Genomic DNA, 57,671 nt, shown 5'->3' on the forward strand with positions numbered 1-57,671 from the left:
ATTGATCTGCAGATGGAAAACTGAAATTCAAGACCTTAAAGGTTTTGCTTTCCAAATAATATTTAATAGCAAAAATGTAGCTGAAATCAAGTCTGGACCAATAAAGTGTTGGGTTTCCGTCTTCGCTAAAACTATATCCAATTAAATGCTTATCATCTAGATTTTTTATCGGAGCCTTGTATTGATCTGTTAGAAATAAAGAAGCATTGTATTTTAAAATCGAAATGTTTTCATTATCAGAAGCAAATACAAAAACCTCATGGGTTTTGACATTCTCTACATTTAGAAGTTCGTTATTAATCCCTGATATTTTTAGATCTAATGGATAAGAGTTCAATATCGTTTGACTAAACAATATAGATTTATAGAATAGAAGAAGGCAGAGTAATATTTTTTTCATACGTTTTTATGGACAAAAATCATTCCAAAATTATGATAGTTAATGATTTAGTAAATTATGAATTATCCAGATTAAACATTGTTTTTTAAATATTAAAAAGATAAGTTTTAATGATAATATAAAAACATATATAAAAAAAGCCCTAAAGGAATTTCCTTTAGGGCTTTTTTTTGTTTAGTTCAGAATTATTTTACTCTGAAAGTAACTCTTCTAGCTAATCTTCTAGCTTCTTCTGAATCTTTTTGGATAGATGTATCAGCACCTTTTGCTGCTACATTTAATCTTGAAGATGAAATACCCGCTTTTTCGAAAATAGTTTTTACGTTATTTGCTCTCGCAGTTGATAATTTTTCATTGTACTCAGAACTTCCAACTTGATCAGCGTAACCAATAATATCTAAAGAAGCTGATGGATGTTTTCTTAAATAACTTAAAACTACATCAATTGCAGCTGTAGAATTTTCGATTGGAGTTGCTTTGTTAAAGTCAAAATAAACACTGTAGTATTGTTCGTTGATCATTTCTTTGATAAGATCTTTGTCATTTACTACCGTATTGTTAACTGGTTTTTCTACGATTACTTGTTTTTCTGGCATATTTTTAACCATTGCTTCCAAATCAGCAATTTTGTTTTCTAGTCCAGAAACATCAGTATCTTGAGAAACTACAGTCCAGTCAGCATGTTTTGTGTTTTTTCCTAAGTAAACATTTAGTCCAACTGTTCCGTTAAAAACTAAGCCTGAAAACCCTCTGTTTTCTGGAACAATTACACCGTCAAAAGTTGCATCTTGTGAAGCATTCATAATCGTAGAAAAATCACCTGTTAAAGCAATTCTGTTTGATAATCTGATTTGACCTGTAATACCAGCAATAAAATTACCAACTCTGTCTTTTACATGTAAATCTTTATTTTCGATTTGGCCAACTCCAAAACCAGCATGTCCTAATAAACCAAATGTATTAGTCCAAGTTTCAAAATTCATGATTCTCCCTAAGTTTGCTACACCTTGTAAATCTACTCTGTAGTACTTAGTGTCGAAATCTTGAGAATTGTTTTTTCCTGTAAAGCTGTTATATCCAAAATCAGCTTTTAAACCAAATTTGTTGTTTAACATATAACGTACTCCAAAATCACCAACAAATGGACTTGGCGTCGAAGTAAAATAGTTAGAACTGAAAGGGCGTTGAGGTTTGTTTACCCCTCCATCTAATTCTATAGACCATTTGTTATAGTCATTCCCCGTCTTTTTTTCTTTTTCTGTTTGTGCATGAAGGTTTGTTAAACCTAGTGAAACCGCAAGAATAAATGCAATTTTTTTCATTGTAATTTGAGATTTTAAATTTTTCCCAAACCAACAATTATTTGTAAGAATTATTATCCAATAAAAGCCAAAAACGTAGCAAAATAAGGTTAATTGTAAAACTTAAAAAAATCAGCTATTCATTAAATTTTGAAAAATATCTACAAACTGGCCAACGTGTAAGCCGTCCATCAAACCATGATGAACATGAACAGACATCGCAATAGTTCTTTTTCCGGTTTCTGAAGTGATCATTTTTCCGAAAGAGATTTTAGGACAGCTATCTGGAAAAGTATAACTTCTTGCGTGAGAAAGTGAAGTAAAATTCAGCCACGGAATTGCCGAAAAATGAATCAGGTTATCGTTATCAAAAGATCTTGTAAAAAGTCCGCTTGTGTTTTGAATACGTTCAATTTCTGCTAAAGCTGTTTTCTCAAAGATTTTAAAATCGGGATTGTATTCAATTAAAGAAAATCCAAAAGTGCCGTCTTCACGGCCTATTGTTGCAGAAGCATCGACGCGTTCGTTAATGTAAATTTGGTCTTCTGAAATTCTATATTTAAAATTCTCAACTGAATTTACCGCGACTAATGTTTTATGAAGATAATAGATAAAGAAGGAAGCTTTCAAATTTTTAGCCGTTTGATAAGCTTGGGTACAATCAATTTCGACAGTTGCACCAAAAAATGGTTCTTCCATTTGTCTGAAATGCTGAAAATGTTCTTTTCTATTCCAGTTTTCTAAGTCTAAAAGTGTTTTCATTATAATAAATTGTGAACGACTTCGGTAATTTTTTCGAAGGAACTAAAATGTTCATGTTCGACTTTGTGATTAATTTTTTCGTGCTCCCAAGTGGTATGAAACGGAATGTGAACGGCATAACCGCCAATTCCCAAAACTGGAAGAACATCTGATTTTAAAGAATTTCCGATCATCAAAAATTCAGAAGCTTGAATATCTAGACGTCCTAATAATTTCTCATAATCGACTTCTTGTTTGTCTGACATTACTTCAATATGATGAAAATAATGCCCCAATCCAGAACGATGTAATTTGCTGTGCTGATCTTTCAAATCACCTTTTGTAGCAACGACTAATTTGTATTTTCCGTGCAGTGACTGTAAAGTTTCTTCGATTCCATCCAGCAATTCGATTGGTTTTTCAAGAAGTTCTTTTCCGTATTGAATAATTTTTTGAATAACTTCAATCGGAATTGTATTTTCTGAAATGTTCATCGCCGCTTCAATCATCGAAAGAATATAACCTTTAATTCCGTAGCCGTATAATGGCAAGTTGGCAATTTCGATCTTAAATAACTCCTGCGAAATTCCCTGATGCGAAAGATAATCTTCCATCAAGGCACAAAATTTATGTTCGGTTTCTTGAAAATATGGTTCGTTTACAAACAAAGTGTCATCAGCGTCAAATGCGATTACTTTTAAATTTGGTATTTTGCTTTTATGTAACATATGTTTTTTGTTTCAAGTTTTTGTTTGTTTCAGTTTTTTTTGACACAGATTATTGAAATTAAAATGATTTTCAAATCTGCATGAAACCATTTTAAATCAATTTCTTAGAAAAAAGCTTTTTTAAAGAAATAGTTTTATCGTAAAAAGTAATTCGGATTCCGAAAAGTAAAACGATTCCGCCGAAAACCATTTGTAAAGTTATTTGTTCTTCTAAAAACAACCAAGCTAAAATAGATGTAATTACAGCCTGGCTCAATAAACTTAATGAAACGCGGGTTGCGCGCATATGTTGTGTCGCATAACTAATAGAAAGCCAAGCGCATAATTGACAAATTACCGCTTGAAGCAAAAGTACAAACCAGCCCGTATTTGAAAATCCGGTAAAAGGTTGGTTTAAAGTATAACAAAGAATTCCTAAATAAATACTTGAAGCTAATAAACTAATAGTCATAAAAGACAAAACATCCACCTTTGAAAGTACATTTTTGCTGACCAAAAGATAGATCGAGTACAGAATTCCGGATAAAACTGCAAACAAAAAAGCCTGATTGAAATTCAATTCCATAAAAAAGCTAAAACCAACTAAAGTCACCATTCCGAATAAAGAAACAATCGTTCCGATCCAGAAATTAGTTGCCGGTTTTGATTTTAAAAACAAGAAAGAACCAATCCCAACCCAAAGCGGAGATAAATTTGTAAGCAACGAAGCCTGCGTCGCGCTTGAATCCTGAATAGCGATATTCCAGACCGCAACATCTGAGGCGAATAATATGCCACAAAGCGCTGCCAAAAGAATAAATTTTAGTGTTGGAATTTTAAAATTTTTGCTTAATAAAACATAGGGCAAAAGTAAAATCACCGCAAAGAACATTCGATAAAAAGCCGAAATTAATCCTGGCGCTAGTTTAAGCTTAACCAATATTGGAAAAATCGATATGCAGAGTATACCGCAGATTAGAGCTAATCTTGGTTTTGTGAGTTTCATTTAAATTTAAATTACGCTTTTCAAATCATTATTCAGAAAAGTTGAAAATTTGATATTTTTTATAGTCTTTGCTATAGTTTCCTAGGTATAAACTATTTTTGAATTTAAAAAGTATTAGATCTTTATACAAACTTGTTGAAAACATCGAAACAGTGCCTTTAATTTCTTCGTTCTCTTCGAGGAAACTCCTAGCTTTATCAAAAGCTGAGGTTTTCATCTCGCCATCAAGATGCCCAAAATTAGCATCAAATAGACAATTTGTATACACTACAACTTTATCTTTATAGGAAATTAAATTTTCTACTGTATAACTTCTTCCATAACTAAAAGGGGCTATTGCGGCTCCTCCCATACCCATGCCACCTGCACCCATTGCCATAGCGCCACCTCCATGAATAATGTCATCAGAACTACCCAAAACAGTGTAGTAAATTCCATTTAAATTATAACATGAAATGCTTGGCGAGTCTTTAATTTTTCTTAGAAATTGTTCTGAATTTTTAATAGGTTTTTTACTAAAGAGAAAGCCGTTATTTTGCTGAAAAAAATCAGAATTTTTAAATCCTATTTCCTCATTATGCAAAACTTTATATTCATTAATTTTATTACCATTTAAATCAGTAATGGTAAAAAACAAAACAAATGAATTTGTTTTTAACTGAAGGATTTTATTGTCAATCAAAAATGAATTCGATTTAAATTGTATTGCTCCATACTCTCCTTTAATAGTTTCTCGTTGTTTAATTGATATTAGATTTGATGTGAAGTCTAAAAGATTAATTCTTAAAATTTGTGTTGCTTTTGTAGTATTGTCTATCGTAAAAATAATCTCGCCAGGATTAGAAGTATAAATTTTATATCTTTTAGAACTCATAGCTAATGATGGAGGACTGTCACTGGCTATAGTTTGAAAACAAGGCTCTGAAGACTCATCAGTTAAGACAGTATATAAATCTTCAGGGTGATTAAATATATTTTTAAATTCGAAATGAGATAAATCTACAGTTTTTTCAATTAGGTTTCCATCATTGTTTGAAATATAAAATTTCAAAAAACTTGTATTTTTAACAATCGTAATTAGATAAAAAGTATTGTTAATAGTAACTTCCTTAACTATTTTTTCTTTTTTTAATTCTAGTGAAATTGGAGTTGTACGAGTTTCTTTTTTTGCAAAATTAAAATATTGGGCACTGATTTCTTTTCTATCTTCCGATGCCCAAAAAACAAAATAATTATTATCCTTTTGACTATAACCAATTATATTGTCATATTTTTTTTCTGGACGGGTAGCGGTCAAAGAATCTATAATATTGAACTTCTCATCAAATCTTATTGAAGTGACTTTTTCCTTATCATTTAAAAATAGAATTACTTCTTTTTCAGATTCATTAACTACTTGAAAAAAATCTCTTTTCTTGTCTAATTTTAAATCAAATTCTTTTACAATTTCTTGCGAGAAAGAATTTAAACAGCTGAAAAATAAATAGGTGATAAATAGTTTTTTTATCATTACAAATGGTTAAAAGGTTTAGTTTAGGCGAATATCTTATTTTTTTTCCAAACTTTATTAGGCGTAAGAAATTTTTTAAAAACAAAAAGCGTGAATAGATTATCATCAATCGATTCACGCAATTTTATAGTATTTATAAAACGTTAGTTTATCGTCTCACCATTCGGTGCATCAGCATCTGGATTTACAAAAACTAGTTTTCCTTCAGCATTTGTTGTCATTAAGATCATTCCCTGGCTTTCAACACCACGTAACGCTCTTGGTGCTAAATTTGCCAGAACTGTAACGCGTTTACCAATAATTTCTTCGGGAGAAAAGCTTTCGGCAATTCCTGAAACGATTGTGCGAACGTCAATTCCGGTATCGATTTTTAGTACCAAAAGTTTGTTTGCTTTTGGCATTTTTTCAGCTTCAATAATGGTTCCTACACGTAAATCCATTTTAGCGAAATCCTCATATTGAATCAAATCTTTTTGAGGCTCAGCTTTTTTGTTTTCAGCGATGTTTGCGGTTTTGGTAGCTTCCAATTTGTCTATTTGTTTTTGTATTTCTTCGTCTTCGATTTTTGCGAAAAGCAATTCTGCTTCGCCAATTTGGTGACCTTCAGGAATTAATTCTGAATTTTCAGCAACGTCATTCCAGTTCAATTTGCCTTCATTTTTCAATATTCTTGACAATTTAGCCGCAGTAAAAGGCAGGAACGGTTCAGCTAAAATGCTTAAAGCGGCAGCAATTTGCAATGCCACATACATTTGTGTTTTTACACGCTCCGGATTTTCTTTCATTACTTTCCAAGGCTCTTCGTCGGCAAGATATTTATTTCCTAATCGTGCAACATTCATCAATTCTCCTAAAGCTTCACGGAATCTGTAACGCTCAACCGAACTTGAAATCACGGCCGGATAGGCTTTTAATTCTGCTAAAGTATTTTCGTCAACTTCTGATAATTCATTCGGAGTTGGAATATAACCGTCATAATATTTGTTGGTTAAAACCACAACACGATTAATAAAGTTTCCAAAAATCGCAACCAATTCGTTGTTATTTCTCGCTTGAAAATCTTTCCACGTAAAATCGTTATCTTTAGTTTCAGGAGCGTTAGAAGTTAATGCATAACGCAATACGTCTTGTTTCTCCGGAAATTCTTCTAAATATTCGTGCAGCCAAACCGCCCAGTTTTTAGAAGTTGAAAGTTTGTTTCCTTCCAAATTCAAAAACTCATTTGCAGGAACATTGTCCGGCAAAATATAGCTTCCTTCGGCTTTAAGCATCGCCGGGAAAATGATACAGTGAAAAACAATATTGTCTTTCCCAATAAAGTGAACCAGTTTGGTATCTTCATCTTTCCAGTATGGTTCCCAGTCTTTTCCTTCGCGCAACGCCCATTCTTTTGTTGATGAAATGTATCCAATTGGCGCATCAAACCAAACATATAATTTTTTTCCTTCGGCACCTTCAACCGGAACATCAATTCCCCAGTCAAGGTCACGCGTTACCGCACGAGGTTCCAATCCGCCATCAACCCAAGACTTTACTTGTCCGTAAACATTCGGTTTCCAGTCGTTTTTATGTCCGACTAAAATCCATTCTGTTAAGAAATCAGTATATCTGTCTAATGGTAAAAACCAGTGTTTTGTAGATTTCAAGATCGGAGTTTCTCCGGTAATTGTCGATTTTGGATTAATTAAATCCGTCGCATTCAAAGTCGATCCGCAATTTTCACACTGATCGCCGTAGGCTCCTTCATTACCGCATCTCGGACAAGTTCCAACAACAAAACGGTCAGCTAAAAACTGATCTGCTTTTGCATCGTACAATTGCTCTGTTATTTCTTCAATAAAATCACCATTCTCATACAGTTTTCTAAAAAATTCCTGAGCCGTATCATGATGAATTTTAGCCGAAGTTCTGGAATAATTATCAAAAGAAATCCCGAAATCAGCAAATGATTTTCTGATAATTCCGTCATATTTATCAATAACTTCTTGTGGTGTAATTCCTTCTTTTTTTGCTTTCATAGAAATTGCAACCCCATGTTCATCGCTTCCGCAAATAAATGCAACATCTTTTCCCTGCAAACGCAAGTATCTCGAATATATATCTGCCGGCACGTAAACCCCCGCCAAATGCCCAATATGAATAGGTCCGTTGGTGTAAGGAAGAGCCGCTGTAATAGTATATCTCTTTGGATTCTGTATCATAAGTCAATTTTATTGAGTGCAAAAATAAGCAATAGAATTGAGATTTTGTTATTTCGCCGAGATTCGCCAAGATTTTCGCCGAGATTCGCGGAGAATAAACACAGAGATTCACCAAGTTTTTAGTAAAGAATGCGAATTAATCTCGGAAAGTCAAAGATTCGCAAAGAAAATTTAATCTGACAACTGCGAACCTCTCTGCATCTCTGTTGAAAACCGCCATAAAATAGAACCAGTTTAAACTACGATTAGTATTTATAAATCAAGATATATTTCGCAATCTTTGCCCTGAAAAAAACAAAAACAAGTTATGAGCAAGACAAAATTAATCATCAATAAAAACGGATCTATAAAAATAGAAGGCGATTTCGAAATTATGGACGCTGAAGGAACGATTTACGGACTTCAAGGAAGATCTGCACTTGGACTTTGCCGTTGCGGATTATCTGCAAACAAACCTTTTTGCGATGGCGGACACCGTAACAATTTCGAGCACGATTCTATCGCGTTTGATTTGCCTCCTATGAAAACGAATTAAGATTCTTTCAGATAAAATATCTTAAAACCGCATTCTATTTGAGTGCGGTTTTTTTTTGTGCATTATTTTTCATAAAAGTAAGTTATTACTTAAAGAAACAAATATTACATTTACTGCAACTTTAATTTCCAAAAATGAAAAAACTAATAATACCACTGTTATTTTTGTTTTTCAGCACCAGTTATGCTCAAACACAAAAAACGATTTCAAGTGATTGGACATCTTTCAATCAGACAATTGATATTCAGACTGCTGTTACGAAAAAATTCAAGGTAATTGCATCTGTTAAAGCCGAAACTACAGAACCAACAGCTTGGGCTGGAGTATGGGCAAGAGTTGATACTAAAAATGATGAAGAAGGTTTTTTTGATAATATGCAGGACAGACCTGTAAAATCTAAAGAATGGAATTCGTATACTGTTGAAGGAACTTTAGATAAAAATAGCAAATCATTGAGTTTTGGAGGTCTTTGTATCAATAACGGAAAATTCTATTTTGATAAGTTCGAATTATGGATTGAAAATGATAAAGGTATTTTTGAACCTTTAACTGTTTTAAATTCAAGTTTTGAAACTGCTGTAAAGAATGGAGACATTCCGAAATGGAGTTTAGGAACTTCAAAAGAAGCCATTGTAAAAGTAAAGGAATATAAAATTACATCTGATAAATCAAGCGTTGATGGGAAAAGCAGTTTATTATTAGAAGGAAGCGGTATTAAACCAAGACCACAAGCTAGAATAGGAAATGTTGATGGAGCTTCTCCAAAGATCGCCGACATGATTTCGATGCTGGAAGATCTTAAATCTCGTGTTGAAAGAACGGTGAAAAACATGAGTCAGTATGAAATCGATTATCTCCATGATGAAGAGGCGAATCGAATTGGAGCTTTGGTGATGCATTTGGCTGCAGCCGAAAAATATTATCAGGTTTTTACTTTTGAAAACAGGGATTTTAATGAAGAAGAAAAGAAAATTTGGAACAACGCTTTAAATTTAGATCAAGGCGGACGCGACGAATTTAAAGGTCACGATATTCAATATTATTTGGACATTTATAATCAAGTTCGTGCAAAAACTATTGAAGAATTAAAGAAAAGGGACGATGCTTGGTTTGCCGAAGTTCAGTTAAAATACGACATGACCAATCAATATTGCTGGTTTCACGTAATGGAGCATCAATCGAGTCATTTAGGTCAGATTTTGTTTTTAAAGAAACGAATTCCGCCTCAACAAGAGCCACCAAAACCAATTAAACAAGGGATTAAAAACTAAAATATTATATATAAAAAAAGCTGCACTTAATGCAGCTTTTTTTATATATAAAGTTCACCTCGCATTGTAATAATAGAAGAACCGCCAACTAAAACATCATTTTGCCTGCACATTACTTCTATAAGCGATGCCTGGTTGAGTTTTACGCCTTGCAGAATTTTATATTCTTTATTTAATTGCGTGTATCTGTTTTTGGTTAAAAAGCCAATTAAAGGCCCAGCAGCAGTTCCTGTTGCAGGATCTTCTTCAATTCCGATTATTGGATTAAAAAATCGGGCTTCAACTATATGATTTTGATTTTCATTAGAAATAGAGAAACAATAAAACCCTTCAAATTGATATTCTTTCGAAATTTCAATCAAAAGTTTGCTGTCCGGAACACAATCATTTAATAATTGACTGCTTCGAACTGGAACCATAGTATGCGCTACTTCCGTCTGAACAACTGTTGGCACAAGCATATCGATTTCGAGATCTTCAATTTTAAAACCCAGCGCAATTGCTATTTTGTAAGTTGGTATTTGCTGTTTGATAACCGCTTGTTTTTGATGCATTTGCACAATCGGATATTGCGTAACAGTATCAAAACTTACCGTCAACGGAATTGGTGAATGTTTCATAATCACAAAACGATTGTTTTCGTCCTGCTCATCAAAAATGGGCATTTTTTTTAACAAAGCGCCACAGACTGCACCTAATAAATTATGTCCAGCACCGTCTATTTCAAATCCAATTGGCGTGAACGAGCGAACATTTAGTGCTTTTTGTTCTTTTGAATAGTAAACAAATGAAGTTTCAGAATAACCAAATTCCTTCGCAATATTTTGATAGGTTTCTAATTCTAAATTGCCATCAGTAAAAACGACAGACAACGGATTTCCTTTGTAACTTTCGTTTGAAAATACATCTAAAACGTAATATTGTAAGGCTGTTCTTTCTGTCATTGTTCTTCTTTTAGCTTTTTAACGGAATAAAGTTACTGTTTATTCTCAATTTAAATCAAAACTTACAACATTCGTTTTTGCTCAGCACTTATACTTATTGTTTTTTCGAGACGTGAAATTCTGGTTTTTTCTTGTTTCGCCGTCATAATCCAGTGAATCATAACTTTTTTGTAGGATGGCGCTTGGTTCTTAAAGTATTCCCAAGCTTTTTTATTTTCTTTAAATTGTTTCTCGAATTCTGCATCAAGAATGGAAGGTTCTTTTTCGTGCGAATAAATTCTGGATTTCGTTTCCGATCTTAATTCGAAAGCTTTTATGCCGGCTTCGTTCATCAATCCCCCTTTTGTGAGTTCCTCTATTTTTTTAATGTTGATAGCACTCCAAATGCTGGACTTTTTTCTCGGTGTAAATCGGATCGAATAACTTTCTTCGTCGATAGATCTTCGAACACCGTCGATCCAGCCAAAACAAAGCGCCTGATCTACAGATTCTGACCAGGACATTGATGGCTTTTTGCTGTTCACTTTATAAAAACCTACTAAAAGTTCGGTTTCTTTTTGGTGATGCTTTTCTAGCCATATTCTGAATTTTTCTTGGGTAGGGAAGAAGGTTGGGTTCATTTTTAAGTATTTATAACACTAGTCTTAGAAATAGAATCGTGCCAGCCAATATCAGATACCGCAAATGATATTGCATCGAAAGGAATAAATCGTGAAAGATTTCTAATTAACAGCTTTTTGAAATTTGGCTTCTTGTCATTTTCATCTATTACTTTTGTTGCAGTAAAAATTTTTCCTGGTGTTCGTCCAAAAAGAGATTCAAAAAACATATAATAAATAAAGCGCAATAATAAAAAGCAAGAGATATTTATTAAAGCCGATCCTTTGCCAATATTTGACTGTATCCAATCTTCAAAAAATAAAATAGTGATAATAAATAAAATCCAAGAAATAAAGTTATCAATAACAAGATTTAAAAATCTGGTTTTCTTGCTTGCGTAGTCTGTTAAAAGTTCATTATCCATAATGTTTTTTAAAATAAATTAAAAATTAACAATCATTCTAATTATCAATAAAAGTATAATAAATCCAACAAAACAGAATTGAACTATATTAATTTTTTAATTGCCAAACTTTCTGACAAAAAAGCGATTAGCGATTATTCGATTGTTTTGAAATTTTCATAATGAGTAACATTGCTATTGGTGCAACAATGATATTAGCATAAAATAATATTTCAAAAAATGCTCCCGAGTCAATTATTTGTACAGCCATTGTAATTAAAAGTAGGATAAAAAAGAACAAATTGATCCAGAAAATCAATGTGAGCAAGAATATTTTAAATTTAGGTTTTAATCTTTTTATAAATGAAATTAATAGTACGATTAATCCAAAGCTTGCTGAAAACCAACAAGAATATAAGAAAAATCCAAGAGTTTTCAAACCACTAAATATTCCAGGACGTTCAAAGAAATAAATAAAAAATACAGCAACACTCCAAATGTTAGTTAGTAGCAATGAAAAAATTAAACTTTTTTGGATAGTTTCTTTCATGTTTTGATAAATTTTTGGTTATTAGAATTTAATGATTATGCCAAGCTTTAATTCTCTTCACTTACTTTATCAATCATTATTCCATTTCTTAATTAGTTAACTTCTATCAGGAACTATCTTATAAATTTATCAAAGTGAACTTAATATTTTTTATTTACTAGAACAATCCTTCTTATTTCATAATATACTCGCAAAAATCAAATCTTCTTTTGAAAACGAGTGCGTTAGGGATAGCAGTGGAAAGCCCACAGCCTGACGAAGGAAGTGCGAGGACTTGAAGCGAATAGCCCGGCCCAGAGGGAAACGCCCAAAAAATATTTTTAATGTATCATTATTTCGCCGAAATTTGCAAAACAAACTAAGAGGAAATCATGGCAAAAGGACCCGAAAAAAATACCAAAAATAAGGCTTTGCATACCAAATTGCTAAATCGGAAAAAGGCTAAGCTTCGTGAGGAAAAAAAAGAGCAGGCATTGCGTTTGAAAGCCTTGGTCGCAAAGATGAATGAAAAAAAGGATAGTGACGGAATTTGATTCTGTTTTTATTTAACTGAAATTTGCAAAACAATCTCAAAAAACAAACAAAATGGAGGAATTTGGTAGAATAATAGTTTCTGAAACGGCGATGAATAGTGAAAATCTGCATGATATTATTCACTCAAATATTTCGGTAATCAATTTAATGCGCGAAGAAGGCGTCGATGACGAATTTATTCACGAAGATGCTTTATTGAGTTATTATCTCGATTATTATTGGTCGCAATATACTGAAGGAAATTTTGCGCAGTTTGTCTATAAATCAGGTTGGAACAAAGAACTAAACGAACTGCTGGAAGAAGGTTTAGCTTTGATTGGCGCCGAGAAACACTTGGAGTTGTTTCAGCAGCAAAGCAAAAAAGTAAAACTGATGAGCAGCGTAAAGCTGAATAAATTTGTAAGCGGTAAATTTGAAGGTGTAAATCCGGTTCGCGACTCTTTGAATAACGATACTTTTTATGAATTAGAAGAAAACTTGGTGACCCTAAATGCCAATTTCCTTAAAAATCACCCCGATTTCGAAGTGCTTTCTGTAGATGATATGTTTGCTGCGTTGGAAGAATTTGTTGGGCATGAGATTAAAAGAGCTTAATGTGAGTCACAAAGGGTCAGAGAGGGAAAGGTTCAAAGGTTTTGCGGGCTTCTCATGATCGGGCGGCAGCAAAAGAATAAAAATCTTTGCGAGTCTTTGCGTGACCTTAGCGCTATTTGCGGTCAAATAGTTCGACATAAAGACTTGTTTTTTAATTAATTGGCTTAATTTTAGTTCTATAAAATAAATTTTTATTTATGGAAGAACTAACGCACGTCAAATCGATTATCGGTATAATTCTGGGTTTAAGTTTAACGCATCTTATTAAAGGTTCGGTACTATTTATTCAGCATCCGGGTCGGAAGAAAATTTATTTTGTGCACTCGCTTTGGGTGTTTTATGTTTTTTTGCTGATTATTCATTTTTGGTGGTGGGAGTTTAACTTGAAGTTAATTCAGGAATGGTATTTTGCCGATTATTTCTTTATTATCTGTTATATTCTGATTTTCTATTTAATGTGTGCCATTCTGTATCCAGATGATTTAGTTGATTATACCGGTTACGAAGATTATTTCTATTCACGGAAAAATTGGTTTTTTGGTATTCTTGCGATAAGTTTTGGCGCGGACTTAATTGATACCGCAATAAAAGGAGGTGATTATTTTTTATACAATCAAACCGAATATTACATTCGAATTATAAGTCACATTATACTTTGCCTTTTGGCGATAAAAGTGCACAATAAAGTTTTTCATCGCTATTTGGCGATTGCTTTTATCGTTTATGAGCTTTCGTATATTTTGAGATTGTTTAATGTGGAATAAATGCTTGTTTTTGAGTGTGTTAATTTTAAAAATCGTTATTTTTGCTAGACACATTCATAGTACTAACTAATAAATCGGGATCATGAAAATTAAAGCTATCAACTTATTTGTCATCACAGTTTTAGTACTGAGTTTTTCTTGCAGCAAGTCTGATATTGAAAGAGGAATCGATTGTGTAGCAGAATCTACATTTATTAAATTAAAGCATACAGCAGACGCAACAAATACAAAAATCATCAATTACGAAATAGAATATACGGGTACTTATGCGCTGACATCAGTAAAATGGACGTTTGGCGATGGTACAACTCAAACCGTTTCTGGAAAAACCGTTTCACATACTTACGCCACCGGAGGAACATTTGCAGTAAAGGCAGATGTGACAATAAAAAAAGATAAACAAACCTGTACTTCGTCGCCAACAAAAAGTGTCACAGTTAATTAAAAGTTGTAATTGCAATTAATTTTTAAAACCCATTTTAGTTTCTTGTAACTTCGCGTAAGCTTAAATATATTTTGAATTAAGAAATTTTAATGATTCTGAAATGAAATGCAACTGTTTTAAAGTGATTCTTTTTTTGTTTTGCCAAGTTCTAGTTTCGCAAAACAAAATCAATCTTTTTTCAGAGATCAACTATAGTTCAATTCCTGCCGTATCATTAAACGATTATAAATCGGTTCAGGAGCGAAATATCAGGTTTCAGAATCCAAATATTGCTTTAGGAATCGGTATTTCAGGAGGCGGGTCGCGTGCACAGTTTTTTAGTATGGGCGTTCTTTTAGGCTTAGAAGAAATTCAGGAAAACAATTTACAGCGCAACTTTTTAAACGAAATCGATTATTTTTCTACCGTTTCTGGAGGCTGTTATTCAGCAGCATATTATTTAACGATTCTGAAAAACAAACTCAATTACGACAATTGTACCTTCAATGAGTTTTATTTCTCCAAGGCCGATGCGTATAAAGATTATGTAGATAAATCGGCTACAATCTTATCTCTTCTAAACAATAGCCGAAACGAAAAAGGCGATAAAATATCCATGACGCAGCGATTAGACTCGGAGATTTTGCAATATGACAGCTCAAATCCTGAAAACCCAAATAAATTTGGAACCCAAATGCTGATGTCTGATTTTTTTATTCCGAAAGAAAGCAAAAAGAATCCTGACCTTCCAATGTTAGTCGCAAACGGAACGGCTTATAATAACGGAGAACGAGTTCCGTTTATGCCGCATATTATTCACGGTTTAAGTTTAAATACGTCTTTGGCTCCCAATAAAGCTTCGATTCCGCTTGATCATAATCTTATAAATGATGGTTATGATTTTCCGGTTACGTATGCAATCACAGCAAGTTCTGCTTTTCCGGGTGTGCTGCCAAAAGTAAAATTTGGAGTAAAAAACCAAAACAAAATATTATGCATTATTGATGGAGGAGCTTCAGATAATACGGGCTATAAAACGCTGTTAGAACTTCTTTATAATGATACTAAAGTAGATAGCAAAAACAAAAGAGCGCTTTTTATTGATTGCTTGGGACAAGGAAAAAAAGAACCTTATATAAGTGATGAGAAAATTAAACTGATTTCGTTGTTTGAAACGGCTTCTTTATATACCGTTCAAACCCGATACATGACTTTTGATCGTGATGTTGAGAATTTAATGGAACGTTATAAGATCCCGACTTCTAATTATCAGGTAATTGGTTTTACAACACTTCGCGATCATCTATTAAAACTTAAAAAAGATGAAAAATACGAAGCTCTGGTAGCCGAATTAAAAAACACTGATGATGATTATTCGAATTGGCTAAAGTTCTACAGTAATTTTAGAAAAGAATTAATCGAAAGATTTGGTGAACTCAGCTTTACTAAAGACAAAGACGGCGAAGTGATTTTGGCTACTTTAAATAAAGAAAAATTCACATCATTAACTGCTAGTGAGATTCTTATATTATATGAATTTTCATCTCACGTTCAGACAAAATTGAGAATAGCTCCTGAAGAAAGAGAAATGTTGCTTCTGTCTGGTCGTTTGGCTTCATTTTTAAAAACAAATGAATTGAAGGAATTGCTTATTGAACGTAAGTAAACATTAACCAGTTTTTAAACAGCTTTTGCGGATCTTTACGTAAAGCTTACACTTCTTGGTGTAATTTTATGAATTTACTTACGATTTTCTAATAATTATGTAAATGATGAAGAAATTTGTGTAACATTTCCCACAGCTTTAGAATTAATTTAGCACTATTAATTTTAAACAAATCAGACATGAAAATCAGAAGCTTATTACTCGCCCTTATCTTAAGCGTTGGCTTATTTACAACCTCTTGCAGCAGCGATGACAATGAAGGAGAAACATTAGTACCATTAGAAGGAAAATGGGATCTTAGCAAAACAGGAACTGTTATAAACGGAACTGAAACTTTGGTTGATCCAATCGAAAATGCAAACAATTGCAGCAAAGATTATATCGAACTTAAATTGGATAACACAATAAATGTTGGAAATTATGATTCAGCTGTAACTGCTTGTGCATTAACAGTTCAATCAGGAATTTATTCTAGATCACACAATAACATAACTACAGTTGTAAATGGTGTAACTAAAACTCAAGATATCGTGAATCTTACGCTTAAAGAATTAAAAGTGAAAGATGCAGCGGGTGTTATCACGGTTTATACTAGATAACTATTGATCTTATTGCTAAATCTTAATTTTTTTGAGATGCAGCATAAAAACGGAAACGGCTTTTTAAAAGTTGTTTCCGTTTTTTTTTATGGAATAATTTCGCAGAGACACAAAGACCGCTAAGTTTCACTAAGATTTTAAAAAAGAGCTTTGTGAATCGCTGTGTAATTTTAGTGCATCTCTGAGAATAACTTTAGAACAAAATTACGAATTCTCCCATTCTTTGATTGTCGTTACGTTGGCATATCGAAGAAAAACTTTAGTAGTCAAAACATGATGTACTTCTTCATCAGTATCGGCACAGCCATCAGATAAAATAGTGATTTTATAATCTTTATCAGCAGCTTCTGTTGTAGTTGATAAAACAATACCGCTTGTTGCATAGCCAGTCATTACAAGATGTTTAATATCTTTCGATCTTAAAACAACTTCTAATGCGCTTCCTGCAAATGCACTTATGCGACGTTTTATTACTTGTATATCGTTTTCCTGTGGCGCTAATGCCGGATGAACTTTTGTAAAATCGTCAAAATTAATGTTGATGATGTGTTCTCTGGTTTTTGCAAAAGTTTTATTGTTAGGACTAATTTCAGATGCTCCATTTTTGAAACCAAGGGTGGCGTAAATAATTGGAATGTTTTTGCTTCTTGCAACTTTTATTGCTTGGGCTATATTTTCGACTATAACTGTTGAATCCTGAAGGCTGGTTAATATTGTCCATTACTAGTAAAGCGCTATTTTCATTCATGATGTTTTACTTTGTTTAAAATTCTTTGGAAAAGAAAATTACGCAAATTCACTAAGATTCACTAAGAATTATAATGTTTAATTTTGAAAAAATTTTGCTAATAGATGTTTTATCGCAGTCCAACGCTGTGAAATAACTTTTTCCGCACAAACTTTGTCTTATTCTTAGCAAACATTTCCTTAAATTTGCTTCCTTTATATAAAAATACTAGTTATAAAAACCAAGCTATGTTACAAATCGCATTTATTAGAGAGAATCAAGAGAAAGTAATCAAGGCTTTAGCAAAACGAAATATCGATGCTAAAAGTGTTGTAGAAGAGGTAGTGCAATTAGACGAAAATCGTCGTGCTGCACAAGTTGAGTTAGATAATACTTTATCAGAATCTAATAAATTGTCCAAAGATATAGGCGAATTAATGAAAGCGGGAGAGAAATCTAAAGCCGCAATTTTAAAAGAAAAAACCGTTTCATTAAAAGAAAAAAGCAAAGAATTAAGCGAAAAAGCAGAAGCTCTAGCAACTGAATTGACCAATAAATTATACACTTTGCCAAATCTTCCGGCTGATATTGTTCCTGAAGGAAAAACACCAGATGACAATTTGAATGTTTTTCAAGAAGGAGATATTCCTGTTTTGCACGAAGGTGCTCAGCCTCACTGGGAATTGGTAAAAAAATACGATATCATCGATTTCGAATTAGGTGTAAAAATTACAGGTGCAGGTTTTCCAGTTTATAAAGGAAAAGGTGCTCGTCTACAGCGTGCCCTAATCAATTATTTTTTAGATAAAAATACTGCAGCAGGATACAACGAAGTGCAAGTGCCTCATTTGGTAAATGAAGCTTCAGGATACGGAACAGGACAATTGCCAGATAAAGAAGGACAAATGTATCATTCAACAATTGATGATTTATATTTGATTCCGACTGCTGAAGTTCCGGTTACCAATTTATTCCGCGATGTACTTTTAAGTGAAAGCGAATTGCCAGTTTTACACACGGCTTACACACCGTGTTTCCGTCGTGAAGCAGGTTCTTATGGAGCGCACGTACGCGGATTAAATCGTTTGCACCAATTTGATAAAGTAGAAATCGTACGTATCGAACATCCTGATAAGTCTTATGAAGCACTTGACGGAATGGTAGAACACGTAAAAGATATTTTAAAGGAATTAAAATTGCCATACCGTGTTTTACGTTTATGTGGTGGCGATATGGGTTTCACATCTGCTTTGACTTATGATTTTGAAGTGTTTTCTACAGCGCAGGATCGCTGGTTAGAAATTAGTTCAGTTTCTAACTTCGAAACTTTTCAGGCTAACCGCTTGAAGTTACGTTTTAAAGACAAAGACGGAAAAAATCAATTAGCGCATACTTTGAACGGAAGTTCATTGGCTTTGCCACGAGTTTTGGCCGGAATTTTAGAAAATTACCAAACACCGGAAGGAATCGTAATTCCAGAAGTTTTACGCCCTTACTGCGGATTTGACATTATAAATTAAAAAAGTTTACAGTCGCAGTTACAGTTTTCAGTTTCAACTGTAACTATAAACTGCGACTGAATACTGAACACTGTGACTTCAACTGCGACTTAAAAAACTGAAATATGAAAAACATCTTTATCTATATCGTTTTGTTGTGGTCAACTTTTGCAATGTCTCAAAATGAGCAACTTGCTCAATATTACTACGATAAAGGTGATTTCGAAAAAGCTAAAATAAGTTACGAAGAACTTTTGCGTAATGTGCCGTCGAATACTCAATATTTTTTAAAAACGATCGATTGTTATCAGCAGCTGCTGCAGTTTGCTTTGGCCGAAAAATCGATTCAAGATCGTTATAACAAATACAAGCAAGGTGTTTTTTTAGTTGAATTGGGTTATAATTTTCAATTGCAGAAAAACGAAGCTAAAGCTAAAAACTACTACGATCAGGCAATAGAAAAAATAAAAACGAATCCAAATGATGTTTACGGAATTGGAAATTCTTTTGAGAAAAAAGTGTTATTGGAATATGCTTTAAAAGCTTATCAGACCGCAATGCAAGTACAGCCGAATTACAATTTCAATTTCCAAATCGGAATGTTGTACGGACAGTTAGGGAAAACAGATCAAATGATTGATCTTTTGCTGACAGAATCGTTTCAGAACCCGCAAAATGCCAATTTGATCCAGACACAGTTATCGCGTTTTATGAACGGTGAAACCGATAATACTGCTTTTAAAGATGCAATGCGAAAAGCATTAATCCTGAAAACGCAGAAAGATCAAGATGTATTCTGGAATCATTATTTGAGTTGGTTTTATGTACAGCAAAAAGAATTTGGAAAAGCATTTATTCAAGAAAAAGCAATTTACAAGCGAGATCCAGAGTCACTTTCGAGTATTGTTAATCTGAGTCAATTTGCATTGAATGAAGATGACACAGAAACAGCATCTGAAATTCTGAATTTTATCCTTCTTAATACCAAAGACTTAGATTTATTGATTCAGACGAATTATTATCTAATGGAAATTAAAATTGATAAGGCACAGGATAAAGATTATCCAATTATCAATACTGAGCTACAACAATTGCTGGCAACCTACGATATAACTCCTTTTACCTTATCTTTGCAATTACTTCAGGCGCATTTTGTCGCTTTTAATTTAAAAAAGCCTGAAGAAGGAATAACGATTGTCAAACGAGCTTTAGAACTCAATTTGAATGATTATCAAGAGGCAGATGCTAAAATGGAGTTGGGAGATATCTTGCTTTTGCAGGAGAAATTCAATCAGGCATTAATTTATTATTCTCAAATTCAATTGGATTTAAAGAATGATGTCATGTCGCACGAAGCGAGTTTAAAAGCGGCGAAAACAAGTTATTTTAAAACTGATTTTGAATGGGCTTTAAAACAATTTAAAGAATTGAAGTCGGCCAATACGCAATTGATTGCAAATGATGCGCTGGAATATTTTTTATTGATAAACGACAATACCGTAGCTGATTCGACGCAAACAGCATTAAAGCAATTTGCAAAGGGCGATTTTTTAATTTATCAGAATAAAAAACCAGAAGCTATTGCCCAGTTTCAGAATATTTTAAAAACCTTTAAAGGCCAAGAAATTGAAGCTGTAACCATGTTGCGTTTAGGTAAAATCTATGAAAGTCTAAAAGATTATAATTCGGCTCTAAGCCAATACCAGCAAATCATTGACAATCATAGTGACGGAATTTATATGGATGAAGCGCTGTTTTTTTCGGCAGAAATTTACAATGACGAATTGCACGATACAGAAAAGGCAAAGCCTTTATATGAAAAGGTAATTTTTAATCATCAAGACAGTATTTACTTTGTTGATGCCAGAAAAAAATACCGCGAGTTAAGAGGAGACAAGAATTTATAAAATAGATTCTTAAATCTTTAGACTTTCTGAAATCTAAGTAGTCTAAAGATCTAAGAAATCTAACAATCTAAAAGAAAATGATTATTTACAACGTTACCACAAATATACATGAAAGCGTTCATGACCAATGGTTAAAATGGATGCAGGAAAAACATATACCCGAAATTCTAGCTACGCAAAAATTTTCTTCTGCCCGAATTGTCAGAGTTTTAATTGAAGAGGAAATGGGTGGAATTACCTATTCAGTTCAATACAATACCGACAGCAAAGAAACTTTAGAGAAGTTTTATATCGAAGATGAACCAGCATTTCATAGAGAAGCTTTAGGGTTATTTGCTGATAAAATGCTTTCTTTCAGAACGGAGTTAGAAGTTATTTCGGAACATTAAAAGAGATTTAGATCATTAGACTTCAGATTTTAAACTTACTAAAATCTAACAATCTAAGAAGTCTAAAAATCTGCAATCTAAAAAAGAAAATGGAAAAAGTAAAAGCCAAAAAACATTTAGGACAACACTTCCTGAAAGACGAAAGTATTGCAAAAGCAATTGCAGATACTTTGAGCTTAAAAGGATACGATGAGGTTTTAGAAATAGGACCAGGAATGGGTGTGTTGACTAAGTATTTGCTTGATAAGCCAATTAATACACACGTGATTGAGATAGACGGAGAATCTGTAGTGTATTTGGGTGAAAATTATCCAAAATTAAAAGATAAAATTATCTCTCAGGATTTCCTGAAATACAATATTAACGAGGTTTACGAAAACAAACAATTCGCAATAATCGGTAATTTTCCTTATAATATTTCAACACAGATTGTTTTTAGGACTTTAGAATTCAAACATCAGATTCCAGAATTTTCCGGGATGTTCCAGAAAGAAGTTGCTGAACGAATCTGCGAGAAAAAAGGCTCAAAGGCTTACGGAATTTTATCTGTTTTAGCTCAGGCTTTCTATGACACAGAGTATTTATTTACTGTCGACGAAAATGTTTTTATTCCTCCGCCCAAGGTGAAATCGGGTGTGATGAAAATGACCCGAAAGGAAGATTATAGTCTTCCATGTGGCGAAAAGTTGTTCTTTACGGTAGTGAAAACTGCTTTTCAGCAAAGACGAAAAACATTACGTAACAGTTTGAAAACATTAAATTTAACTGATAATTTGCGATTAGACACTATCTTTGATAAACGTCCCGAGCAACTTAGTGTAGAAGAATTTATTGAACTGACTCAAAAAATAGAAGCCGATGGAGTTCAAAGTTAGTAAAGAATTAATCCACCAATTAGAAGAGCATATTGTTAACAAAAACGACAAAGAACTTGAAGTTTTGCTTAATGATCTGCACCATGCTGATATCGCCGAAATCCTGGATGAACTGGATTTCGACGAAGCGACCTATATTTTTAAGGTTTTAGATAGTGATAAAACTGCAGAGATTCTTCTTGAATTAGAAGATGATTTGCGTGAAAACATCTTAAGCCGACTTTCGCCTAAAGAAATTGCAGAAGAGCTTGATGAGCTTGAAACGAATGATGCGGCGGATATTATCGCTGAACTTTCGCAGGAAATAAAAGCAGAGGTAATCTCTGAAATGATTGACGTTGAACACGCAAAAGATATTGTAGACTTATTGCGTTACGACGAAAATTCTGCAGGTGGTTTAATGGGTAAAGAGTTAGTAAAAGTCAATGAAAATTGGAATGTACTAACTTGTGTGAAAGAAATGCGTATTCAGGCAGAAAATGTTTCGCGCGTTCATTCGATATATGTTGTTGATGATGAAAACCGCCTTAAAGGAAGATTATCATTAAAAGATTTGTTGACGACATCAACCAAAACACAAATTGGAGATATTTATATTCGAAAGTTAAATTTTGTGAACGTAGATACCGAAGATGTTGAGGTAGCACGTATCATGCAGAAATACGATTTAGAGGCTATTCCAGTTGTAGATGAATTAGGTCGTCTGGTTGGAAGAATTACTATTGATGATATCGTAGACGTAATCAAGGATGAAGCCGATAAGGATTACCAGTTGGCGGCGGGTATTACACAAGACGTAGAATCAAATGACAGCGTTCTTGAACTCACAAAAGCGCGTTTGCCTTGGCTTTTAATCGGAATGGTGATTGAAATTGTAGCATCTTTTGTTTTAAAAGGTAACGAAGCTACATTTCAAAAATATTCAACCTTAATTATTTTTGTGCCTTTGCTTTCGGCAACTGCAGGAAATATAGGTGTCCAAGCATCCGCTATTGTAGTGCAAGGTTTGGCTAACGGAACTTTGAAAGAATTTAGCCGTAGCTATTTTAGTAAAGAAATCAGCGTTTCTATGATTTCAGGAACGATTATTTCCTTATTGCTGTTGGGCTACCATTCTGTTATGTACCAGCAATATTTAGTGGGTATGGCAATTTCAATTTCGATGATTGTAGTAATTTTATTCGCTGCAACCTTAGGAACTCTTGTGCCTCTTTTTCTTCATAAAAATAAAATTGACCCTGCAATTGCTACAGGTCCGTTTATCACAACAACCAATGACGTTTTCGGGATTATGCTCTATTTTGGAGTTGCCAAAATGATTCTTGGATTTTAAATTTTTGCCACAAATTAATAAATTTCAGTGATTTAAGATCTCTAAAATCTATGTAATTTGTAGGCGGAAAATAGACTGTTAACTAGCGTCAAACAAATTAAAACCAAGAAGAATGAAAGTACACATAATAGGAGGAGGAAATCTTGGGGTTTCTATTGCCTTGGGAATTGCTAAATTCTCTAAAAACAACCAAGTTACAGTTACAAGAAGAAATATTGCGAGTATTCAATATTTATCAGAATACGGAATCACGGTTTCTTCAGATAATAAACATAACATTAAAGAAGCTGATGTGGTAATTTTAACTATAAAACCGTATCAAGTCGATACTGTTTTTGCTGAAATTTTGCCAGTAATTAAAGGCAAAACAATAGCTTCAGCAGTTAGCGGATTGTCTCTTGATGCACTTCAGTCTAAAACAAATAACGAATATCCCGTAATCAGGATTATGCCGAATATTGCGGCGCAGTTTGGCGAATCAGCGACTTGTATTTCCTTCCCTGAAAAAGATAGAGAAAAAGCGCTGCCAATTGTTGATTTATTTCAGGATTTAGGAACCGCTCCTGTTATTGACGAAAAATTAATGGATGCAGCAACGGTTTTAGGAGCATGCGGAACGGCGTATGCTTTAAGATACATTCGCGCGTCTATGCAGGCCGGAATCGAAATTGGTTTTGATTCTCAAACGGCATTGGCAATTGCTGCTCAAACTGTAAAAGGTGCAGCAAAAATGCTTTTAGAAGAAAAAGTACATCCAGAACAATTAATTGACCGTGTAACAACACCACAGGGCTGTACAATCGTTGGTTTGAACGAGATGGAACATAATGGATTTAGTTCCTCTTTAATTAAAGGAATTAAGACTTCTTTGAAGCAAATAAAAGGGTAGATTATTTAAATTCCAATATTTTAAAAATTCCAAATTCCAATTTTGTTGAGGTTTGGAAATTTTTGTTTTTGAAGAGAGCTGGCTTTTGTGTCATTTCGATCCCGAAGCCTCGGGATCGAAATGACAAATATTGGGAGGTTGCTTCATAAATGTTTCAAGCAAAAACCTCAAAATGCGCTACTTTTTCTTCAAACTCCAAAAGAAAATCATTGTCTTCAGGATAATATTTTGCTTTTTCAAAATCTTCTCCAGCAAAGTTTTTAATAACTTCCAGGTTTTCCCAATATGTGATCAGTGTAAAATGGGCTTCTCCGTTTTTGATGTTTCGTAAAAAAGATAATTTTATAAAACCGTCTGTTTTTGAGTAATCCGGAATTGCAGTCTTTCTTGTAAAAGCGGTATAAGCTTCAGAATCTTCAATTCTTGTTTTTCCATGCCATATTCTTGCGATCATAATAGTAAGTTTTAAAGTTAATTATTAAGGCAATGCGATGAGTAATTGGATTTTTGAACTCTAGCGTTAACGAAAAGTCGAAGTAATTTTATTTATTTGATTTTCCTTTCTTTATAAGTTGAATGTACTTACTTCCACATTCAGAAAGCTTTGTATACGAATTCATAGCATTGCCATAATTCTGAATCGTAAGTGTATCTTTAACATAACTTGCGTCAATGCCAACAGGAATCTCTAATTCTTTTGGTTCAGATTCTGATAAAGAATCTTCTTCATGGCTGATATCTCCTTCGTATTCATCCCATTTTATTCCTTCTAAAACTAAATATTTTTCACCAGATTCACTTTTAGTAAAATTTGCTTTTCCTTTTAACTGTCTGGTTTTTGTTTTTAAAAAATAGCTGTAACCGTCTTTTGTTTTATTTATTTCAAGAGAAATTCCGCATTCTTCTGAATTGTTAGAATCAGAATATGTTTTATAAATGCCTTCTATTGATTCTTGCGTTTTAGTGGTCGGAGCAATTACAGTATCTTTAGGAATAATTTCTTCAGAGGCAGACTCAGTTTTTTTATTACAAGAGCACAATAATAAAACAGCAAAAAGGATATAAGTTAATTTCATGTCTTAATTTATTTATATGTTTTAAACTTTAATTTCTAGTTGCTTTTCTTTTTTTCAAGATGTATTTCAAATAAACAAATCCAAAAATTCCAGAAAGTATCGAGGCAATTAAAATAGCGATTTTAGAAAAAACGATGGTTTCAGGATCTTTAAAAGCCAAAATGGTAATGAAAATGGACATGGTAAAGCCAATGCCACCCAACATTCCGGCACCTAAAATATGAGACCATTTTAAACTTTTTGGCAAAGCACACAAACCTGCGCTAACGCCAATAGATGAAAAAAGCAAAATACCTACTGGTTTTCCAAGAACCAGACCTAGAATAATTCCGAAAGTATTTGGATGACTCAAACCTTCATGCCAGTCTGATTCAATCGCGATGCATGTATTTGCAATCGCGAATAAAGGCAAAATTACAAAGGCAACAGGTTTATGTAAAAAGTGCTGGAGTTTATAAGAGGACGATTTTTCGCCTCCATCGCCAAACGGAATAACAAAGGCTAAAATAACACCAGTAATGGTAGCATGAACGCCAGAATTAAGCATGAAATACCACATCACAACGCCTCCAATTAAATACGGAATTAAGTTATGAATTTTCATTCTGTTTAAAATGAATAAGAAAACCCAAATCCCCAAAGCAATTGCAAGATTTATAAAAGCTATAGAAGTAGTATAAAAAACTGCAATAACAATGATGGCGCCTAAGTCGTCTATAACTGCTAAAGCTGTTAAAAATACTTTTAATGAAGCCGGAACTTTATTGCCTAATAGCGATAATATTCCAATGGCAAAGGCAATATCTGTCGCCATCGGAATTCCAGCTCCGTTTTGAGTGTCAGTTCCGAAATTTAAAGCGAGAAATATAGCAGCAGGAACCAGCATGCCGCCAAAAGCAGCCATAATAGGCAAAGAAGCATTTTTTATGCTGGATAATTCGCCATGGTAAATTTCGCGCTCTAATTCTAACCCGATCAATAAAAAGAAAATCGTCATCAAACCATCGTTAATCCAATGTGTGATCGAATGTCCGCCTAAATCTTTTTCCCAAAAACCAATAAATTCGTTTTGAAAAGAAGAGTTTGCCAGAGAAAGTGAAATTATCGTAACAAACAGCAAGAGCAAACCTCCTGATTTTTCATTTTCAAAAAAGGATTTAAAAGTTTTTGTTAATTTCATTTTAATGAAGTTCTGAGAATTTAAAGGAAGCGAATTTTTGAGGTGTATTTCCAAAGTTAAAAAAAATCTGACCAATAAAAAATTTTATCCGTAGGGACAAGCAATCATCAAATATTGCCTAAGAATAAAAATGTGTTTAAAATATGCAAAATCTGACTTATACAAAGAGACTTTCGAGATTAATATTTGGGTCATATCTTAAAGAATTAAACGTATTTTTGCTATATAAAATTCAAAAATAATGAGCATAAAAATTCTGCATATAGACAGCAATAACCCAATTCTGTGGTCACAGTTAGAAGAAGCAGGTTTTGTAAACCACGCCGATTTTAAATCTTCTAAAGAAGAAATTGAAGCCAAAATTCAAGATTACAACGGAATTGTTATTCGAAGCCGTTTTAAAATTGATAAAACTTTTTTAGATAAAGCGACCAATTTACAGTTTATTGCCAGAGTTGGCGCCGGTTTAGAAAGTATCGACTGTGATTATGCGGAGACAAAAGGCATACGCTTAATTGCGGCTCCAGAAGGTAATCGCAACGCTGTTGCAGAACACTCTCTGGGTGTTATTTTGTCTTTGTTTAATAATTTGAATCAGGCCGACGCCGAAATAAAAGCTGGACATTGGAATCGAGAAAGCAATCGGGGTCACGAATTAGATGGAAAAACGGTTGGAATTATCGGATACGGAAATATGGGGAAAGCCTTTGCAAAAAAACTTCGCGGTTTTGAAACAGAAGTTTTGTGTTATGATATTTTGGAAAATGTGGGTGATGAAAATGCCAAGCAAGTTTCATTGCAACATTTGCAGCAAAAAGCCGATGTTTTGAGTTTGCATCTTCCATGGACTCCAGAAACAGATAAAATGGTTAATACTGATTTTATAAACGCATTTTCGAAGCCATTTTGGATTATAAATACTTCGCGCGGCAAAAACATAGTCACAGCTGATTTAGTTGATGCAATGAAGGCTAAAAAGATTCTGGGTGCTGGTCTGGATGTTTTAGAGTATGAAAAATTATCTTTTGAGACTCTTTTTCAAGATAAAAACACTCCAGAAGCATTTCAATATTTATTGGAAGCTAAAAATGCTTTGCTCACACCTCATATAGCAGGATGGACTTTTGAAAGTCACGAACGTTTAGCTCAGGTTATTGTAGATAAAATCAAAACGCTTTATGACGATAAAGCCAATGATTTTAAGGTTTAAAGAGTTATCCTTTTTTATGTAATGCAATTTAGTTTTTAATAACAAGTCTTTTCTTTAAAAGTAACATTGAGAATTAGTTTTTAAGATTATTTTTTTTTAATATTGTTGTGATTTTTTTAACAAAATTTTATAAAAGGAGCAACCGAAAATCCTAAAAAGAGTAGGGATTAACTAAATAATTTTCTTAATTATGATTGAATGGTACAAAACGGCACTTTTTGAGAACTATGCAAATTTTACAGGAAGAGCTAGAAGAAGCGAATACTGGTATTTTCGTTTAGCAACTGCAGTTATTTTCTTCTTGTTTATCATATTATCAGTGATTATATATGCTGTTACTGATAATGGTCCTTTGGCTGTAGGTTTAGGATTTGGACTTTTAGCTCTTTATTCTCTTTTGACATTCATTCCATCATTGTCTGTTACAGTTCGAAGAATGCACGATATTGGTAAAAGCGGCTGGACATTTCTTGTAGCTTTAATTCCATTAGCTGGCCCAATTTGGCTGTTGATTTTGCTTTTAACTGAAGGAGATTCTGGTGAAAACTATTATGGGGCAGATCCAAAAAGTGAAATAGAAGAAATTAATGAAATCGGAAACGTTGAATTACAATAATTAAATTAATAAATAACTAAAAATGGAAACTACCAAACAAGAAGCTTGGAACACCCCAGCAGGACCAAAACAAGAGAATAAAAAAGTATTAGCAGGAGTTCTTGCTTTAATTTTTGGATACTTAGGAATTCATAAATTTATATTAGGATATACTCAAGAAGGGATAATTCAATTAGTAATAAGTATTGTTACTTGTGGCCTTGGAGGTATAATCGGATTTGTTGAAGGAATTATCTATCTGACAAAATCAGATGAAGAATTCTACCAAACATACCAAGTAGGTAAAAAAGGCTGGTTCTAAAACATATAAATCCCGTTCATCATGTGAACGGGATTTTTTTTAATATTGATTTACTTCCCATTATAAATTTAATTTAAAAATAAGAATATGGAAAATACACAATCAGAGTTTGGAAATACCAAGCAAGAAAATAAAAAAGTGGTTAGCGGAATCTTTGCAATTTTATTAGGCGTATTTGGAATTCATAAATTTTATTTAGGTTATACGAAAGAGGGCGTTATTCAACTCATCTTGGGTTTTATTTGCGGAATAGGGGCTGTTATTGGCCTTATTGAAGGAATTATTTACCTTACAAAATCAGATGAAGAGTTTTACGAGACTTACCAAGTTGGCAGAAAACCTTGGTTTTAAAATATTATAAATCCCATTCGATAGAGTGGGATTTTTTTTTGAATGTATCTGTTTTAAAATTGCCTTTTTTTAATATAACACTGGCTTATTGTGGGATATTAAGGTTTTTTAGATTTATAATTTCGCACGAAATTTCAAGGATGTATTTCTTGAATAAAGCATACTAAGCTTTAAAACACAATTATAAATTTATAAATCAATAAAATGGAAAACGGAAAAGCAGAGAACAAAAAAGTAGTTGCAGGAGTTCTAGGAATTTTATTAGGATCATTTGGAGCTCATAAGTTTTATTTAGGGTATAAAAAAGAAGGGATTATTCAGCTTATTGTAAGTATGGTAACTTTCGGGCTTGGAGGTCTTGTTGGAGTAGCTGAAGGAATAATCTATTTGACTAAATCTGATGATGAATTTTATCAAACGTATCAAGCGGGTAAAAAGCCTTGGTTCTAAAACAAAAAATCTCATTTTCAAATGAGATTTTTTTTATAAAATATTGTCAAATTAATAGCAAATAATAATTATGATTAAATGGTACAAAAAAGTAGTTTTTGAAAACTATGCAAATTTTAAAGGACGAGCAAGAAGAAGTGAATATTGGTATTTTGGCCTGGCTGGTCTTTGCATTTTGATTTCTTTTTTGGTAATTGGAGGCCTAATTGGAGCAATTTTAAACGGCAAGGTTGGAGCTGGCAACGGAATTGCCTTAGGTTATATTTGTTTTACGGTTTATTCGTTAGCAGTTATGATACCAAATTTAGCAGTTCTTGTTAGAAGATTACATGATATTGGTAAAAGTGGCTGGTTTTTTCTAATTGCTTTTATTCCTTTTGGTGCAATTGTTCTCTTGGTTTTTTTTGGCAACAGAAGGAACAAGAGGCTCTAATCAATATGGTACAGATCCTAAAAACCAATTTGAAGAAATTAATGAAATTGGAATCGAATAACTCCAATTAGTTTTAAATAAAAATTGTAATAAAAAATCCCATTCTCGTACGTGAATGGGATTTTTTAATTTTATATAAGGCATTTACTTAATCTTCCTTCTCGGATAATTTACGCTCTAATTCTATTTGAAATTCTTCGATAACAGGTTTCATTGTGCTTTCGGGAATATCGGCGATTCTAATGTACATCAAACCGTCAATCGCGTTATTAAACAAAGGATCAACGTTAAAAGCTACAACACGCGCATTTTGCTTGATGTACTTTTTGATTAAAACCGGTAAACGTAAATTTCCTGGTTCTAATTCGTCAATAATTTTGTCAAATTTATTTAAGTCTGATTCTGCTTCATCGAAGATAAAGTCTTTATCTGCATCTTTCAATTTTACTTTATAGGCTTTTTTCGGATGAATGTATTGCGCAATATACGGATCGTAATAATTTGATTTCATGAATTCAATCATCAATGATTTAGAGAAATCAGAAAATTGGTTGCTGATACTAACACCGCCTAATAAATACTTATGTTCCGGATAACGTAAAGTAGTATGAATAATACCTTTCCATAACAAGAATAAAGGCATTGGTTTTTGTTGATAGTCCTTGATGATAAAAGCTCGGCCCATTTCGATCGATTTATGCATCATATCATGCAGTTCAGGCTCGAATCTAAAAAGATCGTTCAAATAGAAACCTTCGATTCCGTATTTTGGATAAATTTCAGAACCTAATCCCATGCGGTAAGCACCGGCAATTTTTTTGGTTTCATCATCCCATAAAAACATATGGTGGTAATATTGGTCAAATTTATCTAAATCAATAGATTCATTTGTCCCTTCACCAACTTCACGAAAAGTGATTTCGCGTAGACGGCCAATTTCATGCAACACATTTGGAATCGATTTTGCTCCCGCAAAAAATACTTCATAGTTTTTGCTTTGCAATAAACGGCAATCACTGCCTCTTAATGCATCAACTTCAGCAATCATTTGTGTTTCGTTGGCTGGGGTTGCAATTTTTTTAGGTGCTTTCGGAATTTTTAAGCTTGCTGTATCAATTAGCTTGGTATCCTTTTCAAAAGGATTTGCCAGCATGTAGGTTTTCTTTCTTAAAAACTCTGAATATTCTTCAAATGATTCGATTTCGTTTTGCTCGTTCACAGAAATTGGTTTTCCAATACGAACTTTAATTACACGGTCTCTTTGTGTAAGTAATTCTGATGGTAATTTTGCCGTACGCAAAGTATCATCAATTTTAGAAAGCCAATAAAATAATCTGCTGTTTTTAGCATGAAAATAAATAGGAACAACTGGAACTTTTGCTTTGCGAATTAGCTTCAAAGCACCTTCTTCCCAAGGTTTATCTACAACAAGTTTTCCGTCTTTATAAGTCGAAACTTCTCCAGCAGGGAAAATTCCCAATGGTTTTCCGTCACTTAAATGGCGTAAAGTTTCTTTAATTCCAACAACGCTAGATTTTGCATCCTTATGATTTTCAAAAGGATTAACAGGCATGATGTATTTTTTAAGCGGAACAATTCGGTGTAATAAAAAGTTAGCAATAATCTTGAAATTGGGTTCTCTTTCAAGCATTAATTTCAAAAGTAATATACCATCAATTCCTCCAAGTGGATGATTTGAAATGGTAATATATGCGCCATCTTTAGGTAAACGTTTTAAATCTTCTTCAGGAATTTCAAATTTGATTTCCATCTCATCTAAAATCCCGTTTAAAAAAGCGACGTCTTCTAAATGTTTATTATGATCGTAAATTTTATTAAGGGTAGAGATCTTAAGAACCTTCATAAGAATCCAGCCTGAAAAAGTACCAAAAACTCCGTACTTATCAACATTTATTGCCTTTGCAACTTCTTTCGCGGTAACTAAACCCATGTACTATTTTTAATTTATTAGAGCAGCGAACAAAGATAACAAAAAACTCTACTTTTCGTTGATTCAAACACAAACTTTCCACTTTTTTATTACATTTGGAATCCTAAAAAAAAACTGTAATGAAAATTATTTCTTATAATGTGAACGGAATTCGCGCCGCGATTTCTAAAGGTTTTATAGAATGGCTGCAACATGCAAATCCAGATGTAATTTGCCTTCAGGAAATAAAAGCGACTCAAGAGCAAATTCCTGTCGACGATATTACTGCTGCCGGATATCCGTACCAATATTATTATCCTGCGACAAAAAAGGGCTACAGTGGCGTGGCTATCTTATCTAAAATAAAACCGAACAACATTGTTTACGGAACAGGAATTCATCATATGGATTTTGAAGGCCGTAATCTTCGTGCTGATTTTGATGATTGTTCTGTAATGAGTTTATACCTTCCGTCAGGAACAAACATTGAAAGATTAGATCATAAATTTATGTTTATGGATGATTTTCAGACATATGTTAACGAACTGAAACTAACAATTCCGAATTTGATTATCTGTGGTGATTATAACATCTGCCATGAAGCGATAGATATTCATGATCCGGTCCGAAATAAAACCGTTTCTGGGTTTTTGCCGCAAGAGCGCGCTTGGTTAGACAGTTTTATGAAATCTGGCTTTGTCGACAGTTTTCGTCATTTTAATAAAGAACCGCATCAGTATTCTTGGTGGAGTTACCGTGCTGGAGCCAGAGGAAATAATAAAGGGTGGCGTATCGATTATAATTTAGTAAGCGATTCGATGCAGCACAGATTAAAACGTGCCGTTATCCTTCCAGACGCTGTACATTCAGATCATTGTCCGGTTTTGGTTGAGATTGAGTAAAGTTTGGTACTGTTCTTGCTGAAAGAATATCAATTTAAATTCGAAATTATACCCCAAATAAAAACCAAAAAGTAAAATGATTAAAAAAGCCTCTATCGGAATGCTAGTTTTAGCTTTGTCTATGACTTCTTGCGTATCCAAAAAAATTTACAACGATCTTGAAACAAAATATTCAGATCTAAAAAAAGAAAATCGTTCGCTTGCTGATCAAAACGCAGATTTAGATAAAGCAAAAAATCAATTAGAATTAGATCGCGATAAATTAACCAAAGATTTAGTCAGTACAAAAGATGACCTTGCTAAGCAAAAAGCTGATTTAGCTGCTGAGCAAAAGAAATACAAAGTATTGCAGGATTCTTATAATGCGTTAGAGAAAAACAGTAACGATGCATTAGAAAGCAATATGGCTAAAAACCGAGATTTGTTAGCACAGTTAGAAGCAAAATCTAAAAAATTAGCAGAAGAGCAAGCACGTTTAGATAAAACAGCAAGCCGCTTAAACGAACTTGAAGCTATGATTGCTGCAAAAGAAGAAGCAATGCGCAAACTAAAAGAAACTTTATCTAAAGCTTTAAATGGTTTTGAAGGAAAAGGTCTTACCGTGGAACAAAAAAACGGAAAAGTATATGTTTCTATGGAAAATAAATTGCTTTTCAATTCAGGTAGTTGGGCAGTTGGTGTTGAAGGTAGAAAAGCTGTTGTAGAATTAGGAAAAGTTTTGGGTGATAATCCAGATCTTTCAGTTCTTATTGAAGGACATACAGATGATGATCCTTACGCAGGTTCTGGACCAATTGCTGATAACTGGGATTTGTCAACTAAAAGAGCTACAGCGATTGTAAATATTTTAGGAGAAAACAAAAAAATCAACAAGCAAAAATTAACTGCAGCAGGACGAAGCGAATATTCTCCACTTGCCAGCAATGCAACTCCAGAAGGAAAAGCCAAAAACCGCAGAATCGAAATCATCTTAACACCAAGATTAGATGAAATCGCTGAGATGCTTAATAGTATTAATTAAGAGGCTAAGTTTCTGAGATACCAAGTTTCTAAGATTTAAAAAGGCGCAAAGTTTTATTTTGCGCCTTTTCTTATTAATAAAAATCAAACTTAGAGTCTTAGCAATTTAGAAACTTCGTACCTCAAAAAAAACTTGTGGTTTTTTTAACTTTTGTCAAATTTTCATTTGAGTATAGCATCGTATCTTTGAAGCTTATAAAACAAAGAAAAAAAACTTAGAATCTTAGTCACTTAGAAACTTAGCTGCTTAGAAAATGAAATACACAACTTTACCCAATACAGATATAAAAGTTAGTAAAATATGTCTTGGAACTATGACTTTCGGACAACAAAATACAGAAGCTGAAGGTCATGCTCAAATGGATTATGCACTTAAAAAAGGTGTAAACTTTTTTGATACAGCCGAAATGTACTCTGTTCCGGCAAATGAAGCAACTTATGGAAGTACAGAAAAGATCATAGGAACTTGGTTTAAGAAATCAGGAAATCGTGAAAAAATAGTTTTGGCTTCTAAAATTGCAGGTCCAAATGCTAATTTTGGCTATATGCGCGAAAAACTGGATTTCTCTCCAACAAGTATTAAATATGCCGTTGAAAACAGCTTAAAACGCCTTCAAACAGATTATATCGACTTATATCAGATGCATTGGCCAGAGCGTAAAACCAATTGTTTTGGACAAAGAGCTTTTACTGGTTTTGAGGATTCTTGGCAAGATAATTTCAGAGAAGTTCTTGAAACTTTCGACGGCTTGATTAAAGAAGGAAAAATTAAACATATTGGTGTTTCAAATGAAAATTCTTGGGGAATGATGCGCTTTTTAGAAGAAAGCAAATACCAAAATCTTCCAAGAATTAAAACCGTTCAAAATCCATATAATTTATTGAATCGTCTTTTTGAAGTAAATTCTGCAGAAGTTTCAAAATATGAAAATGTTGGTTTGTTGGCTTATTCTCCTTTGGCTTTTGGAACTTTGACGGGTAAATTTTTAACTGGCGATGAACATCCAAATGCGAGAATTAATCTTTTTCCGCAATATACACGTTACGCAAGCGAACAATGTACGGAAGCAACAAAATTGTATCAGGAAATCGCTCATAAACACGGATTAACGTTAACACAGTTGGCAATGGGTTTTGTTTTACAGCAACCGTTTTTGACAAGTGCGATTATTGGAGCAACAACTTTGGAACAATTAAAAGAAAATATTGACACAATTGACGTTGTGCTTTCTAAAGAAATTATAGCTGAAATCAATAAAGTACAAGCTGTAATTCCTGATCCAGCGCCGTAGTTAAAGATTTAGAATAAATATTAATTCCACAAATTTTCACGGACTAATCTGTGTTAATTTGTGGAATTTTTTTATTTAAAGATTTGCTTTCTGAATTATAGAAGAGTTAGTGAAATCTGTTTTATTAAAATTTACAAATCAAATTCTTCTCCTATAGACAAAGAATCGTTTTTAACCGCAGTTGAATCTGGAGCTTTTATTCTGATTAATGAACGTGCATTTCCAGAAATGTAAACTGGCAATAACCCAATCGTGTCTTCAGGAATTAAAAGTCCTCGGCGAAACATTAAGTTTCTTAAGAATTTTTGATTCTTGATGGCATAATCTTTCAAATTACCTTGATCATTAAACTGATACATGAATTTTCTCGGTTTCGGAATAATCGTTGCCAAAAATAAACATTCATCTACGTTTAAAGCCGAAGGACTTTTTTGAAAATAAAAATGACTCGCTTCACCAATTCCGTACACATTTGGTCCCCATTCGATAATATTGAAATAAACCTCAAGCATTCTTTCTTTGCTTACAATTCGGTTGTTTTCTAAAATGTAGACTAAAAGAATTTCTTCAAGCTTTCGCGAAAGCGTTTTTTCACGCGTTAAAAATACGTTTTTAATCAGCTGCATGCTGATTGTGCTGGCACCGCGTGAGAATTTTTTGGTTCTGATATTCTTAAGAATAGATTGTTTAAAAGCTTCATTGATAAAACCTCGATGCGAAAAGAACGAAGGGTCTTCTGTAGTTAAAACACATTTTCTCAAATAAGGTGAGATCTGGTCTAAAGGCGTGTAATTCGGATTTGCATTTCCAACCAAAATTGGGCGCTGCAAAACGTTTTGAATTATGGCGCGATAAACAAATTCACCATTTAATTTATTTAAATCGGCTTCGCCATATTTGGTGATTCTTAAATCTTCCTTATTCAATTTGCTATCGAAAACCAAATTATTGGGTTTGTTTTTGTTGAATTTGAAATCTAATTTATAATCAAAATTTCCGGTAGCCTGCATACCTTGAAAATGAGTAAATAAACCGTCTGGCAATGAAACAATAAATTCCTGCGCCAACATTTTTGGGATATTGACTTTTAAAGTGTAAACGGTGTCTTTTTCTGTGTTGTAAGAAACATATGGATGCAGTTTAATCTTGTTCAACTGTACAGTTGATGTGCTGTCGATGGAAATAAAATCATCTCCCAATAAAAATCGATAATCAAAACGTGCATTTTTGATGACTACATCTTTACTTGCAATTTTTGGGTGATTGATTTTAAGATTCGCGATAGAAGTGTAGCCGTCTATATGAAGTTCGCTTCCGTCTTTTTCGATGTTTTCGACATTTAAGCGAATGGAATCAAAACTTGCTTTTAGGTTATAACGTTCATCTAAATACGGAACACGAATTGCGCCAGTATCTAAATTAAAGAAACGAATATCAGCTTTTTTATTTCTTGGGTCAGCAAATCCTTTTATGTTCCAGCGCTGATCAAAATTTTTGCTCTGAACATGAAGATTGGTTTCGAGCTGTTTGTTGTCTAAAACAAGTTTATTTACTGCGATAGAGGTTTTTTTGCCGTTATCATCAATTCTGAAATTTAGGTTTTCCAATTTCATATCGGTCGGAACCAAATTCAATAATTTTGAAATGATTCTGTACGCAAAAGTGGCGTATTTTCGTTTTTCATTACTATCAGTATCAGCTTTGTCTCTTTTTAAAAAAGCATCGAAATTTCGAACTTTTCCTTTTTTAACCAGTTGAATGTAGCCGTTGTTAACTTTTAAAGTTCCAACTTGTACATCGCCAATCAGTAAATTTGCTAAGCTGATACTGGTTTCAATTTTTTGAATATGAAAAAGGGTATCAGCGTTTTTTGGAACCAGTATGACATCGGTCAATTTAATTCCGGATAAACCACTAAATGAAGCCGATTTTACAGAAAAATCACTGTTATAATCTACAGCCATTTTGTGGGTTACTTTAGCAATTGCCTGTTTTAAAAGCGAATCACGAAAAAAGTAAAGTCCAACACAAAGCAAGATAAATATCAGGGCAAATATTTTTAGTGCTTTGAATATTTTTTGTTTAGGAAAAGTCATAAAGTAGGTTTGTAAAAAATTAACCAAATAAAATACTGGCAACATCTTCAATTTTAGCTACAAGCTCAATTTTGATTCCGGTATTTTTTAAGGCAATTTTATTGTACTTAGATACAAATATAGTGGTGAATCCTAGTTTTTCTGCTTCTTGAATGCGCTGGTCAACTCGGTTTACAGGACGAATTTCACCTGAAAGTCCGACTTCGCCCGCAAAGCAAAATCCTTTAGTAACTGGAATATCTTCGTTTGAAGATAAAATTGCAGCAACAACAGCCAAATCAATCGCTGGATCATCAACAGAAATCCCGCCTGTTACGTTTAGGAAAACATCTTTTGCACCTAAACGAAAACCAGCTCTTTTTTCTAAAACAGCCAAAATCATGTTTAATCTTTTAGCATTATAGCCAGTTGTGCTCCTTTGTGGCGTTCCGTAAACCGCTGTACTTACTAAGGACTGTATTTCGATCATTAACGGACGCATACCTTCCATGGTTGTAGCAATTGCAGTTCCCGACATTTCTTCGTCTTTATGCGAAATCAATATTTCTGACGGATTGCTTACTTCACGTAAACCGCTTCCTAACATTTCATAAATTCCCAATTCAGCTGTAGAGCCAAAGCGGTTTTTTAACGATCGCAAAATGCGGTAAACGTGATTTCGATCGCCTTCAAATTGTAAAACGGTATCGACCATATGTTCCAGAATTTTTGGTCCGGCGATGTTTCCGTCTTTCGTAATATGTCCAATTAAAATAACCGGAATATTGGTTTCTTTAGCAAATTTTATTAATTCAGCAGTTGTTTCTCTAATTTGAGAAATACTTCCGGCGGTCGATTCGATATAATCAGTATGCAAAGTCTGAATCGAATCTATGATCACAATTTCAGGCTGAATTGCTTCAATCTGTTTAAAAATATTTTGCGTTTTAGTCTCCGTAAGAATATAGCAGTTGTCGCTGTTTGGTGTGATTCTTTCGGCACGCATTTTTATTTGCTTCTGACTTTCCTCACCAGAAACATATAAAGTTTTATAAGGTAATTTTAATGAAATTTGAAGCAAAAGTGTACTTTTTCCAATTCCTGGTTCACCGCCTAAAAGTGTTAGAGATCCTGGAACGATACCGCCTCCTAAAACACGATTCAATTCGCCGTCGGTCGTGTCCATTCTGACTTCTTGAGCCGAATCAATTTCGTTAATTTTTAAAGGTCTTGGTGCTTTGTTTGCTGGAGTTGGTTCACTTTTCCAGGCTACTTTTTCTTGTTTCTGAATAATTTCTTCAGCAATAGTATTCCATTCTTTGCAGGCATTGCACTGTCCTTGCCATTTGGCATATTGAGTTCCGCAATTTTGACAAAAAAAGGAAGTTTTAACTTTTGACATTATTTAGTTTTTTTTGAAAGTGTATTCATTTCGTCGATTTTCTCATACATTAAATCCTTATTCAAATCTCCGATTGGCTCCATTTGAGAAGCATTCTGATATTTTTTTGAAGCATGTTTTGGATCACCCATTTTTTCATACATCAATCCCAATTCATATTCTCCCAACATCGCTTTTGGATAGTTTACATTTCCAATTTCGGCCATTTTTCCTAATTCGTCATAGGCATTTTTCTTCAAAATAAGATTTTCAATTACTTTGAAATCACTCATACGAACCGGAATCTGAACTCCCATAACCTTAGACATCGTATTGTATTTATTTTCTAAATAATCTGCATAACCAGATTCAAGAATCGCAATTTTATCGTTGTATTCTGCAGAATTAATTGGTCTGTAAATTTCAAAAATTTGATACAAAGCACTCGGAATAGAGTGTAAAACCTCTGTATAATGTGTTGTGTTTTTGAATACATCATACTTATAATTCACTAACGGATTATTTGCGATTTTAATATTGCTGTCTAATTTTTCTATCGGTTCTTTTATTTTTTTGATGTCGCCATCGCCTACAGATAGGTAGTAAAAGAAAGGCTCTTCGACTTTAGCAAATTTCTCTGGAATTCGAACTTCCATTTTAGGAGCAAGTTCTGGGCTCAAGCAGATGTATGCGTTAAAAAGAGGTTTTTCTTTGTATAAATAAAAGTTGATAAAACTCGCGGTAATATCATGACCCGCAATAATGCGAAATGGAGTTGTGCGGTATTTTTTTTCAATATAAGGAACTAATTCGCCTCCAATAAATTCAAAAAACGATGCCCCTTTTTCAAAAGGAAGTCCAGTATTTTGGTCGATAGTAGTATCATCATAACGTTCTCCATCTTTATTTTGATGAACTCCAATGATAATCATCTCAGGCAAATCATCCCAATAAGCACCATAACTGATAGCTCCAGAAAAAGGATCAAATAAATAATCACCGTCTAATAAATAAATAACAGGATATTTTTTTTCAGGATTAGCTTCATAAGACGCAGGAAGTCCGATGGTTATTCTTCTTTCTTCTCCAAGTTTTTCAGATTTGATGTTGTCGAATTTTTTCTGAGCAAAAGCAGAAATAGAGATTAAAATAAATAGCAGGTAAACTTTTTTCATGATTTGTGGCATTTCAGTGAATTAAAAAGTATTGAAATAGTGTAGCAATATAATACTTTATTTGCTTTTTTCTTACAATGAGATTTTAAAAAGCAATGAAGTTTCAACTTAAAATCTATTTAATTTTAGGCAAAGGCAATGTTCTTTGTTCAAAAATAATTTTGACAAATCTTAGAAGAGTATAAAAATAAAAATAAGGTTAGGTTAACGAATTATCGTCTTCATTAGGAAAAATGATCCATGGTTTGAAGGTTTTTGCTTCTTCAAAATCAAGGGTTGCATATGAGATAATGATAATAATATCGTCTTTTTGAACTTTCCTAGCAGCTGGACCATTCAGTGTGATATCACCTGAATTTTTTTCTCCTTTGATAGCATAAGTTTCAAAACGTTCGCCATTATTAATGTTAACAATAGATACTTTTTCGCCTTCAATAATATTTGAGGCTTCTAGTAAAGTTTCATCAATAGTAATACTGCCAATATAATTTAAATCAGCTCCAGTTACTTTTACACGATGAATTTTTGATTTTATAACTTGAATTTGCATGTTGCAAAGGTAAATTAATTTAATGAAATGGTATCAATCAACCTTATAGAATTAACAAATACCGCTATAAACGCACGGTAATTTTTGTCTTTACTTTTATGATCGATAGGTAATAATGTAGATTCGTCAGCAATTACGAAATATTCGAGCTCAAATTTTTTGTTGTCTTTAAAAGAATTTTCTACAAATTCGATCGTTTCTTGAGGGCTTTTGGTTTGAAATATTTCTTTTGCTTCCGTTAATGTTTTGTAGATTATCGCGGCTTCTTTACGTTCTTCCTGAGTTAATCGTTCATTTCTAGAACTCATCGCCAGTAGATTTTCTTCTCTGTAAATAGGACATCCAACAACATTTACGGGCAAATGGTTTTTCTCAACCATTTTCTTTACAATTTGCAGCTGTTGAAAATCTTTCTCGCCAAAATAGGCATTTGTAGGGGTAACGATTTCAAATAGCCTTTTTACGATGGTGCCAACGCCGTTAAAATGTCCTGGTCTGAATTTTCCTTCCATTTGGTTTTCTAATCCATCAAAATCAAATGATTGCGAAATAGTGTGCCCTTCATATATATCTTCTACAGAAGGTGCATATAAAATTATTTTGTCACTTAAACCTCGCATTTTTTTCACATCTTCTTCAAGTGTTCTTGGGTATTTTTCGAGGTCTTCAGGATTGTTAAATTGAGTTGGATTTACAAAAATACTTACAACAGTATCGTCGTTTTCTTTAAGTGATCGCTGCATTAAAGCCAAATGCCCTTGGTGTAAAGCGCCCATTGTTGGTACAAATCCGATCGTGGAATTTGCAGTTTTGATAGTTTTCAAATAGGCTATCAAAGCTACTTTACCGTAGAAAATATGCATGGCAGTATTATTAAAATTTAGTGCAAACATAATATATTAGTTATAAACTGCATAAAATTTTGTAATTTTGCGACGTTTTTATTACCAAAAATTAAGTAAAATACTATTATGAAAGATAAGAGGATATTATACGTATCATCTGAAGTCGTGCCTTATTTGGCTGAAAATGAGGTTTCTTTAATGTCTTATGACGTTCCAAAAATGATTAACGATCAAGGAGGTCAGATAAGAATTTTCATGCCCAGATATGGAAATATCAACGAAAGAAGACACCAGTTACATGAAGTGATCAGGCTTTCAGGAATGAATTTGGTAGTGAATGACTTAGATATGCCATTGATTATTAAGGTAGCTTCAATTCCGAAAGAAAGAATTCAGGTTTACTTTATCGATAATGATGAATATTTTAAGCGTAAAGCAACTTTTGCTGACGAAGAAGGTGTTTTATATCCTGATAATGATGAGAGAGCAATATTTTTTGCAAAAGGAGTTGTTGAAACAGTGAAAAAATTGAATTGGGTTCCTGATATAATTCATGTTCACGGTTGGCTGGCTGCAATGTTGCCAATTTATATGAAACACTATTATAAAAATGAAGCTTTATTTTCTGAAACTAAAATTGTGACGTCTGTTTACGGTCAGTCTTTCGATGAAAATTTAGATTTAGAAATGATAAATAAGGTTAAATTTGATGGAGTTCCTCATGATTCTATTGCTGATTTAGAAACGCCTAATTACGAAAATATCCTCAAGGCTAGTATATTACATTCTGATGCTGTGATTATAGCGTCTGAAAACGTATCCCCAAGTTTAACAAAATTTATAGAATCTTCAGGAAAACCTTTTTTACCTTTCGCCACGAAAGATGCATTCGCTGAAGCGTATACAAATTTCTATAAAAGTATGGGTCTTTAAATTTTAACTTTATTATTAAACATGTATAATACTTCTTTTATTAAGAAAATTCTAATAGTTGCAACAGTTGTTCTTTTATATTCTTGCGATAAAGATTTTAATGCGATTGGTGATGATTTAATCGGAGATAATCATTTTGGTTTGACGCCAGAAAATTACGATGTGCTTGCATATAATCAAGAAGTAACTCCAATTCAATCAAATGGATTGCCAATTAATGCTTTGGGTATATACGATAATCCTGTTTTTGGTACAACAACAGCAAATTATAATACACAAGTAGCTTTGAGTGAATATGCTCCAACAATTGGTGATGCACCAGAAATAGAGAGTGTAGTTTTGAGTGTGCCTTATTTTAGTCATATCACCGCTGCAGACCCAAAAGGAGGTAGTGTATATGCCTTAGATTCTATTTTTGGAGATCCAAAAGGGAAGATTAAATTAAGTGTTTACGAATCTGGTGTTCAAACACGTGCAAGTTATTTTGATACAGGTAATCAATTGGCACAATTGTACTATACTGATGAAAATGCTAATTTTGATAATTTCAAAAAAACGTTATTAAATGACGGAAAAGCTTCTGAAAACACTGAATTTTTCTTTGATGCTGCACAAAAAATTGACTCAACTGTAGATGCAACAACAAAAAAAGTAACGGTAACCTATTCTGCGCCAGAAATGCGTTTGCATTTAAATAATGCATTTTTTCAAGCTAAAATTTTAAATGCGCCTGCTTCAAAATTATCTTCTGCAGATGTTTTTCAAGAATATTTTAGAGGATTGTATTTTAAAGTTGAAAAATCTGGCAGCAATACAAGCAATATGGCATTGATTGATTTTGCGAAAAGCGGAAAAGTTACAATAAAGTATAAAGCTAGAACGGCAATTACTACTGATCCTGAAGCTACAATGGAGGATAAAACTTTAGTGCTTACTTTAACAGGGAGTACGGTAAACTTGCTTCAAGATGCAAAAAATGCTGTCTATGATAATGCAATAAAAAATCCAAATGTTACAGAAGGAGATGATAGGCTTTATTTAAAAGGAGGTCAAGGTTCTGTTGCGGTTATTGATCTTTTTGATAAAACAGATTTAATAGGATACAACAGCGATGGTGTGTTGCAAAATGCCCCAAACGGTGTTTCAGACGCATTAGATGAAATTAGAAATAACGTTACAACTAAAAAATGGTTGGTTAACGAAGCTAATCTTGTTTTTTATATCGATTCAGACAATATGTCAAAAGCAGATCCAGTAACTAAGTTATTAGCTGATGAACCAAAAAGAGTTTATTTGTATGATTTAACTAATAATCTTCCTTTGATAGATTATTCTGACGGAACTTCGGGGGTTTTAACTCCAACAGATCCAAAATCTACTAAATATGTTTTTGGCGGTATTATTGATATTGATGCTACTACAAAACGAGGAAAGACATATAAGGTAAGAATAACAAATCACGTTCGAAATCTTGTAAAAGACGCTACAGCAGTTAATGTTAAACTAGGTTTAGCTGTTACGCAAGATATCAGTATTATTGCTTCAAATAAATTAAAAGCGAAAAACAGCGTTATTTCTGAAGCGCCAAGAGGCTCAGTAATTAGTCCGGCAGGGACAATCTTGTATGGAGGAAAATCTTCTGCAGGAGATAAAAAACTGAAACTTGAAATTTACTACACGAAACCAAATTAATAAATATATATGTGTGGAATTGTTGGATATATCGGTCATAGAGAGGCGTATCCTATTGTTATCAAGGGATTAAAGCGACTCGAGTACAGAGGATATGATAGCGCCGGTGTTATGTTGTTTGACAACGAAGCTGGGGTAAAACTTTGTAAAACAAAAGGTAAAGTTTCGGATCTTGAGGCTAAGGCAAAAGACAATTTTACAACAAATGGAACTATAGGAATTGGACATACACGTTGGGCAACTCATGGTGTTCCGAATGATGTAAACTCGCATCCTCATCTTTCTAATTCTGGTGAATTGGTAATTATTCACAACGGAATTATTGAGAATTATGCACCGCTTAAAGAAGAATTAAAAAAAAGAGGTTATACTTTTAAATCTGATACGGATACAGAAGTTTTAGTAAACTTAATTGAAGAAGTTCAGAAAAAAGAAAATATTAAACTTGGTAAAGCGGTTCAAATTGCTTTAAACCAAGTTGTAGGAGCATATGCAATTGCTGTTTTTGATAAAAAAAATCCAAATGAAATTGTTGCAGCAAGATTAGGAAGCCCGTTAGCTATTGGTGTTGGTGAAGGAGAATATTTTATTGCTTCAGATGCTTCGCCTTTTATTGAATATACTGCAAATGCAATTTATCTTGAAGATGGTGAAATGGCAAACATTAGATTGCATAAGCCTCTTAAGGTTAGAAAAATAAAAGACGACTCGTTAGTAGATCCTTATATCCAAGAGCTTCAAATGAATTTGGAGCAAATTGAAAAAGGCGGTTACGACCATTTTATGCTAAAAGAAATCTACGAACAGCCAAGTGTAATTAAAGATACTTACAGAGGAAGACTTCATGCAAATGAAGGAATAGTTCAGATGGCAGGTGTTGAGGATAATCTTGAAAAATTTCTTAACGCTGATAGAATTATTATTGTTGCTTGTGGTACTTCATGGCACGCAGGTTTAGTTGCAGAATACATTTTTGAGGAGTTTACTCGTATTCCTGTTGAAGTAGAATATGCTTCTGAATTTAGATACAGAAACCCAATCATTAATAAAAACGATGTTGTAATTGCTATTTCTCAATCAGGAGAAACTGCAGATACAATGGCGGCTATTAAATTGGCTAAAGAAAACGGAGCATTCGTTTTTGGAGTTTGTAACGTTGTTGGTTCGTCTATCTCTAGAGAAAGCCATGCAGGTGCTTACACACATGCAGGACCAGAAATTGGAGTAGCTTCAACTAAAGCTTTTACAACTCAAATCACAGTGTTGACTATGATCGCTTTGAGATTAGGAAAAGCAAAAGGAACTTTATCAAATACAGATTTTCATACTTATTTGCAAGAATTAGAGATAATTCCCGAAAAAGTAGCTGAGGCATTAGAAACTAACGACAGAGCAAAAGAAATTGCTGCAGCTTTTAAAGATGCGCCAAACTGTTTGTACTTAGGTCGTGGATATAATTTTCCAGTAGCTCTTGAAGGAGCCTTAAAGCTTAAAGAAATTTCATATATTCACGCTGAAGGTTATCCTGCAGCCGAGATGAAACACGGTCCGATTGCTTTAATTGATGAACATATGCCCGTTATTGTAATTGCACCTAAACAAGGTCACTACGATAAAATTGTAAGTAATATTCAAGAGATTAAATCAAGAAGCGGTAAAATTATTGCCGTTGTTACTAAAGGAGATACACAAGTTCGTGAATTAGCTGATTATGTAATCGAAATTCCAGAAACTTCAGATGCTTTATCTCCATTAATTACGACTATACCATTGCAATTACTTTCTTACTATATTGCTGTAATGAGAGGTTGTAATGTAGATCAGCCTCGTAACTTGGCAAAGTCTGTTACGGTAGAATAATATATGTAAACATACAAATGTTAAAAAAGCGAGATTTAGGTCTCGCTTTTTTTTATTGTCATATTTTTTTTCTAACCCCTGTATTTTTATTGAATCCTCATTTTTTTTCTTAAATTTTATATGTATGCATACTATTTAAGATTTGAAAAGGTTTGTTGTTGCCGTTAGTTTAATAAAAGTCAATGTGAAAAAGTTAAAATACTAACTAAAAAGATGCGTATTATTAATTTTTTTTAACGTTTTTTTATTAATATTAAAATTATTTGTATTTTGGCTAGATAAACTAACCAAAAACTAACCAAAATGAGAGTGTATTTACTAATTATGTTGTTTTTCTGCGGAGTTTCCTTTGCGCAGAACACAATTACTGGTTCTGTTACCGATAGTAACAAACAATCTATTCCTGGTGCGAATGTTAATGTAGTTGGAAGTTCAACAGGAACTTCAACTGACTTTGATGGCACATTTAAATTAAGTACTACCGCGAAGCCGCCTTTTACAATTAAAGTATCGGCAGTGGGTTTTGAAACTAAAACGATTAGTATTACATCGCTGAATCAAAAAGTTGATGTGATTCTAAAAGATGAAGAAACAAAACTGGATGAAATCGTAGTTTCTGCTTCAAGAACTCCAGAAAGAGTAATTGAATCGCCAGTTACAATTGAGAGGATGGGAATTCAGGAAATTAAAAATACTACGGCAGCTACTTTTTATGATGGATTAGAAAACCTTAAAGAGGTCCATTTTAATACCAGCAGTATTTCATTTAAATCGATTAATACCCGTGGTTTTGCTTCTGTGGCCAATACTCGTTTTATGCAATTGGTTGATGGAATGGATAACTCGTCACCAGCACTAAACTTTGTACTAGGTAACTTAATTGGTATATCGGATATTGATGTGGCTAATGTGGAGCTTTTGCCTGGAGCATCTTCTGCACTTTACGGAGCAAATGCTTTTAACGGTATAATGTTTATGAACAGTAAAAGTCCTTTTACAAATGAAGGAATTAGTGTTTACTACAAATATGGCCAGACTACTCAAAATGCAGCTGGAACAAATGATTACAATGATTTTGGAATTAGAGCAGCAAAAGCATTTACACAGCATTTTGCCTTAAAAGCCAACTTTACTTATATGGAGGCAACTGAATGGATTGCTGCTGATACAAGAAGTATGACTGGAGGTTCTGTTGGGCATGCAATGAATCAAAATTATGATGGATTAAATATTTACGGAGACGAGGTTACTACTTTTATTCCAAATGTTGGACAAGTAAGCAGAACTGGATACCGTGAACAAGATTTAACAGATAACAAGGTTAAAAATGTCAAAGCCGATTTTTCTGCACATATCAAACCTTTTAATGATAGTGAGACAGAAGTTATCTTGCAATATAAAATTGGGTTAGGTAGTACAATCTATCAAGGAGCTAATAGATATGCGCTGAAAGGCTTTATGATGCAACAAGGAAAAATTGAAGTAAAAGGAAAGAACTTTTTCGTTAGAGCATATGCTACAGATGAAGATGCAGGAAATTCATACGATATGAGATTTGCAGCATGGAATGTTAATAGAGCAGCAAAATCTGATACAAACTGGTTTACTGATTATGGAAGATCTTTTCAATTGTCTTCTGCTGTACTTGGACTTAATGCAAATGACGCCGCAAATTATGCTAGAAACTTCGCAGATTATAATGTTTCGCCAGGTTTAAATTTGGTGCCAAATACCGATCCTAATAATCCTAGTGCTCCAAGATCGGCTAGATTTGAGCCGGGTTCTCCTCAATTTAAAACTGCTTTATCAACTGTAGTTTCTAATCCTGATTTAACTCAAGGGGCTAAATTTATTGATCACTCAAAATTATACCATACAGATGTGAATTATAATTTTAGAGATATTATTAAATGGGCTGAAATTCAAGTTGGTGGTTCTTGGAGAAAATACATAATGGATTCTGAAGGAACTATCTTTACAGATTATGATGGTCCTATTGATTATAAAGAATACGGCGCTTACGGACAATTGACTAAAAAATTCATGGAAGATAGATTGAAATTCACAGGATCTTTACGTTATGATAAAAGTCAAAACTTTGATGGAAAAATTTCACCAAGAGTTTCATTCGTTTATTCTGCTGGAGAGTCTAAAAGACATAACTTCAGATTGTCTTACCAAACAGGTTTCCGTAATCCAACAACGCAAGATCAGTATATTGGTTTAGATTTAGGTCCATTTGCTTTGATTGGTTCAGCTCCTGAAAATTTAGATCGTTTTCAAGAAACTGTAAATGTAAGTGCTGCAGGTCAGGCAGTAGCTGGGCAACCTGCAACTATCGCGATGTCTGGTCAAAATGCATATCATAACGCTTATACTGTGGCTTCTGTTCAGGCTTTTGCTGCTTCTGCAAATCCAGCAGATCTTAAAGTTGCGAATATTGGATTGGTAAAACCGGAGCAAGTTCAAGCTTTTGAAGTTGGGTATCGGTCAGTAGTTCAAAATGATTTGTCAATCGATTTGAATGCTTATTATAATATTTATAATGATTTCATGAATACGGCGAGAGTAATATCTCCTTATTACGGAACAGTAGGTACAGATTCTTCTAATCCTGCAGTACAGCAAACTTATCAAGCGTTAGCATTTGGTGACAGAAGAGTTTATCAAGTTTATACGAATACCACAGCTCAAATTTCTTCTTTTGGTTTTGGAGTTGGTTTATCTAAAAAAGTGTATAAAGATTTTGAGGTAGGAGTTAATTATAACTATGCGCAATTTGACTTTGATCAATCAGAAGATCCAAGTTTTGTGGCTGGATTTAATACGCCTAAACACAGGATTAAAGCGTCACTTGGTAATGCTAAAGTGATCAAAAATTTAGGTTTTAATGTAAATGTGAGATGGAATACAGAATATTTATGGCAATCTTCTTTCGGAGACGGAATGATTCCAGAAAATACTGTTCTTGATGCTCAAATTAATTATGCTTTTCCAAAACTTAAATCAGTACTTAAAGTTGGGGCAACTAATCTTTTTGGATCAGATTATCTTCAAGTGATTGGAGCTGGAGCAATTGGCCAAATGTGGTTTGCTTCTTGGACAATCAATCCATAATTAAAAGCATTTAATTGAATGAAGCAGGTTTTTCTTTCTTTTTTTATTATTCAATAAAAGTAAAATGAAAGAAGTATTAATTTTAAACTTAATGACATGAAAAAAAATATAAAATGGCTTTTATTGGTTTCTTTAACCTTTATGGCATGTAATAATGATGAAAGTGATGCGCCGGTAGAGGTGCCTGTTGTTCCTGGATCAGCAGTTTTTACAAAATATGTGGCGCTCGGAGATTCTTTTGCTGCGGGTTATAGTGATAATGCGCTGTTTAAAAAAGGCCAAGAAGGAGCTTATACTAATATTTTGGCACAGCAATTTGTTGCTGCCGGCGGAGGTGCTTTTGCAACTCCGTTTATGAATGATAATATTGGTGGTTTGCTTGTAGGAGGAAAGGTTGCGGCGGGAACACGTTTGTATTTCAACGGAGTTGGACCGGTAAATGTTTCGGGTACACCAACTACTGAAGTGACAGCGCATCTTACAGGTTCGTTTGGTAATTTAGGTGTTCCGGGTGCTAAGAGTTTTCATTTATTAGCCGCAGGTTATGGTAATGTGGCTGGATTGGCAACAGGAGCTTCAAATCCTTATTTTGTTCGATTTGCCAGTGCGCCTTCAACAACAGTTTTGGCTGATGCGGTAGCGCAGAATCCGACTTTTTTCTCTTTATTTATTGGTGGAAATGATGTTTTAGCTTATGCAACTTCTGGTGGAATTGGAAAAGACCAAACAGGAAATGCAAATCCAGCGACTTATGGAGGAAACGATATTACAGATCCAGCAGTTTTTGCAAGTGTTTACAATAATTTGGTTACAGGTCTAACTTCGAAAGGAGCAAAAGGAGTGGTGGCTAATTTGCCATACATTACAGCTTTGCCTTATTTTACAACTGTTCCTTACAATCCGCTTACGGCTAAATCGCTGGGTGGTGATAATGAAGCAGTGGGTAAAGCAACTATTCAAGCTTTGAATGCACAATTATATGGACCATTAAAACAAGCATTGACTGCGTTTAGTGCAGGAGACAGAATTAATTTGTTGTCTGAAACTGCTGCTAATCCGGTTTTAATAAAAGATGAATCGCTGACTAATTTATCAGCTCAGTTAACGGCTGCATTTACACCAACATTAGGGGCTCAGACTGCGGCTTTTTATGGAGCTGTTTTTGGACAGGCAAGACAAGCTAAAGCTACAGATCTTGTAGTTTTGCCAACAAGAACTGCAATTGGTGCTGCGCCAGTGGCTGAGGATTCTGGTCTTGGAATTGCACCGCCTGCTCCATTAAATAAATTTGGAGTAACTTATCCTTTGCAGGATAAACACGTACTAATTCCGACGGAAATTGCTGAGATTAAAAAAGCAACAGACGCTTATAATGTAACAATCGAAGCCGTTGCCAAAGAAAAAGGTTTGGCTTTTGTTGATACGAGAGCGACTTTAACCCAGTTATCAAGTGGAGGAATTCGATTTGGGAATTTCAGTATGACTTCTACATATGTTACCGGAGGAGCTTTTTCTTTAGATGGAGTTCATCCAAGTGCAAGAGGTTATGGTTTAATAGCAAATATTTTTATAGATGCAATTAACAAACAATACGGTTCGACTTTGCGTCATGTTGATTTGGCTTTATATCCAATTCAATATCCCGCATCTTTATAATAAAGCCAATTTTTTTAGTAAGAAAGTCACGCGTTTCTAAAATGTAGTGGCTTTTTTTATTTTTGCTAAAAAATGCTATTTTCGGTTTTTGAAGCCTGACTTTTAGGAATCAAACAAAATCGTAGTATTTTTTATAAAAAAAATATTGATTTTATATTTTAAAAAATTATCTTTGCGCTCTGAAAAAAGAGGTATTTTCGATAAACCTAAATAGCTATTTAATAAATACATAAGTAATGTCAAAAGTAATAGGAAAAGTTGCTCAAATCATTGGACCAGTAGTTGACGTAGTTTTCAACGGTAAGGATGTTGAACTTCCAAAAATTTATGATTCACTAGAAGTCACTAAAAAAGATGGAACATTATTAGTTCTAGAAGTACAATCTCATATTGGAGAAAACACTGTTCGTACCATTTCTATGGACTCAACAGATGGTTTGTCAAGAGGATATGAAGTAGTTGGAACTGGTAATCCAATCCAAATGCCAATCGGTCCAGATGTATATGGAAGATTATTCAATGTAATTGGAGATGCAATTGATGGTTTAGGAAACTTGCCAAAAACTGGAGAAAACGGTTTGTCTATTCACAGACAAGCTCCTAAATTCGAAGATTTATCAACTTCATCTGAAGTTTTATTCACAGGTATTAAAGTAATCGATTTGATTGAGCCTTATGCAAAAGGGGGGAAAATTGGATTGTTTGGTGGTGCAGGTGTTGGTAAAACAGTATTGATTCAGGAGTTGATCAACAATATCGCAAAAGGTCACGGTGGACTTTCAGTATTCGCAGGAGTAGGTGAAAGAACACGTGAAGGAAATGACTTGCTTCGTGAGATGTTAGAGTCAGGAATTATTAAATATGGTGATGATTTCATGCACTCTATGGAAAATGGAGGATGGGATTTGTCTAAAGTAGATATGCCAGGAATGAGAGAGTCTAAAGCTACTTTCGTTTTCGGACAAATGAATGAGCCTCCTGGAGCTCGTGCACGTGTGGCACTTTCAGGATTATCTATCGCTGAGTATTTCCGTGATGGGGCTGGAACTGATCAAGGTAAAGACGTATTGTTTTTCGTTGATAACATCTTCCGTTTTACACAAGCAGGTTCTGAGGTATCAGCACTTTTAGGTCGTATGCCTTCTGCAGTAGGATACCAACCAACTTTGGCAACAGAGATGGGAGCTATGCAAGAGCGTATTACATCTACAAACAAAGGATCTATTACATCTGTACAAGCGGTTTACGTTCCTGCGGATGACTTAACTGACCCGGCGCCGGCAACAACGTTTGCTCACTTAGATGCTACAACAGTATTGTCTCGTAAAATTGCTGAGTTAGGTATTTATCCTGCGGTTGACCCGTTAGATTCTACTTCAAGAATTTTAACTCCTCAAATTTTAGGAAATGAACACTACGACTGTGCACAAAGAGTAAAAGAAATTCTTCAAAAATACAAGCAATTGCAAGATATTATCGCGATCTTAGGTATGGAAGAATTATCTGAAGAAGATAAATTATCAGTATCTAGAGCACGTCGTGTTCAACGTTTCTTGTCTCAACCTTTCCACGTAGCGGAGCAATTTACAGGTATTCCTGGAGTATTGGTTGATATTAAAGATACTATCAAAGGTTTCAACATGATTATCGATGGTGAATTAGATCATCTTCCTGAAGCAGCTTTCAACTTGAAAGGTTCTATTCAAGATGCTATCGAAGCTGGAGAAAAAATGTTGGCTGAAGCTTAATATAATTATGAATTATGAGTTATAAATTATGAGTTTCAACTCACTTATAACTCATAACTTATAACTCATAACTAAAAAAAAATGATTTTAGAAATAGTATCACCAGAAGCAAAATTATTTTCAGGAGAAGTAACATCTGTTACATTGCCTGGAGTTGATGGAAGCTTTCAAATTTTGAACAATCACGCTCCTATTGTTTCTATTTTAGAAAAAGGAACTATTAAAATTGCAGCTTCAAACTTCAATTTTTCTAAAGAGGTAGCGACTAAATTCAAGAAAGTAAACGATCAGACTTATACATTAGAGATTACATCGGGTACTATCGAGATGAAAGATAATAAAGTAATTGTTTTAGTTGATTAAGACAATTTCAAAATAAATGAAAAAGCCAAACATTATTGTTTGGCTTTTTTTATTTTTAGAGCATGGAAGAAAATCAAAGAGAGGAATTAATTTATGTTTCAAAAAGACCTTTTTGGCACTATTTAATTGCCTTTTTTTTCTATTTTTTATTATCGTTTATGTTTCTTGAAATGGTAGATCTTTTTTATTTAGGAAAGGTTTTATACGGATTAAGATTCACACTTGCTGTTTTAGTGATTTTTATATGTGCAGCTGGATTAACTTTTACTAAAAAAGTATATACAAATACTGACTTAAAAACAGTTCGATTTAATTTTACATTGTTTAAAATTCAGTTAGGCAAGGATATAATTTTAAGGATGTTAAATATGTATCGGTTTATAAAAATTATTCAGATAGAGATTTTGAAATTAAAATTTGGCTTTCTGACACGAAAAAGAAAACAGTTTCAGTACACCTAAATTCGGAAGCGGCTTTTAAACTAGCCTATTGTATTGCTGTTGGATTAGATGTAAATTTACTTGATGCTACTAAAAAAGGAAACTTCAAATGGATTGAAAAGGAAAACCTGAAATAATGTTTGATTTGATTTTCATAACTTTGTTTTTATGAAATTACCAGAAAATCTTATTCGAAGGATCGAAAACAGGAAGCAAAATAATTCGTTGAGACAATTGCCAAGCTTTAATAATCTTGTCGATTTTTCTTCTAACGATTATATCGGATTTTCGAAATCAGAATCGATTTTTAAATTAACACATCATTATTTAGTCGAAAATGAGATTATTCAGAACGGGGCTACAGGTTCACGATTAATTTCTGGCAACCATTCTTTATATCAAATTGCGGAAAACTTCATTTCGCATTTTCATGAGGCTGAATCGGCTTTAATTTATAATTCGGGTTACGATGCCAATGTTGGTTTTTTTAGCGCTGTACCACAACGAAACGATGTTATTCTATATGATGAACTAAGTCATGCTTCTATTCGGGACGGAATTACAATGTCTAATGCCAAATCATATAAATTCAATCATAATGATTTTGAAGATTTAGAACGTCTTATACTTAAATTTCCAGACACGAATATCTACATCATTACTGAAACCGTTTTTTCTATGGATGGTGATAGTCCAAATCTTGAAGAATTAGCGCAGCTTTCAGAAAAATACAATTGCTATTTAGTGGTTGATGAAGCACATACTCTAGGTGTTTTTGGTGAAAAAGGAGAAGGCTTAAGTCAATACCTGCACTTGCACAATAGAATTTTTGCCCGAATTATGACTTTTGGAAAAGCTTTGGGCTGTCACGGTGCTGTAATTTTAGGTAGTTCAGAACTTAAGGAATATTTGATAAACTTCTCCAGAAGTTTTATTTACACAACAGGATTGTCTCCACATTCTGTAGCCACAATTTTAATTGCCTATCAACAATTAGAAATCGAAGCACAAACTATTGATAAACTGCGCCAGAATATAATTTTGTTTAATCAGCAGAAAAATTTATTAGGCTTAAAGCCGATGTTTGTTAGAAGCAAGTCTGCCATTCAATCTGCGATTGTTCCCGGTAATGAAAATGTCAAAAGATTAGCGCAACAGTTGCAAGATAGAGGTTTCGATGTAAAACCAATTCTTTCGCCAACAGTTCCAGAAGGTCAGGAACGTCTGCGTTTTTGTATTCACAGTTATAATTCTGAAGAAGAAATTAATCAAGTACTAGAATTATTAAGAAATTCCATTTTTTAGTTTTTCTATTCAACAGAGAGAGTTACAACTGAGAAAATAAAGAATTATTTTTTGTGTTTTCTCTGTTTTTTTCTTTGTGAATTTCTGTGTAATAGCTGAATTTCCGTACTTTCTGAAAAAAGTTTAATTTTTTTTGTAACGTTTTGATTATTCGATTACTTACGAGCCGTAATCAAATAAACCAAAATAATTATGAAAACTATAATCACTTTTGTAAAAAAAATCATTTGTAATTTATTGCTTGTTTTAACTTCCATTCAGGTAACTTATTCTTTAGTAAATCATTTTTTCTATAGTAAACCATATCCTGATTTTACAATAATAATTATTTGTCTGCTTGTAGCAACTTATGCTTCTGTAAAAAGAGAAAAATACAGCAAACTATAATTTGGAGTTTCAATCATCAAAATCATCAATCAATAATCAACTTAAAATCAATCAAAATGAAAAATTTATTTAAAGCAGCAGTAGTGGCAATCGCCATTATTTTTAGTGGAGCAACTCAAGCACAGACAACAGTTGCAAAACTTGAAAATTCTCTTTTGTGGGAAGTGTCAGGAAACGGATTATCGAAACCTTCTTATCTGTATGGAACCATTCATATGATTTGTGGAGGAGATTATTTTCTTACTGAAAAAACAAAAAAAGCATTCGAAGCATCAAATAAATTAGTGCTAGAAATCAATTTTGCTGATCCGAAAGAGATGACAGAGATGCAAAAACTGGCTATGGGAAAAGAACCATTAAGCAAAAAGTTAAGTCCAGAACAATTGTCTAAATTAGATGAGATTTTGAAAAAGACAACTGGAATGACGGTGCAACAAGTAGATGCTTTTAGCTTAATGACAGTAATGAGTTTAATCTCAATGAAATCTTTTGGCTGTACAGATATAAAACTTTATGAAATGGAATTTATTGATCAGGCCAAAAAAAGAAATATTGAAGTAGGCGGACTTGAAACGGTTAAATCTCAGTTTGCAATACTTGAAAATGCTTATTCAAATAACGAAATGATTGCCATGTTAAGTGAATCCACTCCAGAAGAAACGGCTAAATTAGTAACGGCTTATAAAATGGAAAACATTGATGAATTGCATGAATTTAGTACGGATGAAAGATTTGCAAATGAAAAAACCAGAAAAACAATTTTAGATGACAGAAACAGCAATTGGATTAATCAAATGCCAATATTAATGAAAAAAGAATCTGTGTTTTTTGCTTTTGGAGCGGCACATTTAGGAGGAGAATTTGGAGTGATTAATTTGTTAAGAAAAGCAGGATATAGTGTAAAACCGGTAATGAACTAGAAAAGTTTTGAAAGAGAAAGAACAAGAGTTTTTAAAACGGATAGAAAGTCACAAAGGAATTTTGTACAAGGTTTCTAAAATGTACATGGATAATTTTGATGATCAGCAAGATCTTTTTCAAGAAATTGTTTGTCAGCTCTGGAAATCGTACGACACTTTTAGAAATGAAAGTCAGTTTTCGACTTGGATGTATCGCGTCGCAGTAAATACAGCAATTGTTTTTCTTAGAAAAGAAAAGCGAAAAGTAGATAAGTATGAAATTGCTTCTGAAAATATTAAAGACGAAGAAGGCGATTCGTATATAAAAGAAAGTCAGCTTGATCATTTTTATAAAGCAGTTCAGAAACTTGAAAAAATTGACAAAGCCATTATTTTCTATCAGTTAGAAGGTTTCTCGCATAAAGAAATTGGAGAAAATCTTGGAATTTCTGAAGGGAATGCCCGCGTAAAACTGAACAGAGCAAAAGAAAAATTAAAAGAAATAATTAAAAATCAAGGATATGGATTTTAACGATATACAAAATGCATGGAATAACGAAAAGACAGAAAATGTCGTTCTTCCAAATAATTTAGAAAAAATACAATCGGCAAATACGCCACTGGATAAAATCAAAAAGAATTTAAAAAACGAATTTATTTATCAAATACTTTCAATTGTTTTTATAGGATTTATTCCCATATTATGCAATTTTCCGCAAAAAGGAATCGTTTTGTTTTATCTGCTTTATAGCCTTTTTACTGCCGTAAGCCTTTATTATTTGATAAAACTATATTTATTTTATAAGAGATTAGGCTCGATAGAATTAAAAACGAAAGACAGTTTGTATGAAACTTATTTTGACATAAGACTTAATATGGAATTGTATAAAACTTTTGGATTTGCCTTGACACCTTTTTTAATTTTATATTTGATAGGCCTTTTTTATTTTCAATTATCTAAAATTCCTGGTTTTTTGTCAAATGAAATTACAAATTATCAATTAGCAGTATTGGCCTCAGTAGTTATTTTTACTATGCTTTTTATGGGAATTATGCTGGAATGGTGGGTTCAAAAATTTTACGGTAAATACGCCAAAGAAATCAAAAAAGTGATCGACGAATTAAAAGAAGAATAAACAAAAACAGAACCTATTGTAATGATGGGTTTCTTTTTTATTGGTATTTTGCAGAGAATCTTACACAGAGACTCACAGGGAAAATGCAGAGATTCCCAAAATTATTTATTCTTTGTGTAGCTTTGTGTAGCTTTGTGAATCTCTGCGAAACAAAATCATGAAAATATTTATAACAGGAATTTCTACCGACGTTGGTAAAACCATAGTTGCTGCAATTGTGGTTGAAGCTTTAGAAGCTGACTATTGGAAACCTATTCAGGCTGGTGATTTAGGCAATTCTGACAGTCATAAAATCAAATCTAAAATCTCCAATCAAAAATCTAAAATTTTTGAAAATGCTTATCAGTTAAATACGCCAGCGAGTCCGCATTGGGCAGCGGAAATTGATGGGATTACAATTGATGTCAGTCAAATTCAAGAACCAGAAACAGATAATCATTTAGTTATTGAAGGAGCTGGAGGGATTTTTGTTCCGTTGAACGAAAAAGAAACTATTATTGATTTGATTAAACCGGATTATAAAATTATTGTTGTTTCAAGACATTATCTCGGCAGCATTAATCATACTTTATTGACAGTTGAAGCAATTCAGAATCGAGGTTTGCAAGTTTCCGGAATTATCTTCAGCGGCAGCGAAAACAAACCGACTGAAAGTTTAATCTTGAATAAAACAGGAATAAAATGCATTGGAAGAATTGACGAAGAACCGTACTTCGATCAAAATGTAATTAAAGAATACGCCGATTTGTTCCGACAAAACCTTGTTAATTTATAGAGCAAAGAATATAGAATAAAGAAAACAGACTTTTCTATCTTTGTCAAAACTACAGTGGTTTAGTCTTTGCTCTATACTCTGTTTTCTATATCCTAAAAAATGACTTTATCTGAAAAAGACAGCCAATATCTTTGGCATCCGTATACACAGCACAAAACTTCTCAAACTCCAATTGTAATATCGAGAGGTGAAGGCGCGTTGCTG

58 protein-coding genes (2 of these 58 running past the window's edge) are annotated in these 57,671 nt (G+C 33.4%); 37 read left to right on the forward strand and 21 right to left on the reverse strand.

All coding sequences use genetic code 11. The features are described 5' to 3' along the window. The 7 genes from IR010_RS08395 to metG all read right to left on the reverse strand — a co-directional run. Positions 1 to 400, reverse strand: the 5' portion of a protein-coding gene (locus IR010_RS08395; protein ID WP_194567441.1) for a hypothetical protein. The gene continues 1,079 nt to the left of window position 1, outside the view; the window shows 400 of its 1,479 coding nt (coding positions 1-400); it begins with the start codon at positions 398 to 400; the stop codon falls past the left edge of the window. 185 nt (positions 401 to 585) lie between these two features. Then, a complete protein-coding gene (locus IR010_RS08400) occupies positions 586 to 1,722 on the reverse strand; it encodes an OmpA family protein (protein WP_194603021.1) in 1,137 nt (378 codons plus the stop codon). A gap of 111 nt (positions 1,723 to 1,833) precedes the next feature. Beyond that, on the reverse strand, positions 1,834 to 2,463 hold the full coding sequence (locus IR010_RS08405) for a chloramphenicol acetyltransferase (protein WP_194567437.1): 630 nt from the start codon (positions 2,461 to 2,463) through the stop codon (positions 1,834 to 1,836). Continuing rightward, on the reverse strand, positions 2,463 to 3,170 hold the full coding sequence (locus tag IR010_RS08410) for an HAD family hydrolase (RefSeq protein ID WP_194567435.1): 708 nt from the start codon (positions 3,168 to 3,170) through the stop codon (positions 2,463 to 2,465). Before IR010_RS08410 ends, IR010_RS08405 begins: the two co-directional genes overlap by 1 nt. Before the next feature lie 91 nt (positions 3,171 to 3,261). Next, positions 3,262 to 4,155, reverse strand: a complete 894-nt coding sequence (locus tag IR010_RS08415; protein WP_194567433.1) for a DMT family transporter — start codon at positions 4,153 to 4,155, stop codon at positions 3,262 to 3,264. Positions 4,156 to 4,183: 28 nt separating this feature from the next. Beyond that, the gene (locus tag IR010_RS08420; protein ID WP_194603024.1) at positions 4,184 to 5,665 is read right to left on the reverse strand and encodes a hypothetical protein; all 1,482 of its coding nucleotides are present in this window, start codon (positions 5,663 to 5,665) and stop codon (positions 4,184 to 4,186) included. Between the two features lie 143 nt (positions 5,666 to 5,808). Next, entirely contained in the window at positions 5,809 to 7,866 is a 2,058-nt protein-coding gene (gene metG / locus IR010_RS08425) for a methionine--tRNA ligase (protein ID WP_194603027.1), read from the reverse strand. A 307-nt stretch (positions 7,867 to 8,173) separates the two neighbouring features. Here metG and IR010_RS08430 point away from each other — a divergent pair, with 307 nt between their 5' ends. Together IR010_RS08430 and IR010_RS08435 are read left to right on the forward strand one after the other, a co-directional pair. After that, positions 8,174 to 8,401, forward strand: coding sequence for a CDGSH iron-sulfur domain-containing protein (locus IR010_RS08430; RefSeq protein WP_194603030.1), 228 nt, complete (start codon positions 8,174 to 8,176; stop codon positions 8,399 to 8,401). Positions 8,402 to 8,535: 134 nt separating this feature from the next. Then, entirely contained in the window at positions 8,536 to 9,672 is a 1,137-nt protein-coding gene (locus IR010_RS08435; protein WP_194603033.1) for a DinB family protein, read from the forward strand. 41 nt (positions 9,673 to 9,713) lie between these two features. Here the strand turns inward: IR010_RS08435 and IR010_RS08440 are convergent, their stop codons facing one another. The 4 genes from IR010_RS08440 to IR010_RS08455 all read right to left on the reverse strand — a co-directional run bounded on the left by IR010_RS08440 (position 9,714) and on the right by IR010_RS08455 (position 12,169). Further along, positions 9,714 to 10,616 carry a PhzF family phenazine biosynthesis protein gene (locus IR010_RS08440; RefSeq protein ID WP_194567418.1) on the reverse strand — a complete coding sequence of 301 codons (903 nt, stop codon included), beginning with the start codon at positions 10,614 to 10,616 and terminating at the stop codon, positions 9,714 to 9,716. Between the two features lie 62 nt (positions 10,617 to 10,678). Then, positions 10,679 to 11,236 carry a YdeI/OmpD-associated family protein gene (locus IR010_RS08445; protein WP_194603036.1) on the reverse strand — a complete coding sequence of 186 codons (558 nt, stop codon included), beginning with the start codon at positions 11,234 to 11,236 and terminating at the stop codon, positions 10,679 to 10,681. A gap of 2 nt (positions 11,237 to 11,238) precedes the next feature. Continuing rightward, positions 11,239 to 11,640: an RDD family protein gene (locus tag IR010_RS08450; protein WP_194603039.1), complete on the reverse strand. Its 402-nt coding sequence runs from the start codon at positions 11,638 to 11,640 to the stop codon at positions 11,239 to 11,241. A 127-nt stretch (positions 11,641 to 11,767) separates the two neighbouring features. Then, entirely contained in the window at positions 11,768 to 12,169 is a 402-nt protein-coding gene (locus IR010_RS08455; RefSeq protein WP_194603042.1) for a hypothetical protein, read from the reverse strand. 371 nt (positions 12,170 to 12,540) lie between these two features. Here IR010_RS08455 and IR010_RS08460 point away from each other — a divergent pair, with 371 nt between their 5' ends. From IR010_RS08460 to IR010_RS08485, 6 genes are all read left to right on the forward strand, one after another. Beyond that, positions 12,541 to 12,702, forward strand: a complete 162-nt coding sequence (locus tag IR010_RS08460; protein ID WP_194567412.1) for a hypothetical protein — start codon at positions 12,541 to 12,543, stop codon at positions 12,700 to 12,702. Between the two features lie 52 nt (positions 12,703 to 12,754). Next, positions 12,755 to 13,297 carry a DUF4375 domain-containing protein gene (locus IR010_RS08465; protein ID WP_194567410.1) on the forward strand — a complete coding sequence of 181 codons (543 nt, stop codon included), beginning with the start codon at positions 12,755 to 12,757 and terminating at the stop codon, positions 13,295 to 13,297. Positions 13,298 to 13,494: 197 nt separating this feature from the next. Continuing rightward, on the forward strand, positions 13,495 to 14,061 hold the full coding sequence (locus IR010_RS08470) for a hypothetical protein (RefSeq protein WP_194567408.1): 567 nt from the start codon (positions 13,495 to 13,497) through the stop codon (positions 14,059 to 14,061). Between the two features lie 82 nt (positions 14,062 to 14,143). After that, positions 14,144 to 14,506 carry a PKD domain-containing protein gene (locus tag IR010_RS08475; protein WP_194567406.1) on the forward strand — a complete coding sequence of 121 codons (363 nt, stop codon included), beginning with the start codon at positions 14,144 to 14,146 and terminating at the stop codon, positions 14,504 to 14,506. A gap of 100 nt (positions 14,507 to 14,606) precedes the next feature. Further along, the gene (locus IR010_RS08480; RefSeq protein WP_194603045.1) at positions 14,607 to 16,151 is read left to right on the forward strand and encodes a patatin-like phospholipase family protein; all 1,545 of its coding nucleotides are present in this window, start codon (positions 14,607 to 14,609) and stop codon (positions 16,149 to 16,151) included. 179 nt (positions 16,152 to 16,330) lie between these two features. Further along, positions 16,331 to 16,750 (forward strand): lipocalin family protein, encoded by a 420-nt coding sequence (locus tag IR010_RS08485; protein ID WP_194603048.1) that lies wholly within the window; start codon positions 16,331 to 16,333, stop codon positions 16,748 to 16,750. 204 nt (positions 16,751 to 16,954) lie between these two features. On the opposite strand, the gene IR010_RS08490 is transcribed toward IR010_RS08485, so the two are convergent. Continuing rightward, entirely contained in the window at positions 16,955 to 17,464 is a 510-nt protein-coding gene (locus IR010_RS08490; protein WP_317174445.1) for a cysteine hydrolase, read from the reverse strand. A gap of 261 nt (positions 17,465 to 17,725) precedes the next feature. Here IR010_RS08490 and serS point away from each other — a divergent pair, with 261 nt between their 5' ends. From serS to proC, 6 genes are all read left to right on the forward strand, one after another. Beyond that, positions 17,726 to 18,997 carry a serine--tRNA ligase gene (gene serS / locus IR010_RS08495; protein ID WP_029271110.1) on the forward strand — a complete coding sequence of 424 codons (1,272 nt, stop codon included), beginning with the start codon at positions 17,726 to 17,728 and terminating at the stop codon, positions 18,995 to 18,997. 104 nt (positions 18,998 to 19,101) lie between these two features. Then, positions 19,102 to 20,883, forward strand: coding sequence for a tetratricopeptide repeat protein (locus IR010_RS08500; RefSeq protein ID WP_194603051.1), 1,782 nt, complete (start codon positions 19,102 to 19,104; stop codon positions 20,881 to 20,883). Positions 20,884 to 20,960: 77 nt separating this feature from the next. Continuing rightward, positions 20,961 to 21,272 carry a DUF4286 family protein gene (locus IR010_RS08505; RefSeq protein WP_194603054.1) on the forward strand — a complete coding sequence of 104 codons (312 nt, stop codon included), beginning with the start codon at positions 20,961 to 20,963 and terminating at the stop codon, positions 21,270 to 21,272. 89 nt (positions 21,273 to 21,361) lie between these two features. Further along, positions 21,362 to 22,147, forward strand: a complete 786-nt coding sequence (gene rsmA, locus IR010_RS08510; RefSeq protein ID WP_029271104.1) for a 16S rRNA (adenine(1518)-N(6)/adenine(1519)-N(6))-dimethyltransferase RsmA — start codon at positions 21,362 to 21,364, stop codon at positions 22,145 to 22,147. Beyond that, on the forward strand, positions 22,131 to 23,480 hold the full coding sequence (gene mgtE / locus IR010_RS08515) for a magnesium transporter (RefSeq protein ID WP_029271102.1): 1,350 nt from the start codon (positions 22,131 to 22,133) through the stop codon (positions 23,478 to 23,480). Before rsmA ends, mgtE begins: the two co-directional genes overlap by 17 nt. Before the next feature lie 112 nt (positions 23,481 to 23,592). After that, the gene (proC, locus tag IR010_RS08520; protein WP_194603057.1) at positions 23,593 to 24,369 is read left to right on the forward strand and encodes a pyrroline-5-carboxylate reductase; all 777 of its coding nucleotides are present in this window, start codon (positions 23,593 to 23,595) and stop codon (positions 24,367 to 24,369) included. A 154-nt stretch (positions 24,370 to 24,523) separates the two neighbouring features. On the opposite strand, the gene IR010_RS08525 is transcribed toward proC, so the two are convergent. The 3 genes from IR010_RS08525 to nhaA form a co-directional block, all read right to left on the reverse strand. Further along, the gene (locus IR010_RS08525) at positions 24,524 to 24,823 is read right to left on the reverse strand and encodes an antibiotic biosynthesis monooxygenase family protein (RefSeq protein ID WP_228515127.1); all 300 of its coding nucleotides are present in this window, start codon (positions 24,821 to 24,823) and stop codon (positions 24,524 to 24,526) included. Between the two features lie 88 nt (positions 24,824 to 24,911). Next, a complete protein-coding gene (locus tag IR010_RS08530) occupies positions 24,912 to 25,445 on the reverse strand; it encodes a hypothetical protein (protein WP_194603060.1) in 534 nt (177 codons plus the stop codon). Between the two features lie 28 nt (positions 25,446 to 25,473). Beyond that, positions 25,474 to 26,625 (reverse strand): Na+/H+ antiporter NhaA, encoded by a 1,152-nt coding sequence (nhaA, locus tag IR010_RS08535; protein WP_194603063.1) that lies wholly within the window; start codon positions 26,623 to 26,625, stop codon positions 25,474 to 25,476. Between the two features lie 241 nt (positions 26,626 to 26,866). Between nhaA and IR010_RS08540 the strand changes: the two genes are divergently transcribed. The 6 genes from IR010_RS08540 to IR010_RS08565 all read left to right on the forward strand — a co-directional run bounded on the left by IR010_RS08540 (position 26,867) and on the right by IR010_RS08565 (position 29,986). Beyond that, a complete protein-coding gene (locus IR010_RS08540) occupies positions 26,867 to 27,835 on the forward strand; it encodes a 2-hydroxyacid dehydrogenase (RefSeq protein WP_194567392.1) in 969 nt (322 codons plus the stop codon). A gap of 190 nt (positions 27,836 to 28,025) precedes the next feature. After that, a complete protein-coding gene (locus tag IR010_RS08545) occupies positions 28,026 to 28,451 on the forward strand; it encodes a DUF805 domain-containing protein (RefSeq protein WP_194567391.1) in 426 nt (141 codons plus the stop codon). A gap of 22 nt (positions 28,452 to 28,473) precedes the next feature. Beyond that, on the forward strand, positions 28,474 to 28,752 hold the full coding sequence (locus tag IR010_RS08550; RefSeq protein WP_029271093.1) for a TM2 domain-containing protein: 279 nt from the start codon (positions 28,474 to 28,476) through the stop codon (positions 28,750 to 28,752). An 87-nt stretch (positions 28,753 to 28,839) separates the two neighbouring features. Then, positions 28,840 to 29,103 carry a TM2 domain-containing protein gene (locus IR010_RS08555; protein WP_194567390.1) on the forward strand — a complete coding sequence of 88 codons (264 nt, stop codon included), beginning with the start codon at positions 28,840 to 28,842 and terminating at the stop codon, positions 29,101 to 29,103. A 204-nt stretch (positions 29,104 to 29,307) separates the two neighbouring features. Continuing rightward, positions 29,308 to 29,553, forward strand: a complete 246-nt coding sequence (locus IR010_RS08560) for a TM2 domain-containing protein (protein WP_194567389.1) — start codon at positions 29,308 to 29,310, stop codon at positions 29,551 to 29,553. Positions 29,554 to 29,623: 70 nt separating this feature from the next. Then, complete coding sequence (locus IR010_RS08565; protein ID WP_317174441.1) at positions 29,624 to 29,986, forward strand: DUF805 domain-containing protein; 363 nt, start codon at positions 29,624 to 29,626, stop codon at positions 29,984 to 29,986. 148 nt (positions 29,987 to 30,134) lie between these two features. Here IR010_RS08565 and IR010_RS08570 read toward each other — a convergent pair whose 3' ends face one another. Beyond that, positions 30,135 to 31,937: a GNAT family N-acyltransferase gene (locus IR010_RS08570; protein WP_029271085.1), complete on the reverse strand. Its 1,803-nt coding sequence runs from the start codon at positions 31,935 to 31,937 to the stop codon at positions 30,135 to 30,137. A gap of 119 nt (positions 31,938 to 32,056) precedes the next feature. Between IR010_RS08570 and IR010_RS08575 the strand changes: the two genes are divergently transcribed. From IR010_RS08575 to IR010_RS08585, 3 genes are all read left to right on the forward strand, one after another. Next, positions 32,057 to 32,818, forward strand: coding sequence for an exodeoxyribonuclease III (locus IR010_RS08575; protein ID WP_029271083.1), 762 nt, complete (start codon positions 32,057 to 32,059; stop codon positions 32,816 to 32,818). Between the two features lie 76 nt (positions 32,819 to 32,894). Continuing rightward, positions 32,895 to 33,839, forward strand: a complete 945-nt coding sequence (locus tag IR010_RS08580; RefSeq protein WP_194603065.1) for an OmpA family protein — start codon at positions 32,895 to 32,897, stop codon at positions 33,837 to 33,839. A gap of 253 nt (positions 33,840 to 34,092) precedes the next feature. Further along, positions 34,093 to 35,130 carry an aldo/keto reductase gene (locus tag IR010_RS08585; protein WP_194603068.1) on the forward strand — a complete coding sequence of 346 codons (1,038 nt, stop codon included), beginning with the start codon at positions 34,093 to 34,095 and terminating at the stop codon, positions 35,128 to 35,130. A 131-nt stretch (positions 35,131 to 35,261) separates the two neighbouring features. Here the strand turns inward: IR010_RS08585 and IR010_RS08590 are convergent, their stop codons facing one another. The 5 genes from IR010_RS08590 to panC form a co-directional block, all read right to left on the reverse strand. Continuing rightward, entirely contained in the window at positions 35,262 to 37,226 is a 1,965-nt protein-coding gene (locus IR010_RS08590; RefSeq protein WP_194567386.1) for a transglycosylase domain-containing protein, read from the reverse strand. Between the two features lie 19 nt (positions 37,227 to 37,245). Continuing rightward, a complete protein-coding gene (gene radA / locus IR010_RS08595) occupies positions 37,246 to 38,607 on the reverse strand; it encodes a DNA repair protein RadA (RefSeq protein ID WP_029271076.1) in 1,362 nt (453 codons plus the stop codon). Further along, the gene (locus tag IR010_RS08600) at positions 38,607 to 39,761 is read right to left on the reverse strand and encodes an alpha/beta hydrolase (protein ID WP_029271074.1); all 1,155 of its coding nucleotides are present in this window, start codon (positions 39,759 to 39,761) and stop codon (positions 38,607 to 38,609) included. Before IR010_RS08600 ends, radA begins: the two co-directional genes overlap by 1 nt. Positions 39,762 to 39,960: 199 nt before the next feature. Continuing rightward, positions 39,961 to 40,311, reverse strand: a complete 351-nt coding sequence (gene panD, locus IR010_RS08605) for an aspartate 1-decarboxylase (RefSeq protein WP_029271072.1) — start codon at positions 40,309 to 40,311, stop codon at positions 39,961 to 39,963. A 14-nt stretch (positions 40,312 to 40,325) separates the two neighbouring features. Further along, entirely contained in the window at positions 40,326 to 41,204 is an 879-nt protein-coding gene (gene panC, locus IR010_RS08610) for a pantoate--beta-alanine ligase (RefSeq protein WP_194567382.1), read from the reverse strand. Between the two features lie 78 nt (positions 41,205 to 41,282). Between panC and IR010_RS08615 the strand changes: the two genes are divergently transcribed. The 14 genes from IR010_RS08615 to bioA form a co-directional block, all read left to right on the forward strand. Continuing rightward, complete coding sequence (locus IR010_RS08615; RefSeq protein ID WP_029271069.1) at positions 41,283 to 42,089, forward strand: glycogen/starch synthase; 807 nt, start codon at positions 41,283 to 41,285, stop codon at positions 42,087 to 42,089. Positions 42,090 to 42,110: 21 nt separating this feature from the next. Further along, on the forward strand, positions 42,111 to 43,781 hold the full coding sequence (locus IR010_RS08620) for a DUF4270 domain-containing protein (protein WP_194603070.1): 1,671 nt from the start codon (positions 42,111 to 42,113) through the stop codon (positions 43,779 to 43,781). A 9-nt stretch (positions 43,782 to 43,790) separates the two neighbouring features. Then, positions 43,791 to 45,641, forward strand: coding sequence for a glutamine--fructose-6-phosphate transaminase (isomerizing) (glmS, locus tag IR010_RS08625; RefSeq protein ID WP_029271065.1), 1,851 nt, complete (start codon positions 43,791 to 43,793; stop codon positions 45,639 to 45,641). 303 nt (positions 45,642 to 45,944) lie between these two features. Then, positions 45,945 to 48,758 (forward strand): TonB-dependent receptor, encoded by a 2,814-nt coding sequence (locus IR010_RS08630; RefSeq protein WP_194567377.1) that lies wholly within the window; start codon positions 45,945 to 45,947, stop codon positions 48,756 to 48,758. A 96-nt stretch (positions 48,759 to 48,854) separates the two neighbouring features. Then, a complete protein-coding gene (locus IR010_RS08635) occupies positions 48,855 to 50,414 on the forward strand; it encodes a lipase (protein ID WP_029271061.1) in 1,560 nt (519 codons plus the stop codon). A gap of 236 nt (positions 50,415 to 50,650) precedes the next feature. Next, positions 50,651 to 52,162 (forward strand): F0F1 ATP synthase subunit beta, encoded by a 1,512-nt coding sequence (atpD, locus tag IR010_RS08640; RefSeq protein WP_026984148.1) that lies wholly within the window; start codon positions 50,651 to 50,653, stop codon positions 52,160 to 52,162. An 81-nt stretch (positions 52,163 to 52,243) separates the two neighbouring features. Then, positions 52,244 to 52,525, forward strand: coding sequence for a F0F1 ATP synthase subunit epsilon (locus IR010_RS08645; protein ID WP_029271058.1), 282 nt, complete (start codon positions 52,244 to 52,246; stop codon positions 52,523 to 52,525). A gap of 608 nt (positions 52,526 to 53,133) precedes the next feature. Continuing rightward, entirely contained in the window at positions 53,134 to 54,270 is a 1,137-nt protein-coding gene (locus IR010_RS08650; protein ID WP_194603072.1) for an aminotransferase class I/II-fold pyridoxal phosphate-dependent enzyme, read from the forward strand. Positions 54,271 to 54,462: 192 nt separating this feature from the next. Continuing rightward, complete coding sequence (locus IR010_RS08655) at positions 54,463 to 54,657, forward strand: hypothetical protein (protein WP_194603074.1); 195 nt, start codon at positions 54,463 to 54,465, stop codon at positions 54,655 to 54,657. Between the two features lie 56 nt (positions 54,658 to 54,713). Beyond that, complete coding sequence (locus IR010_RS08660) at positions 54,714 to 55,577, forward strand: TraB/GumN family protein (protein WP_194603076.1); 864 nt, start codon at positions 54,714 to 54,716, stop codon at positions 55,575 to 55,577. Between the two features lie 7 nt (positions 55,578 to 55,584). Next, on the forward strand, positions 55,585 to 56,088 hold the full coding sequence (locus IR010_RS08665) for an RNA polymerase sigma factor (RefSeq protein WP_194603078.1): 504 nt from the start codon (positions 55,585 to 55,587) through the stop codon (positions 56,086 to 56,088). Next, positions 56,078 to 56,692 carry a hypothetical protein gene (locus IR010_RS08670; protein WP_029271051.1) on the forward strand — a complete coding sequence of 205 codons (615 nt, stop codon included), beginning with the start codon at positions 56,078 to 56,080 and terminating at the stop codon, positions 56,690 to 56,692. Before IR010_RS08665 ends, IR010_RS08670 begins: the two co-directional genes overlap by 11 nt. A 157-nt stretch (positions 56,693 to 56,849) precedes the next feature. Next, on the forward strand, positions 56,850 to 57,467 hold the full coding sequence (gene bioD, locus IR010_RS08675; RefSeq protein WP_194603080.1) for a dethiobiotin synthase: 618 nt from the start codon (positions 56,850 to 56,852) through the stop codon (positions 57,465 to 57,467). Between the two features lie 99 nt (positions 57,468 to 57,566). Further along, on the forward strand, positions 57,567 to 57,671 hold the 5' portion of the coding sequence (gene bioA, locus IR010_RS08680; RefSeq protein WP_194603082.1) for an adenosylmethionine--8-amino-7-oxononanoate transaminase. 1,167 nt of this gene lie beyond the right edge of the window; 105 of the gene's 1,272 nt are visible here — the first part of the coding sequence; its start codon is at positions 57,567 to 57,569; its stop codon lies beyond the right edge, outside the window.

The organism is Flavobacterium sp. MR2016-29, assembly GCF_015350695.1.
Lineage (GTDB): Bacteria > Bacteroidota > Bacteroidia > Flavobacteriales > Flavobacteriaceae > Flavobacterium.

Excerpts from the sequence above, each read along its gene's own strand:
- IR010_RS08400 (WP_194603021.1), bottom strand. The coding sequence starts at position 1,722 with ATGAAAAAAATTGCATTTATTCTTGCGGTTTCACTAGGTTTAACAAAC.
- IR010_RS08405 (WP_194567437.1), bottom strand. The coding sequence starts at position 2,463 with ATGAAAACACTTTTAGACTTAGAAAACTGGAATAGAAAAGAACATTTT.
- IR010_RS08410 (WP_194567435.1), bottom strand. The coding sequence starts at position 3,170 with ATGTTACATAAAAGCAAAATACCAAATTTAAAAGTAATCGCATTTGAC.
- IR010_RS08415 (WP_194567433.1), bottom strand. The coding sequence starts at position 4,155 with ATGAAACTCACAAAACCAAGATTAGCTCTAATCTGCGGTATACTCTGC.
- IR010_RS08420 (WP_194603024.1), bottom strand. The coding sequence starts at position 5,665 with ATGATAAAAAAACTATTTATCACCTATTTATTTTTCAGCTGTTTAAAT.
- metG (WP_194603027.1), bottom strand. The coding sequence starts at position 7,866 with ATGATACAGAATCCAAAGAGATATACTATTACAGCGGCTCTTCCTTAC.
- IR010_RS08430 (WP_194603030.1), top strand. The coding sequence starts at position 8,174 with ATGAGCAAGACAAAATTAATCATCAATAAAAACGGATCTATAAAAATA.
- IR010_RS08435 (WP_194603033.1), top strand. The coding sequence starts at position 8,536 with ATGAAAAAACTAATAATACCACTGTTATTTTTGTTTTTCAGCACCAGT.
- IR010_RS08440 (WP_194567418.1), bottom strand. The coding sequence starts at position 10,616 with ATGACAGAAAGAACAGCCTTACAATATTACGTTTTAGATGTATTTTCA.
- IR010_RS08445 (WP_194603036.1), bottom strand. The coding sequence starts at position 11,236 with ATGAACCCAACCTTCTTCCCTACCCAAGAAAAATTCAGAATATGGCTA.
- IR010_RS08450 (WP_194603039.1), bottom strand. The coding sequence starts at position 11,640 with ATGGATAATGAACTTTTAACAGACTACGCAAGCAAGAAAACCAGATTT.
- IR010_RS08455 (WP_194603042.1), bottom strand. The coding sequence starts at position 12,169 with ATGAAAGAAACTATCCAAAAAAGTTTAATTTTTTCATTGCTACTAACT.
- IR010_RS08460 (WP_194567412.1), top strand. The coding sequence starts at position 12,541 with ATGGCAAAAGGACCCGAAAAAAATACCAAAAATAAGGCTTTGCATACC.
- IR010_RS08465 (WP_194567410.1), top strand. The coding sequence starts at position 12,755 with ATGGAGGAATTTGGTAGAATAATAGTTTCTGAAACGGCGATGAATAGT.
- IR010_RS08470 (WP_194567408.1), top strand. The coding sequence starts at position 13,495 with ATGGAAGAACTAACGCACGTCAAATCGATTATCGGTATAATTCTGGGT.
- IR010_RS08475 (WP_194567406.1), top strand. The coding sequence starts at position 14,144 with ATGAAAATTAAAGCTATCAACTTATTTGTCATCACAGTTTTAGTACTG.
- IR010_RS08480 (WP_194603045.1), top strand. The coding sequence starts at position 14,607 with ATGAAATGCAACTGTTTTAAAGTGATTCTTTTTTTGTTTTGCCAAGTT.
- IR010_RS08485 (WP_194603048.1), top strand. The coding sequence starts at position 16,331 with ATGAAAATCAGAAGCTTATTACTCGCCCTTATCTTAAGCGTTGGCTTA.
- serS (WP_029271110.1), top strand. The coding sequence starts at position 17,726 with ATGTTACAAATCGCATTTATTAGAGAGAATCAAGAGAAAGTAATCAAG.
- IR010_RS08500 (WP_194603051.1), top strand. The coding sequence starts at position 19,102 with ATGAAAAACATCTTTATCTATATCGTTTTGTTGTGGTCAACTTTTGCA.
- IR010_RS08505 (WP_194603054.1), top strand. The coding sequence starts at position 20,961 with ATGATTATTTACAACGTTACCACAAATATACATGAAAGCGTTCATGAC.
- rsmA (WP_029271104.1), top strand. The coding sequence starts at position 21,362 with ATGGAAAAAGTAAAAGCCAAAAAACATTTAGGACAACACTTCCTGAAA.
- mgtE (WP_029271102.1), top strand. The coding sequence starts at position 22,131 with ATGGAGTTCAAAGTTAGTAAAGAATTAATCCACCAATTAGAAGAGCAT.
- proC (WP_194603057.1), top strand. The coding sequence starts at position 23,593 with ATGAAAGTACACATAATAGGAGGAGGAAATCTTGGGGTTTCTATTGCC.
- IR010_RS08525 (WP_228515127.1), bottom strand. The coding sequence starts at position 24,823 with ATGATCGCAAGAATATGGCATGGAAAAACAAGAATTGAAGATTCTGAA.
- IR010_RS08530 (WP_194603060.1), bottom strand. The coding sequence starts at position 25,445 with ATGAAATTAACTTATATCCTTTTTGCTGTTTTATTATTGTGCTCTTGT.
- nhaA (WP_194603063.1), bottom strand. The coding sequence starts at position 26,625 with ATGAAATTAACAAAAACTTTTAAATCCTTTTTTGAAAATGAAAAATCA.
- IR010_RS08540 (WP_194567392.1), top strand. The coding sequence starts at position 26,867 with ATGAGCATAAAAATTCTGCATATAGACAGCAATAACCCAATTCTGTGG.
- IR010_RS08545 (WP_194567391.1), top strand. The coding sequence starts at position 28,026 with ATGATTGAATGGTACAAAACGGCACTTTTTGAGAACTATGCAAATTTT.
- IR010_RS08550 (WP_029271093.1), top strand. The coding sequence starts at position 28,474 with ATGGAAACTACCAAACAAGAAGCTTGGAACACCCCAGCAGGACCAAAA.
- IR010_RS08555 (WP_194567390.1), top strand. The coding sequence starts at position 28,840 with ATGGAAAATACACAATCAGAGTTTGGAAATACCAAGCAAGAAAATAAA.
- IR010_RS08560 (WP_194567389.1), top strand. The coding sequence starts at position 29,308 with ATGGAAAACGGAAAAGCAGAGAACAAAAAAGTAGTTGCAGGAGTTCTA.
- IR010_RS08565 (WP_317174441.1), top strand. The coding sequence starts at position 29,624 with ATGATTAAATGGTACAAAAAAGTAGTTTTTGAAAACTATGCAAATTTT.
- IR010_RS08570 (WP_029271085.1), bottom strand. The coding sequence starts at position 31,937 with ATGGGTTTAGTTACCGCGAAAGAAGTTGCAAAGGCAATAAATGTTGAT.
- IR010_RS08575 (WP_029271083.1), top strand. The coding sequence starts at position 32,057 with ATGAAAATTATTTCTTATAATGTGAACGGAATTCGCGCCGCGATTTCT.
- IR010_RS08580 (WP_194603065.1), top strand. The coding sequence starts at position 32,895 with ATGATTAAAAAAGCCTCTATCGGAATGCTAGTTTTAGCTTTGTCTATG.
- IR010_RS08585 (WP_194603068.1), top strand. The coding sequence starts at position 34,093 with ATGAAATACACAACTTTACCCAATACAGATATAAAAGTTAGTAAAATA.
- IR010_RS08590 (WP_194567386.1), bottom strand. The coding sequence starts at position 37,226 with ATGACTTTTCCTAAACAAAAAATATTCAAAGCACTAAAAATATTTGCC.
- radA (WP_029271076.1), bottom strand. The coding sequence starts at position 38,607 with ATGTCAAAAGTTAAAACTTCCTTTTTTTGTCAAAATTGCGGAACTCAA.
- IR010_RS08600 (WP_029271074.1), bottom strand. The coding sequence starts at position 39,761 with ATGAAAAAAGTTTACCTGCTATTTATTTTAATCTCTATTTCTGCTTTT.
- panD (WP_029271072.1), bottom strand. The coding sequence starts at position 40,311 with ATGCAAATTCAAGTTATAAAATCAAAAATTCATCGTGTAAAAGTAACT.
- panC (WP_194567382.1), bottom strand. The coding sequence starts at position 41,204 with ATGTTTGCACTAAATTTTAATAATACTGCCATGCATATTTTCTACGGT.
- IR010_RS08615 (WP_029271069.1), top strand. The coding sequence starts at position 41,283 with ATGAAAGATAAGAGGATATTATACGTATCATCTGAAGTCGTGCCTTAT.
- IR010_RS08620 (WP_194603070.1), top strand. The coding sequence starts at position 42,111 with ATGTATAATACTTCTTTTATTAAGAAAATTCTAATAGTTGCAACAGTT.
- glmS (WP_029271065.1), top strand. The coding sequence starts at position 43,791 with ATGTGTGGAATTGTTGGATATATCGGTCATAGAGAGGCGTATCCTATT.
- IR010_RS08630 (WP_194567377.1), top strand. The coding sequence starts at position 45,945 with ATGAGAGTGTATTTACTAATTATGTTGTTTTTCTGCGGAGTTTCCTTT.
- IR010_RS08635 (WP_029271061.1), top strand. The coding sequence starts at position 48,855 with ATGAAAAAAAATATAAAATGGCTTTTATTGGTTTCTTTAACCTTTATG.
- atpD (WP_026984148.1), top strand. The coding sequence starts at position 50,651 with ATGTCAAAAGTAATAGGAAAAGTTGCTCAAATCATTGGACCAGTAGTT.
- IR010_RS08645 (WP_029271058.1), top strand. The coding sequence starts at position 52,244 with ATGATTTTAGAAATAGTATCACCAGAAGCAAAATTATTTTCAGGAGAA.
- IR010_RS08650 (WP_194603072.1), top strand. The coding sequence starts at position 53,134 with ATGAAATTACCAGAAAATCTTATTCGAAGGATCGAAAACAGGAAGCAA.
- IR010_RS08655 (WP_194603074.1), top strand. The coding sequence starts at position 54,463 with ATGAAAACTATAATCACTTTTGTAAAAAAAATCATTTGTAATTTATTG.
- IR010_RS08660 (WP_194603076.1), top strand. The coding sequence starts at position 54,714 with ATGAAAAATTTATTTAAAGCAGCAGTAGTGGCAATCGCCATTATTTTT.
- IR010_RS08670 (WP_029271051.1), top strand. The coding sequence starts at position 56,078 with ATGGATTTTAACGATATACAAAATGCATGGAATAACGAAAAGACAGAA.
- bioD (WP_194603080.1), top strand. The coding sequence starts at position 56,850 with ATGAAAATATTTATAACAGGAATTTCTACCGACGTTGGTAAAACCATA.